The sequence below is a fragment of the Marinobacterium aestuarii genome (assembly GCF_001651805.1).
GTDB classification, from domain to species: domain Bacteria; phylum Pseudomonadota; class Gammaproteobacteria; order Pseudomonadales; family Balneatricaceae; genus Marinobacterium_A; species Marinobacterium_A aestuarii.
The window spans coordinates 4,421,083-4,478,202 of the sequence record NZ_CP015839.1 but is presented as its reverse complement, the minus strand read 5'-3'; the positions used below and the strand labels follow the sequence as shown (position 1 = coordinate 4,478,202).

The 57,120-nt window shown below is 58.8% G+C and carries 52 protein-coding genes and 1 pseudogene (2 of these 53 cut by a window edge); 37 read left to right on the top strand and 16 right to left on the bottom strand.

Features of this window, described 5'->3' with window-relative positions; all coding sequences use genetic code 11:
* Positions 1-74, bottom strand: partial view of a hypothetical protein gene (locus A8C75_RS19610; RefSeq protein WP_157890335.1) — the 5' end (the start) only. It extends 1,084 nt beyond the left edge of the window; the window shows 74 of its 1,158 coding nt (coding positions 1-74); it begins with the start codon at positions 72-74; the stop codon falls past the left edge of the window.
* 313 nt (positions 75-387) lie between these two features.
* Between A8C75_RS19610 and A8C75_RS19605 the strand changes: the two genes are divergently transcribed.
* Complete coding sequence (locus A8C75_RS19605) at positions 388-1,092, top strand: glutathione S-transferase N-terminal domain-containing protein (RefSeq protein ID WP_067386061.1); 705 nt, start codon at positions 388-390, stop codon at positions 1,090-1,092.
* Positions 1,093-1,144: 52 nt separating this feature from the next.
* On the opposite strand, the gene A8C75_RS19600 is transcribed toward A8C75_RS19605, so the two are convergent.
* Both A8C75_RS19600 and A8C75_RS19595 read right to left on the bottom strand, forming a co-directional pair.
* The gene (locus A8C75_RS19600) at positions 1,145-1,333 is read right to left on the bottom strand and encodes a hypothetical protein (RefSeq protein ID WP_227819969.1); all 189 of its coding nucleotides are present in this window, start codon (positions 1,331-1,333) and stop codon (positions 1,145-1,147) included.
* 155 nt (positions 1,334-1,488) lie between these two features.
* Positions 1,489-2,481 (bottom strand): DUF3179 domain-containing protein, encoded by a 993-nt coding sequence (locus A8C75_RS19595; RefSeq protein WP_067386060.1) that lies wholly within the window; start codon positions 2,479-2,481, stop codon positions 1,489-1,491.
* A gap of 214 nt (positions 2,482-2,695) precedes the next feature.
* On the opposite strand from A8C75_RS19595, the gene A8C75_RS24125 reads away from it, so the two are divergent.
* Positions 2,696-3,295: an isocitrate/isopropylmalate family dehydrogenase gene (locus tag A8C75_RS24125; protein WP_250636898.1), complete on the top strand. Its 600-nt coding sequence runs from the start codon at positions 2,696-2,698 to the stop codon at positions 3,293-3,295.
* Positions 3,235-3,744 carry an isocitrate/isopropylmalate family dehydrogenase gene (locus A8C75_RS24120; RefSeq protein ID WP_250636901.1) on the top strand — a complete coding sequence of 170 codons (510 nt, stop codon included), beginning with the start codon at positions 3,235-3,237 and terminating at the stop codon, positions 3,742-3,744. Before A8C75_RS24125 ends, A8C75_RS24120 begins: the two co-directional genes overlap by 61 nt.
* A 124-nt stretch (positions 3,745-3,868) precedes the next feature.
* Here the strand turns inward: A8C75_RS24120 and A8C75_RS19585 are convergent, their stop codons facing one another.
* Together A8C75_RS19585 and A8C75_RS19580 are read right to left on the bottom strand one after the other, a co-directional pair.
* Positions 3,869-4,558: an RraA family protein gene (locus A8C75_RS19585; protein WP_067386059.1), complete on the bottom strand. Its 690-nt coding sequence runs from the start codon at positions 4,556-4,558 to the stop codon at positions 3,869-3,871.
* A 98-nt stretch (positions 4,559-4,656) separates the two neighbouring features.
* The gene (locus A8C75_RS19580; protein WP_067386058.1) at positions 4,657-5,592 is read right to left on the bottom strand and encodes a hydroxyacid dehydrogenase; all 936 of its coding nucleotides are present in this window, start codon (positions 5,590-5,592) and stop codon (positions 4,657-4,659) included.
* Positions 5,593-5,765: 173 nt separating this feature from the next.
* Between A8C75_RS19580 and A8C75_RS19575 the strand changes: the two genes are divergently transcribed.
* From A8C75_RS19575 to A8C75_RS23710, 5 genes are all read left to right on the top strand, one after another.
* Positions 5,766-6,662 carry a LysR family transcriptional regulator gene (locus A8C75_RS19575; RefSeq protein ID WP_067386057.1) on the top strand — a complete coding sequence of 299 codons (897 nt, stop codon included), beginning with the start codon at positions 5,766-5,768 and terminating at the stop codon, positions 6,660-6,662.
* 230 nt (positions 6,663-6,892) lie between these two features.
* Entirely contained in the window at positions 6,893-7,876 is a 984-nt protein-coding gene (locus A8C75_RS19570; RefSeq protein WP_067386056.1) for a Bug family tripartite tricarboxylate transporter substrate binding protein, read from the top strand.
* Complete coding sequence (locus A8C75_RS19565; RefSeq protein WP_067386055.1) at positions 7,873-8,325, top strand: tripartite tricarboxylate transporter TctB family protein; 453 nt, start codon at positions 7,873-7,875, stop codon at positions 8,323-8,325. Before A8C75_RS19570 ends, A8C75_RS19565 begins: the two co-directional genes overlap by 4 nt.
* A 1-nt stretch (position 8,326) precedes the next feature.
* Complete coding sequence (locus tag A8C75_RS19560; protein WP_067386054.1) at positions 8,327-9,853, top strand: tripartite tricarboxylate transporter permease; 1,527 nt, start codon at positions 8,327-8,329, stop codon at positions 9,851-9,853.
* Entirely contained in the window at positions 9,853-10,002 is a 150-nt protein-coding gene (locus tag A8C75_RS23710; protein WP_157890334.1) for a hypothetical protein, read from the top strand. The genes A8C75_RS19560 and A8C75_RS23710 overlap by 1 nt, the downstream gene beginning before the upstream one ends.
* 150 nt (positions 10,003-10,152) lie before the next feature.
* On the opposite strand, the gene A8C75_RS19555 is transcribed toward A8C75_RS23710, so the two are convergent.
* On the bottom strand, positions 10,153-11,025 hold the full coding sequence (locus tag A8C75_RS19555) for a LysR substrate-binding domain-containing protein (RefSeq protein ID WP_067386053.1): 873 nt from the start codon (positions 11,023-11,025) through the stop codon (positions 10,153-10,155).
* A gap of 94 nt (positions 11,026-11,119) precedes the next feature.
* On the opposite strand from A8C75_RS19555, the gene A8C75_RS19550 reads away from it, so the two are divergent.
* From A8C75_RS19550 to codB, 4 genes are all read left to right on the top strand, one after another.
* A complete protein-coding gene (locus A8C75_RS19550; RefSeq protein WP_067386052.1) occupies positions 11,120-12,097 on the top strand; it encodes a YeiH family protein in 978 nt (325 codons plus the stop codon).
* 175 nt (positions 12,098-12,272) lie between these two features.
* Positions 12,273-12,542: a hypothetical protein gene (locus tag A8C75_RS19545; protein ID WP_067386051.1), complete on the top strand. Its 270-nt coding sequence runs from the start codon at positions 12,273-12,275 to the stop codon at positions 12,540-12,542.
* Positions 12,543-12,748: 206 nt separating this feature from the next.
* The gene (locus A8C75_RS19540) at positions 12,749-14,029 is read left to right on the top strand and encodes an amidohydrolase family protein (RefSeq protein ID WP_067386050.1); all 1,281 of its coding nucleotides are present in this window, start codon (positions 12,749-12,751) and stop codon (positions 14,027-14,029) included.
* Positions 14,030-14,164: 135 nt separating this feature from the next.
* Positions 14,165-15,466 carry a cytosine permease gene (codB, locus tag A8C75_RS19535; RefSeq protein WP_067386049.1) on the top strand — a complete coding sequence of 434 codons (1,302 nt, stop codon included), beginning with the start codon at positions 14,165-14,167 and terminating at the stop codon, positions 15,464-15,466.
* Between the two features lie 304 nt (positions 15,467-15,770).
* On the opposite strand, the gene A8C75_RS19530 is transcribed toward codB, so the two are convergent.
* Positions 15,771-16,703, bottom strand: coding sequence for a LysR substrate-binding domain-containing protein (locus A8C75_RS19530; RefSeq protein WP_067386048.1), 933 nt, complete (start codon positions 16,701-16,703; stop codon positions 15,771-15,773).
* A gap of 139 nt (positions 16,704-16,842) precedes the next feature.
* Between A8C75_RS19530 and A8C75_RS19525 the strand changes: the two genes are divergently transcribed.
* The 7 genes from A8C75_RS19525 (at position 16,843) to A8C75_RS19495 (ending at position 25,157) form a co-directional block, all read left to right on the top strand.
* Positions 16,843-18,378: a UxaA family hydrolase gene (locus tag A8C75_RS19525; protein ID WP_067386047.1), complete on the top strand. Its 1,536-nt coding sequence runs from the start codon at positions 16,843-16,845 to the stop codon at positions 18,376-18,378.
* 79 nt (positions 18,379-18,457) lie between these two features.
* Positions 18,458-19,933, top strand: coding sequence for an NAD-dependent succinate-semialdehyde dehydrogenase (locus A8C75_RS19520; protein WP_067386046.1), 1,476 nt, complete (start codon positions 18,458-18,460; stop codon positions 19,931-19,933).
* 33 nt (positions 19,934-19,966) lie between these two features.
* On the top strand, positions 19,967-20,791 hold the full coding sequence (gene hpaI, locus A8C75_RS19515) for a 4-hydroxy-2-oxoheptanedioate aldolase (protein WP_067386045.1): 825 nt from the start codon (positions 19,967-19,969) through the stop codon (positions 20,789-20,791).
* 139 nt (positions 20,792-20,930) lie between these two features.
* On the top strand, positions 20,931-21,878 hold the full coding sequence (locus A8C75_RS19510; RefSeq protein WP_067386044.1) for a tripartite tricarboxylate transporter substrate binding protein: 948 nt from the start codon (positions 20,931-20,933) through the stop codon (positions 21,876-21,878).
* A gap of 60 nt (positions 21,879-21,938) precedes the next feature.
* Positions 21,939-22,415 carry a tripartite tricarboxylate transporter TctB family protein gene (locus A8C75_RS19505; protein ID WP_067386043.1) on the top strand — a complete coding sequence of 159 codons (477 nt, stop codon included), beginning with the start codon at positions 21,939-21,941 and terminating at the stop codon, positions 22,413-22,415.
* Positions 22,416-22,435: 20 nt separating this feature from the next.
* Positions 22,436-23,956: a tripartite tricarboxylate transporter permease gene (locus A8C75_RS19500; protein WP_067386042.1), complete on the top strand. Its 1,521-nt coding sequence runs from the start codon at positions 22,436-22,438 to the stop codon at positions 23,954-23,956.
* A gap of 151 nt (positions 23,957-24,107) precedes the next feature.
* Positions 24,108-25,157: a tartrate dehydrogenase gene (locus A8C75_RS19495; RefSeq protein WP_067386041.1), complete on the top strand. Its 1,050-nt coding sequence runs from the start codon at positions 24,108-24,110 to the stop codon at positions 25,155-25,157.
* Positions 25,158-25,381: 224 nt separating this feature from the next.
* Here A8C75_RS19495 and A8C75_RS19490 read toward each other — a convergent pair whose 3' ends face one another.
* Positions 25,382-28,531, bottom strand: coding sequence for an adenylate/guanylate cyclase domain-containing protein (locus A8C75_RS19490; protein ID WP_067386040.1), 3,150 nt, complete (start codon positions 28,529-28,531; stop codon positions 25,382-25,384).
* Between the two features lie 132 nt (positions 28,532-28,663).
* Positions 28,664-28,789: pseudogene (locus A8C75_RS24295) on the bottom strand (double zinc ribbon domain-containing protein); the annotation flags it as partial.
* Between the two features lie 291 nt (positions 28,790-29,080).
* Between A8C75_RS24295 and A8C75_RS19485 the strand changes: the two are divergent.
* From A8C75_RS19485 to A8C75_RS19465, 5 genes are all read left to right on the top strand, one after another.
* A complete protein-coding gene (locus A8C75_RS19485; protein WP_067386039.1) occupies positions 29,081-29,317 on the top strand; it encodes a tunnelling fold family protein in 237 nt (78 codons plus the stop codon).
* 1 nt (position 29,318) lies between these two features.
* Positions 29,319-29,690, top strand: a complete 372-nt coding sequence (gene folX, locus A8C75_RS19480) for a dihydroneopterin triphosphate 2'-epimerase (RefSeq protein WP_067386038.1) — start codon at positions 29,319-29,321, stop codon at positions 29,688-29,690.
* 235 nt (positions 29,691-29,925) lie between these two features.
* Positions 29,926-31,059: a CYTH domain-containing protein gene (locus A8C75_RS19475; protein WP_067386037.1), complete on the top strand. Its 1,134-nt coding sequence runs from the start codon at positions 29,926-29,928 to the stop codon at positions 31,057-31,059.
* Positions 31,060-31,206: 147 nt separating this feature from the next.
* Positions 31,207-31,914 carry a dihydromonapterin reductase gene (folM, locus tag A8C75_RS19470; RefSeq protein WP_067386036.1) on the top strand — a complete coding sequence of 236 codons (708 nt, stop codon included), beginning with the start codon at positions 31,207-31,209 and terminating at the stop codon, positions 31,912-31,914.
* A 311-nt stretch (positions 31,915-32,225) separates the two neighbouring features.
* Positions 32,226-33,152, top strand: coding sequence for a quinone oxidoreductase family protein (locus A8C75_RS19465; RefSeq protein WP_067386035.1), 927 nt, complete (start codon positions 32,226-32,228; stop codon positions 33,150-33,152).
* 344 nt (positions 33,153-33,496) lie between these two features.
* On the opposite strand, the gene A8C75_RS19460 is transcribed toward A8C75_RS19465, so the two are convergent.
* Positions 33,497-34,048: a glutathione peroxidase gene (locus tag A8C75_RS19460; protein WP_067386034.1), complete on the bottom strand. Its 552-nt coding sequence runs from the start codon at positions 34,046-34,048 to the stop codon at positions 33,497-33,499.
* A 90-nt stretch (positions 34,049-34,138) separates the two neighbouring features.
* Positions 34,139-34,981, bottom strand: coding sequence for an SDR family oxidoreductase (locus tag A8C75_RS19455; protein WP_067386032.1), 843 nt, complete (start codon positions 34,979-34,981; stop codon positions 34,139-34,141).
* 457 nt (positions 34,982-35,438) lie between these two features.
* On the opposite strand from A8C75_RS19455, the gene A8C75_RS19450 reads away from it, so the two are divergent.
* The 7 genes from A8C75_RS19450 to A8C75_RS19420 all read left to right on the top strand — a co-directional run bounded on the left by A8C75_RS19450 (position 35,439) and on the right by A8C75_RS19420 (position 45,046).
* Entirely contained in the window at positions 35,439-37,100 is a 1,662-nt protein-coding gene (locus A8C75_RS19450) for a DUF1302 domain-containing protein (protein ID WP_067386031.1), read from the top strand.
* Between the two features lie 25 nt (positions 37,101-37,125).
* Positions 37,126-38,490 carry a DUF1329 domain-containing protein gene (locus tag A8C75_RS19445; protein WP_067386028.1) on the top strand — a complete coding sequence of 455 codons (1,365 nt, stop codon included), beginning with the start codon at positions 37,126-37,128 and terminating at the stop codon, positions 38,488-38,490.
* A 245-nt stretch (positions 38,491-38,735) separates the two neighbouring features.
* A complete protein-coding gene (locus A8C75_RS19440; RefSeq protein ID WP_120785216.1) occupies positions 38,736-39,776 on the top strand; it encodes a WD40/YVTN/BNR-like repeat-containing protein in 1,041 nt (346 codons plus the stop codon).
* Positions 39,777-39,810: 34 nt separating this feature from the next.
* Entirely contained in the window at positions 39,811-42,294 is a 2,484-nt protein-coding gene (locus A8C75_RS19435) for an efflux RND transporter permease subunit (protein WP_067386026.1), read from the top strand.
* A gap of 95 nt (positions 42,295-42,389) precedes the next feature.
* Positions 42,390-43,361, top strand: a complete 972-nt coding sequence (locus A8C75_RS19430; RefSeq protein ID WP_067386023.1) for a VOC family protein — start codon at positions 42,390-42,392, stop codon at positions 43,359-43,361.
* Positions 43,358-44,176 carry an enoyl-CoA hydratase/isomerase family protein gene (locus A8C75_RS19425; RefSeq protein WP_067386021.1) on the top strand — a complete coding sequence of 273 codons (819 nt, stop codon included), beginning with the start codon at positions 43,358-43,360 and terminating at the stop codon, positions 44,174-44,176. The genes A8C75_RS19430 and A8C75_RS19425 overlap by 4 nt, the downstream gene beginning before the upstream one ends.
* Positions 44,177-44,215: 39 nt before the next feature.
* Positions 44,216-45,046: an SDR family NAD(P)-dependent oxidoreductase gene (locus A8C75_RS19420; RefSeq protein WP_067386020.1), complete on the top strand. Its 831-nt coding sequence runs from the start codon at positions 44,216-44,218 to the stop codon at positions 45,044-45,046.
* A gap of 67 nt (positions 45,047-45,113) precedes the next feature.
* Here the strand turns inward: A8C75_RS19420 and A8C75_RS19415 are convergent, their stop codons facing one another.
* Positions 45,114-45,764 (bottom strand): TetR/AcrR family transcriptional regulator, encoded by a 651-nt coding sequence (locus A8C75_RS19415; RefSeq protein ID WP_067386018.1) that lies wholly within the window; start codon positions 45,762-45,764, stop codon positions 45,114-45,116.
* Between the two features lie 1,074 nt (positions 45,765-46,838).
* Here A8C75_RS19415 and A8C75_RS19410 point away from each other — a divergent pair.
* The 6 genes from A8C75_RS19410 to A8C75_RS19385 all read left to right on the top strand — a co-directional run bounded on the left by A8C75_RS19410 (position 46,839) and on the right by A8C75_RS19385 (position 53,576).
* The gene (locus tag A8C75_RS19410) at positions 46,839-48,497 is read left to right on the top strand and encodes a phytoene desaturase family protein (protein WP_084784166.1); all 1,659 of its coding nucleotides are present in this window, start codon (positions 46,839-46,841) and stop codon (positions 48,495-48,497) included.
* 101 nt (positions 48,498-48,598) lie between these two features.
* A complete protein-coding gene (locus A8C75_RS19405) occupies positions 48,599-49,882 on the top strand; it encodes a cytochrome P450 (protein ID WP_067387534.1) in 1,284 nt (427 codons plus the stop codon).
* 59 nt (positions 49,883-49,941) lie between these two features.
* Complete coding sequence (locus A8C75_RS19400; RefSeq protein WP_067387532.1) at positions 49,942-50,973, top strand: hypothetical protein; 1,032 nt, start codon at positions 49,942-49,944, stop codon at positions 50,971-50,973.
* 97 nt (positions 50,974-51,070) lie between these two features.
* Positions 51,071-51,856: an SDR family NAD(P)-dependent oxidoreductase gene (locus tag A8C75_RS19395; protein ID WP_067386016.1), complete on the top strand. Its 786-nt coding sequence runs from the start codon at positions 51,071-51,073 to the stop codon at positions 51,854-51,856.
* Between the two features lie 57 nt (positions 51,857-51,913).
* Complete coding sequence (locus tag A8C75_RS19390; RefSeq protein WP_067386013.1) at positions 51,914-53,188, top strand: MFS transporter; 1,275 nt, start codon at positions 51,914-51,916, stop codon at positions 53,186-53,188.
* Positions 53,189-53,225: 37 nt separating this feature from the next.
* A complete protein-coding gene (locus tag A8C75_RS19385; protein ID WP_067386011.1) occupies positions 53,226-53,576 on the top strand; it encodes a nuclear transport factor 2 family protein in 351 nt (116 codons plus the stop codon).
* Between the two features lie 114 nt (positions 53,577-53,690).
* Here the strand turns inward: A8C75_RS19385 and A8C75_RS19380 are convergent, their stop codons facing one another.
* From A8C75_RS19380 to A8C75_RS19365, 4 genes are all read right to left on the bottom strand, one after another.
* Positions 53,691-54,899 carry an MFS transporter gene (locus A8C75_RS19380; protein WP_067386009.1) on the bottom strand — a complete coding sequence of 403 codons (1,209 nt, stop codon included), beginning with the start codon at positions 54,897-54,899 and terminating at the stop codon, positions 53,691-53,693.
* 77 nt (positions 54,900-54,976) lie between these two features.
* The gene (locus A8C75_RS19375; protein ID WP_067386007.1) at positions 54,977-56,212 is read right to left on the bottom strand and encodes an NAD(P)/FAD-dependent oxidoreductase; all 1,236 of its coding nucleotides are present in this window, start codon (positions 56,210-56,212) and stop codon (positions 54,977-54,979) included.
* A 43-nt stretch (positions 56,213-56,255) separates the two neighbouring features.
* A complete protein-coding gene (locus tag A8C75_RS19370; RefSeq protein ID WP_067386005.1) occupies positions 56,256-56,576 on the bottom strand; it encodes a 2Fe-2S iron-sulfur cluster-binding protein in 321 nt (106 codons plus the stop codon).
* Between the two features lie 13 nt (positions 56,577-56,589).
* Positions 56,590-57,120: the 3' end of an MFS transporter gene (locus tag A8C75_RS19365; RefSeq protein ID WP_067386003.1), read on the bottom strand. It continues 738 nt past the right edge of the window; only the last 531 of its 1,269 coding nucleotides appear in the window; the start codon falls outside the window, past its right edge; its stop codon occupies positions 56,590-56,592.

Genomic DNA, 57,120 nt, shown 5'->3' with positions numbered 1-57,120 from the left:
CTCCATGAGCGACTGCATCCCGTTACCAGGGCTGCCATGGCCAGCAGCGCCAGCAATACTAGCCCCGCTGTCACGAAACCTCCTCTTGTTCCTTTTGGCATGCGCAGCCGTCTCCGTGTCTGTTGCTGCATCTGACCCTGTATCGGGGCTGAGGCCGGATTGGTTTAGGTTGCAGAGTACCCCGCTCCGGGGCGCGATGATAACTTTCTCCTCATCCTCATCCTCATCCTCATCGGTATTATTTGCGCGATGGCTGGCTTTCGCTGTAAGGGCTGGCATTCAGAAAATGGCGGGGCTGTGGCATATTGTCATCGGCGCTGCTGGCAGGGCCTTACTGTTGGCGCTCTGGCGTTACCTCTATGTACACAGGACAAAAGGAATTCGCTGATGACCGATCTTTCCGCCTTTGCCGTGACCCGCAAGTGGCCCGCCCGTCAGCCCGAGCGGCTGCAGTTGTATTCGCTGCCGACGCCAAACGGGGTCAAGGTTTCCATTATGCTGGAGGAAACCGGCGTGGCCTATGAGGCCCATCGAGTGGATTTTGCCGCTAATGATCAGCTGTCGCCGGAGTTTTTGTCACTTAACCCCAACAACAAGATTCCGGCGATTCTGGATCCGCAGGGGCCGGGGGGCAAGCCTCTGGCGTTGTTCGAATCCGGGGCCATTCTCGTCTATCTTGCCGACAAAACCGGGCAGCTGTTGCCAGAGGATCCCGCTGAACGCTATGTGGCACTGCAGTGGCTGATGTTCCAGATGGGGGGCATCGGGCCCATGTTCGGCCAGGTGGGTTTCTTTAATCGTTTTGCCGGCAAGGAGTATGACGACAAGCGCCCGCGGGATCGCTACGTGGCCGAGTCCAGGCGTCTGCTCGGGGTTCTGAATCAGCGCCTGCAGGGGCGTGAATGGATATTGGGCGACAACTATTCAATCGTCGAGATCGCCACCTTCCCCTGGGTGCGTAACCTGATCGGCTTCTATGAAGCGGGAGATCTGGTGGGTATCAGCGACTTTCCTGAGGTTACCCGGACGCTGGATGCCTTTCTGGCGCGCCCTGCAGTACAGCGAGGGCTGATGATACCCGCAGCGCCTTGATGGCTTGAGCTTGTAGGGAGTGCCAGAACTGAGGCAAATGCCGCAGCCTTTTTCAGGCTGAGATCAGCAGCTCATGGCCGATCACTTCCTTGATAATGGGGTAGGGGACTTTGTATTTTTTGCCATCGTACTTGATGACGGCATAGTCCGTACACATGGTAACGACGGTGCAGTTAACGACTTTCTTGCCATCGGTGATGCGTACGATATTAAAGTTTCGAAGAATTACAGCCAAGGTCATCACCTTTTTGGTTGAGGCATGCAGTGTATTTTTAAAACGCAAAGCTGAGCGTATGGCAGCAGCTATGTTAGTGCTGCTGTAACAGCTTGGTCTTGCTGCGCCTAGGTTTCAATGCCCGATATCAAATTCTGTATGAGTGGCAGCGGCCCGGCTTGTTACTGCTCCGTACTCTCGGATGCCGCAGACGGCTGGCGAAACACCTGGGTATCCGGGTGAAAAGCCGCCCAGGCAAACCAGTAGAGCGTGACAGCCGGTAGCAGGCTGCCGTTGTTATCTCGGATACTGGCTGCGCCGTGCGCGGGATCGAAGTGCACCACAATGGGGGTATCACCGAGGCGGTCCTGCAGCGGGCTCTCAACTTTACCGAGCTCAACGAAGGGCCAGGCTTTGGCCTCGCCGTTCAGCGCCAGGCCGATCACGCGCTCCTTGGGGTGAAAGCCCAGCGCCCGGAATTTGACCGGGAAGTAGGTTGCCGCTGATTCGGCATAGCCGCCGTAGGGATTGGAATCGTAGTCGCGCCCAAAGCCGGTTTCGAAGCTCAGCACCTGGGTATCGGGGTGACGCTGGCGCCAGTCGAGCCAGCTGGTATGTTCGACGGCGATCTGTGTCAGGGGCTGACCGCGGTAGTGCCCCGTGAGGGCGCGGGCCTGGATCTGGGACCAGAGCGACTCGGTTTCGCGGTCGTAGAGCAGCACGTCGCTGTTGTAGAGCAGGCCTGACACGCCAAAGCTGAGCGGCTGACTTTTCACCTGACCCTCCACCTCAGGCGCCACCTCACGTAAAAAAACCATGCCGGAGCCGCACAGCGGGCAGAAGGTGATGGCCAGGGGCTCATCTCCAAAACGGTCGTTGACGATCTCATGCCAGTTGAGAATACGGATCGGGTAGGCCTTGCTGATACCGTTGCGGGTCAGCCCCATGACCCTGTCCGTGTCGTGCAGGGCTGCGGCCTCATGGGCTTGCACGAAGCGCGGTGCATCAATCGACGGGATGCCGTCCCGGGGCGGTCCGCCCCGCAGGATGTCGCTGCTCGGCACCAGGGCCCCTTCCAGGTCGAAGCCATTGAGCTGCTGTGCCGATACCGAGCAGGACAGCAGCAGCGCCAGCGTGACGGCAACCCCGGGACACAGCAGCTTCAGTGTTTTCATTGTTTTCCTCCTGTTCCGGCATGCATCGACTCCCGCCGGCGGCGCCGCCGAAAAGAGCTCTCTGAACGGTTTGACCGCGGTTTGGTCATTGGCTTCCATCCGGTATTCGGCTGCTGCATAAGTGTTCATTATCAAACCTATCAATCTTGTTGAGTACCTTATTCCGGGGCTCGGCGTAGGCTTGCTTTCACAGGTTTAAACATTGGGAAATAGCATGAAAGATTACCGCGTTGCGCTGCTGCCGGGGGATGGCATCGGCACCGAAGTGATGGAGGCCGCCTGGCCCGTGTTGCAGGCCGTTGCTGCCAAGCAGGGTTTCAGACTTGCAGGCACCTGGCTGCCCTGGTCCTGCGACTATTACCTTGAACACGGCACCATGATGCCGGCCGATGGTGTCGAGCAGCTGCGGGCTTTCGATGCCATTTACCTGGGCGCGGTGGGGTTGCCGGCGACGGTGCCGGACCATGTTTCGCTGCGTGAACTGCTGCTGGCGATCCGGCAGGGGCTGGACTTGTCGGTCAACGAGCGCCCGCACCGGTTGCTGGCGGGCGTCACCGGGCCACTGCGTACCGACAAGCCGTTCGATATCCTCTGCATTCGTGAAAACACCGAGGGCGAGTACAGCGGCGCCGGCGGCCGGGTGCACCAGGGCGGCGACCTGGAAGTGGCGGTCGAGACTTCCATTTTCACCCGCGCCGGTGTCGAGCGCGTGCTGCGCTACGGCTTCGAGCAGGCACCCTTCGCAGCGGCAAGCTGGCCTCGGTTACCAAGTCCAACGCCCAGCGCCACAGCATGGTGTTCTGGGATGAAATGACCGACCGTGTTGCCGCCGATTACCCGGATGTTCAGGTCACCCGCTACCACGTCGATGCCATTGCCGCTCGCATGATCACGAATCCCGAGACCCTGGATGTGGTGGTCGCCTCTAACCTGTTCGGCGACATCCTCACCGATATCGGCGCCGCGATCCAGGGCGGGCTGGGCTTTGCTGCATCGGCCAATATCAACCCGCTCAGCGCAGGGCCCGGGATGTTCGAGCCGGTGCACGGCTCGGCTCCCGATATTATGGGCAAGGGGCTGGCCAACCCGCTGGCGACCCTATGGGCCGGTGCCCTGATGCTGCAGCATATGGGTGAAACCGCCGGTGCCGCGGCGCTGATGACCGCTATCGAAACGGTGACCGGCGCCGGTGCTGGGACCCCAGACATGGGGGGAAGCCTCAGCACAGCGGAACTCGCCCAGGCGGTGCAGTCCGTGCTCTGACAGGGTTTTGTGGAAAGATAAAACGGTGCCATAAATGGCACCGTTTTTTTTTGCATGGATGCGTGTTATCCGGTGTTGCTGCAGGGGGCAAGTTATCGCGGATAACGCCCCTCGCGGGCGAGCACTAGACCGGACAGCCGAGTGAGCGTAATAACTCTGCGAAGCGCACCTCGTCACCGCCCTTCTCGCGGTTTACTTGGCGTATTTTATCCTCATGCTCAGCATGGGCTTTCACCAGCGGTAACAAGTCAGACAGAGCGTCCCGTGGGACCGATACGACACCGTCAGCGTCACCGATGATCAGATCGCCCGGCGTAACGGCCATGCCGGCACAGGCGACCGGGACGTTGACCTCGCCTGGGCCAGTCTTGCTAGGGCCGCGATGAACATGCCCGAGGGCATAGACAGGCAGCTCGCCTTCCGCCCATTCCGCCACATCGCGGATTGCGCCGTTGATCACCAGTCCTCCAATACGGCGGGTCAATGCGGTGGTCCGCATAAGGCCTCCCATTACCGCCTGGGTCAGGTCGCCAGCACCGTCGACGACGATTATGTCGCCGGGCTGCGCCATCAGCATAGCCTTGTGAATCATCAGGTTATCGCCCGGACGTATACGTACCGTCAGAGCCATGCCACACATCGTTAACCCAATGTCGTTGTGATAGGCGCGCAACCCCAATCCTCCGGTGAGACGACCCAGGCAATCGCTGGCGTGAGCGCTTGGCACCTTACGGTAGGCCGCCAGCAACTCGGGGTCGAGGGATTCCGGGCGTGGGTTGATCATGAAGCCTTTCGGCCAAACTGGGTTGCTCATGGTAATTGTTCTCGCTGAGTGTTGTTTCCGTCCAGTACATGGGTCGAATATTCCGTTCAGACCATGGGTCTTCCAAACGCTGAAGGCTGTCGGTGCCGCTAGGGATGCTGATCCAGGTATTCGAGGGCGTTGCGGACGGCTCCCTCGGCCATGGCGGCCAACGCATCCGGTGTAGAGCCGGCGACGTGAGGTGTAATCAGAACATTTTCAAGCTGTCGCAAAGGGCTGTCGGCGGGCAGCGGCTCACAGACAAAGGTGTCAAGCCCTGCTGCCGCCAGTTGCCCGCTTCTGAGGGCCGCTGCCAGTGCCTGCTCGTCTATCAATTCGCCACGTGCTGTATTGATCACTACTGCGCCTCGTGGCAACAGGGCCAAACGAGATGCATCCAGCAGTGGCGGCGCGCCGTGCTTGGCAGGGCAGTGCAGGCTGAGTACTTGACTGCGTGGCAGCAGTTTATCGATGGAGGAAATCCGCTCGACGCCCAGATTGTTCGCTTGCGCATCACTCAGAGCTGGGTCGAAGACCAACACCTGCATACCCATGGCGTTTGCAATCCGTGCCACTCCACGACCAATCTGACCAAAACCGACCAAGCCGAGCGTTCGTCCGGCCAGCTGAATACCTTTGTCGATACGCTCCCATTTGCCCGATTTCATCGAGCTATCGCAGAACGCAATAAAGCGAGCACTGGCGAGCATCAATCCAATGGAAAACTCGACGACGGACTGGGTATTGGCCCCGGGTGTCGAAAGCACTGCGATCCCATGGCCGCGTGCTGCTTCGAGGTCAATATTACTAACACCAACACCGTGTTTGGATATCACCTTCAGTGTCGAGCATGAGTCAATCATTGTGGACGTCAGCTGCATGGTCCTTGAAATAACAGCATCAATCCTGCGGTTGGAAAGGCATTCCTCCAGCCTCTTAACGTCAGCTTGATCCTGAATGTAGATTGTTTCACAGCCTCGTGCCTCGAGCAGCTGCCGACCGGCCGGCGCTAATGCCGGAGCCGTTATGAGTATTGTGTAGCTCATAGGTTTACCTTGTTTTTGTGGATCAGAAAGCGAATCGATTGTTATTGCGAAGTACCCCCATGGACGTCCCATGCATCGACTTCAGGCCCCTATACAAGGTTGAGTATTGATAGTTGAATTAATAAAGTCTATTTTCTTTTTTTGTAGAAGTGATAACTTTTAGGAATGTTTATATGAACGAACGAGATCTTCGTTATTTCGCCGCTATCGCTGAGTGCGGCAGTTTGCGACGGGCGTCGGAACAACTCCATATTTCACAACCCGCTCTGACTAAATGCATTGGTCGATTGGAAGAGCAGCTTGATGCGCGCCTCTTCGAGCGTCGAGGGCGGCAAATCGTTCTAACACCCGTTGGCAATGTGCTGGTTCGGCGCGCCCGTAATATCATCCAGAGCATCGATGAAACTCAGCGTGAAGTCGGCGACTATGCTAAGGGGCGAATAGGGCACATGCGCATCGGCGCAGCTGCGACGCTCACCGAGTTCTTGCTCCCGGATGCCCTAAGCGAGCTTGTCGAGTTAACACCTGAAGTCACCATGTCACTAACCATTGGCATGAGCGATGTGCTGCGTGAAGCCTTGTGCCAAGGCGATCTCGATTTGGTTATTGGTCCAGCAGCCGAAAGCGAAGAGTTTGACTGCCAGCCCATTGTTAAGGACCAGGTCGTGATTGTCGCCAGCCGACTGCATCCGCTGGCAAACCAGGTCGGCAAACTAGAACGGCTTCGCGATTACCGGTGGGTGCTGCCTGGCCTCAATGTGGAGACCCGGGTCTGGCTCGAGCAGACGTTCAAGCAACTTGGACTACCCGCCCCGCGGCTGCAGATCGAGGCGAACTCGCTCGCCTTGCTGCCACGCCTGATAGCCAAGACTCAACTGCTTAGCTTCATATCTCGGCGAAACCTGGCAAAAGGTGAGATCGGAGAACAGCTGGTAGAGATTCCGTTCAATGAGACAACCATGCATCGCCACTTTGGTCTGTTGACGCGGCATGACAGCTACATATCGCCCGCCTGTCACAGTTTCATGGCACTGCTCGCCAAGCGGAGTGCAGCCATTTTTCGCGGGTGAGTCGGCTGCCTTGTTGAGGGGGTTATAGATTCCTGAAAGTTATCATTGGAGAATTTTTATTCAATATTATTTTCAAGCCTACGCATGTTAAAACTGTTTTATCCACTGCACAGGCCCTGTGCTCACCCATGGATAACTCGTACATCTAAAAATGCATAACTCCTGCCACGGTCAATGTGCAGTAGTTAACCCTCAAGAGCGATAGATTAGAAAAATAAGGGAAATCCATCATGACTCGAAACATTAAGTTTTCCATTCTGACAGCCGCTATATTTTCAATGGCCATGCAGAACGCTTTTGCCTTTGAACCCGGTAACAAGGTCGAATGCATCGCCCCCAGTACCCCCGGTGGGGGCTGGGACTTCACATGCCGGAGCGCGGGTAAAGTGTTGTCGGAACTCGGCCTGGTTCCCCGTTCCGTCCAGACCGTCAATATGCCGGGAGCGTCGGGAGCAGTGGGCTTTTCCCATGTGATAAGTAAGCGCCAGGGAGAGGAAAACCTCCTGGTGGCCACTTCCACCGCGATGGCAAGCCAGATGGCCCAGGGCAAATATCCGGGCGGTCCCGACCAGGTGTCTTGGATTGGTACTTTGGGCAGCGATTATGGAATTATCGCAGTTAGCAATGATTCCAAGTACCAGAGTTTGAGTGAGTTGCTGGAAGCGCTCAAGGACGACCCCAATTCGGTAAAATTCACAGGCGGGAGTGGCGTTGGCGGCTGGGACCACCTCAAAGTGTTGATGACCGCTAGAGCAGCAGGGGTCGAAAATATCGCCAAAATTACCTGGCTCGCGAGTCATGGTGGAGGGAGTGCTATCACGCAAGTCATAGGCGGGCATGTCTCGGCGTATTCCGGCGATATTTCCGAAGCCGGAGGCTTTATAAAGTCTGGTGATTTACGCGTACTTGCGGTGCTTTCACCGGAGCGTCTGGAAGGCGAATACGCCTCCGTTCCGACGGCCAAAGAGCAGGGCGTCGATGTAATTGGCCCGAACTGGCGCGGTTTCTATATGCCAGGCGGCATCTCGGAAGAGGTAAAAGACTACTGGACCCATGCGATTGACACTCTCTATACCAGTGAGGAGTGGAAAGAAATGATGGCCAGAAACGGTCTTATGCCCTTTCATGTCAGTGGCGAAGGGTTTGAAATTTTCGTGAAAAAACAGATCGACGATATGCGCAGCCTGTCCAAAGAAATTGGGTTGATGAAATGAGGTTTAATGACCGGGCTTTAGGTCTGGTGGGGGTTGCCCTGGCCGTCGCGTACGGCTGGGGCGCCACCCGGTTTCCAGAGCCGTTTGGTGGGGCTGAAATCGTTGGTCCCGAAACGTTTCCGATTATTTTGTCAGTCATTCTCACTGTGACAAGTTTGTATTTGGTGTTTCGTCCTGATCCCGACCATCGATGGCCGGCAAGACGAACCGCAGCAGATATGGGCATTGCCATTGTCACGCTCATACTCTACACGGCTCTTATCGAGCCCCTTGGCTTCATTATTGCTACCACGCTGGCGATCGGAACACTGAGTTGGAGAATGGGCGCACGGGCAAAGTTATCCTATCTAATCGCTCTGGTGAGCGGCTCGGTAATATTCTTACTTTTTAATCAAGTCCTTGAACTCTCACTACCATTGGGAGTATTGGAGATCGGGAGTAGATATTAATATGCTCGACTTACTTTTACAGGGCTTCTCTGTCGCGCTGGCACCAGAAAATCTAATGTTCGGCGTTCTGGGAGCCTTTTTGGGAACCTTGATCGGTTGCTTGCCGGGACTGGGGCCATCCAATGGTGTGGCTATCCTAATCCCAATGGCTTTTGCCCTCGGTCTGTCCCCTGAAACAGCTCTGATCATGTTGACTTCGGTTTATGTCGGTGCGATGTATGGTGGGCGTATATCTTCAATTCTGTTAAACATTCCCGGTGACGAACCGGCGATGATGACCTGCATTGATGGCTACCCTATGGCCAGACAGGGACGTGCAGCCGAAGCACTGGTGGTATCGGCCGTTGCATCGTTTATCGGCAGCCTGATCGCAACCATCGGCATGATCATTCTGGCACCCTTTCTTGCAAAGTTCGCACTCAAATTCGGCCCGGCGGAATACTTTGCTCTGTTTGTACTGGCTTTTGCGACACTGGGCGGGATTACTGGAAAAAATGCGTTCAAGACGATCTTTTCTGCAACCATAGGTCTGATGATCGCGACTGTCGGCATGGATCATTCGACAGGCAGCGAGCGCTACACCTTCGGCATACTCAAGCTTTATGAAGGCATCGATTTTATCATTTTGATTGTGGGTCTATTTGCCATTTCAGAACTCATATTCTTCCTTGAAGAAAGGTTGAAGTCGTCCAATTCCCCTGTCAAACTTGCCAAGTTAAAAGTTTCTCTTAAAGATATTTTGTTCGTACTACCAAGCAGTATTCGTGGAGGAATACTGGGGTTCATTGCCGGTGTATTACCCGGTGCAGGAGCCTCCCTGGGGAGTTTTATAGCTTACACTCTGGAAAAGAAAATTGTCGGCCGGAAAGGCTACTTCGGGAAAGGAGATCCAAGGGGAGTTGCCGGGCCTGAGGCCGGCAACAATGGTGCCTCCTGTGGTGCCCTGGTACCCATGTTGACGCTTGGAATACCCGGTAGCGGAACGACCGCCGTCATGCTGGCCATGTTGATATCACTGAATATCACGCCAGGGCCCCTGATGTTTACTCAGAATGCCGATCTGGTCTGGGGTGTTATCGCGGCACTATTGATCGGTAATATCCTACTGTTGATACTTAACATCCCAATGATTGGAATTTTCGTACGGATTCTTTCTGTACCTACCTATTACCTGTTGCCCATCGTGACGATGATCGCCTTTGTCGGTATTTATTCGATCAGTAATTCGACATTCGATCTCTACTTGATGGTAGCCTTCGGGGTGGTTGGATATCTCCTGCGCAAGGTGGACATTCCGGTCGTGCCTATTATTCTCGGCCTATTGTTAGGGCCGGAGATGGAAAGCAACCTTCGTCATACGCTGAAGTTATCAGACGGAGACTGGACGGCGCTTTGGCAGAGCAATTTATCCCTCGGTATATGGAGTGTGGCTATTGCCGGGCTTGTTTTGCCGATGATTGTCGGGCCGATCCTTCGAAAGCGGATGAGTATGCAGCCTGTTGCTTCTGCGGCAGGAGAAAACGATTAGTGGGCTCCTCGAAAATCCTCGCCGTCCAACACCGGGAGAAGATCGACCGCCTGGGTGATCTGCTAGCGACCCTCTGGGCCGGTACCCCCGATATGGGGGGTACCCTCAGTACGGCCGCGCTCGCCCAGGCGGTACAGTCCGTGCTCTGAGTCGCGATGCTGGCGGTGTAACAACGGGGTCTGAGGGCCCCGTTTTTCTGCCGGTTGCTGCCCAAATACGCTGCGGATGCGCGGGCAAATCCGCAGGGTGGCGGTAGGGCCGTGCAGGCGGGAGCTACACCTCTTGGACGCAGGCTTTCGTTAGTCTGCCCTGAGCTGCAGCAGCAGTGCCTGAATCAGGGCGTTGTCGCGATTTTCCGGTGAACAGACCCAGGCAAAACGGCGGGTCAGGTTGAGTGAGGTGTCCAGCAGTATCAGTTGGCCGGCGGCCACCTCATCGGCGATGGTCAGGCTCGACAGGCAGCCGATACCCAGGCCTGCCCGTACAGACTGCTTGATGGCTTCGTGGCGTGTCAGCTCCAGGGCGATGCGAGGCTTTAACCCCTGCGCCTGCAGGGCGGCATCCAGTACCGCGCGGGTACCGGAGCCCGCTTCGCGCACTATCCATTCCTGGTCTGCCAGGAGGCTGGTATCCAGTGGGCTTTTGCGCGCCAGCGGATGTTCGGGCGCACAGAAAACCACCAGCCGGTCCGAGCGCCAGGGCACTATATCGAGGCTGGGGTGCAGGGCCGGGCCTTCGATCATCCCCAGCTGCGCCTGGCCCTTTTCGAGCCGGCTCAAGACGCCCTCGGTGTTGGTGATTTCCAGTTTGGCGTCGGCTTCAGGATGCTGGCGGCGAAACTGGGCAATCAGTTTGGGCAGCAGATAGCTGGCGATGGTGACGCTGGCTGCGATGCGCAGGGTGCCGGCGATGCGGCGATCGTCCGGGCGGGTCAGGCTGTCGCTCAGGCTGAGAATCTGGCGCACACGGGGCAGAATGGTCTGGCCGGCTTCTGTTACCACCAGCTCGCGGCCGATGCGATCCAGCACCTTGTAGCCCAGGGCGCGCTCCAGTTCCTTGATCGCCTGGCTAGCGGCGGACTGGCTGATGGCTTGCTCCTCTGCTGCCAGGCCGAGTCGCCCCAGGCGCACGGTGGCTTCAAACAGATGGAGCTGACGCAGGCTTATATTCATCGGTTTTTCTTAAGTTATATGTAAGTACAATCCAATATACTTACAGTATTGGCGATTATAAAGTCCTCCTTAATTGGAATAAGGGGACCAGGCCATGCTCATTCGACTGTTACTCATTGCCATTGCCGCCACGGCGCTGGCACAAACCGAATCCTTTAGTGCCATCGGCCTGAGTGCACTGCCCCTGGCCATTCTGATGGGCATTACCTATGGCAATGTTGCCAAGCCCGCGAGTAGCGGGCGCGATGCCGCCGTACTGGCATTCAGCCAGCAAAAACTGCTGCGCCTGGGCATTATTTTGTTTGGTTTCAACCTCAGTTTTCAGCAGATTGCCGCGGTCGGTTATCAGGCAATCCTGCTCGACATGATCGTGATTACGGTGGTGCTGTCGATGGGGATTTTTGTCGGTATTCGGCTGTTCGGGCTGCCACGGGAGATCGCCATACTGACCTCGGTCGGCAGCGCGGTGTGCGGCGCCGCCGCCATCATGGCGACGGAACCGGTGATTCGTGCCAAGGAGCAGGATGTGACCGTGGCGGTGGCAACGGTGGTGCTGTTCGGCACCCTGGCGATGTTCAGTTACCCGGTGATTTACAGCTTTGTCGGCATGGAATCGTCACTGTTCGGTATCTATATCGGCAGCACTGTGCATGAAGTGGCCCAGGCGGTGGCGGCGGGCCAGTCCATTGGCGGTGAGGCCATGCAGAATGCGGTGGTCGCCAAGCTGATTCGGGTGATGCTGCTGGCACCGGTGGTGATTGTGCTGGGCAGCCTCTATTTCCAGCGCGCCGCCGGCAGCAGTGAGCGCCGGCCCGTGCCCATTCCCTGGTTCGTCTTCGGGTTTATTGCCACGGCGGCCCTGAACAGCGTGCTGACCCTGCCAACCATTGTGCTGGAAGCTTTGCAGCTGGCATCTCAGCTGAGTCTGGCCATCGCCATGGCGGCGCTGGGGATCAAAACCCGCTGGGCCACCATCCGCCAGGCCGGTATCAAACCGCTGGCACTGTCGCTGGTGCTCTTTGTGATGCTGATGGTGGGTGGCTATGGTCTGAATGTGCTGTTTTACGGCTGATGTCTTACCGGGCGCCGCTTAGGCGGGCGCCCGGTGCAGATTCGGGACATACGCATTTAATACTCGGTCGGGAAAGCTAGAGGAAGATCAGGTATAACAGTGGTTGACCATGTGGTAAAAATGCTGCTATGTTTCTGGTCTCACAGCCTGCATACAATAATAAAAGGTTCTGATCATGGTGAGCATTCTGATGCAATATCATGCCTCCTGCTGCCGTCATTCATTCCAGAGGCTGCAGGCACTGCCTGCGAGCACTTGTCAGTTGGTGACCCTGCTTACGCAGCCCTTCGCCTTGATAACCTTGTTATACGCCCTGATGACGCAAAGCCTGTCTTTTCTCGGCGCAGCCCGTGCCAGGCATTTTCATGTTATTCCCCCCTCCTTGCTGTCCATCTATCTGTTCAACCAGAAGCAAACCAAGCTGTTTACCCTCGTTAACGCCTGATTTTCCGCTCACACCTTCACCTGCTTATTCGTCTGCCTTTGCGCTTTTTTGCATTGATTTTATATTGCCTGAGCTTTATCCGGCGATGCATCAACAGTGGCGGGCTCCATCTTATTGTTTGAATGCGGCAGTCGGCAGACCTTATATTTAAGACTGTTTGTGGTCGCGTATTTAAACGAAGCTCATTTTAGTCTGAGGATTCAAGCATGCTGGATATGCTCGTGCGTAATCTGAACTTGCCCGATGGTCGCAAGGGCATTGATATTGCCATCAAGGACAAGCGTATTGTCGAGATGGCGCCTGCCATCCAGGCGTCGGCCAGCATCGAGATTGATGGCCAGGGTCAGCTGGCATCGCCGCCCTTCGTGGACAGCCACTTTCATATGGATTCGGCCCTGAGCCTGGGTCAGCCGCGGCTGAACGCCAGCGGCACCCTGCTTGAGGGCATCGCCATCTGGGGCGAACTCAAGCCGGATCTCACCGTGGAGGCCATCAAGGCGCGGGCGCTGGAGATGTGCCGCTGGTCCATCGCCCGCGGCACTCTGGCCATTCGCAGCCATGTGGATATCTGCGACGATCGCCTGCTGGCGGTGGAGGCCCTGCTGGAAGTGCGCCAGCAGATGAAACCCTACATCGACCTGCAGCTGGTGGCCTTCCCCCAGGATGGTTACTACCGTTACCCGCGCTCCCATGAAAACCTGCTGCGGGCGCTGGACAAGGGCGTCGATGTGGTGGGCGGCATTCCCCATTTTGAGCGCACCATGGCAGACGGCTCGGCCTCCATCCGGGCGCTGTGCGAGATCGCCGAGCGCCGCGGGTTGCGGGTCGATATGCACTGTGATGAATCGGACGATCCGCTGTCGCGACACATCGAAGTGCTGGCCGCAGAAACCCAGCGTCTGGGGCTGAACGGGCGGGTCTGCGGCTCCCATCTAACCTCGATGCACTCTATGGATAACTACTACGTCAGCAAGCTGTTGCCGCTGATACGCGAAGCCGGTGTGCACGCGGTTGCCAACCCGCTGATCAATATTACCCTGCAGGGGCGTCATGACACTTATCCCAAACGCCGTGGCATGACCCGGGTGCCGGAAATGCTGGCGGCGGGGATTAACGTCGCCTTCGGCCACGATTGCGTGATGGATCCCTGGTACAGCTACGGCACCCACGACATGCTGGATGTGGCCCATATGGGCGCCCACGTGGCCCAGATGACGGGCTTGAAGCAGATGCAGCAGGCCTATGGGGCTGTGACCACCCACGGCGCCCGGGTGCTGGGGCTGGATGATTACGGCCTGGAGGTGGGCAAGCCCGCCGATATGGTGATTCTGCAGGCCAGCAGTGTGGTCGAGGCGCTGCAGCTGAGGCCCGCGCGGTTGTTTGTGATCCGCCGTGGCGAGGTTATCGCCAAAACGCAGCCGACCCGCACCCAGGTGATACTGAATGAGGGGCCGGCTGAGGTCAGTTTTTCGAGAGGCCTGTTTTAGCCGCCGGCGCTCTGCAGTTATTGAGTAATTAACAGTTTCTATCAGCGAACTTTATTTAAAGACGAGCAATTATCACACCCGAGGTGCCCTCGGTAGTCACCGATGGCGCCCATTATCCCAACAGGAGACATTCCAATGTCTGAACAGCACGAAAATAAAAACTATGCTGCTGAACATGATGACTATGCATTAACCCCGGTCCCCGAAAACGCCCGTCGCGGCCTGCTGTCCATGTCGGCGGTGATGCTGGGCTTTACCTTTTTCGCCGCCAGCATGTGGACCGGCGGAACCCTGGGGCAGGGCTTTAAACTCTGGCCGGATCTGATTATCGTCATCCTGGCCGGCAACCTGATACTGGGGGGCTATGGTGCGCTGCTGGGATATGCAGCAGCGAAAACCAATCTCTCTACCCATATTCTTTCCAGGTACGCTTTTGGCACTTTCGGCTCCAAGCTGCCCTCCATGATGCTGGCGATTACCCAGATCGGCTGGTTTGGCGTCGGTGTAGCGATGTTCGCCTATCCCATCAACAAGTTTATGGATATTCCCAACCTGCCGCTGATCGTCGGCGGCGGCATAGTGATGACCTACACCGTTGTGGTGGGGTTCAAGGCGATCGAATGGCTCAGCGCCATTGCCGTGCCCGCCATCCTGATTCTCGGCTTTACCTCCGTTGCCACGGCGATTTCGGATACCGAAGGGGGGCTCGATACGCTGATGAATCTGAATCCGGTGGAGAACATGAGCATGGCGGTGGGTATTGCGCTGGCAGTCGGCTCCTTTATCAGTGGCGCAACCCTGACGCCGGACTTTGTGCGCTATGCCAGAACGCGGCGCGTCGGCGTGATCGCGACCATTATCGGCTTCACCTTCGGTAACAGCCTGATGTTTATCTTTGGCGCCGTGGGGGCCACGGCTACGGGCATGTCCGATATCGCCGAAGTGCTGGCGCAGCAGGGCCTGCTGGGCGCCGGCATCGCATTGCTGGTGCTGAATATCTGGACCACCAATGACAACGCGCTTTACGCCGCGGGCCTGGGGCTGACCAATATCACCGGCCTGAAACGGGTGCATCTGGTGCTGGCGGCCGGCGCCGTGGGCACCATTCTGGCGGACTTCCTGTACAACAATTTCGTCAGCTGGCTGGTGTTCCTGAGTGTGTCCCTGCCACCGATTGGCGGCATCATCATTAGCGACTTCTACCTGCGCTGCAAAACCCAGTACCCGGACCCGGCAACACACGCCTTCAAGCATATCAACTGGGCCGCGATGGCCGCCTGGGCCACGGCCATCTGTGTGTCTGTGATCTCGCCGGCGGATGGTCTTTTCAGCATTGCCCCGCTGAATGCGATTATTACCGCCATGCTCGCCTATGTGCTGTTTTACAAGCTGATCTACCGTAAAGAAGGCGCTGCTCTGAGCCGCAGTTATCCGTAGATAAGATTCCTAAACAACAGAAGGGGGCCGGTGTGGGCGCATAGCTCGCGCCTGCTGTGCCCCGTTTTCCCCCTGGCTTCGGGTGTTGTCGGGAGACCGGGGTGACGTACACAGCAACATTCCGGCACTGAAACCGCTCTGGAGCGCTGAATTACCCAATCCTGTCTTCCCATGCCCTCCCGGGTTCCGCAGCTGCGACCATCGCAATGGCGTTGCTGCCATTGGCGGATGTCGCCAGGCACTGTTCGTTCGTTAATAAGTCATTACGCAAATGCCGCAGCCCTTTAGCCCTTCGAGGCGATACTCAGCGCTGCGCCGCCGCCAGTCTCAGGCATTCGATCAGCTGCGTACAGGTCGGGGTTCTGATGCGACCTCGCATGGTGATGATTCCCACCGGCGGTAACTCGACTGGAATTTCCAGCGCCAGTACCTTCAGCAAGCCCTGGGCTTCGAAATGCCGCGCGACGTCCTGCGCCAGATAGCCGATGGCCGGCCGTTGACGCACAAAGGTCAGGATGGTCAGAAAGGAGGCCGACTCGATCAGGTCGACCGGCGGATTGAGCCCATGCTTGTAGAACATCTGGTTGAGCTTGATGCGCGAGGATGCCCAGGGTGGCGGCACAACCCAGGGCAGGCTGGCGAGGTCATGCCAGTCGACACTGGCTTTGTGCGCAATCGGATGATCGGCGCAGGTAACGACACACATGGGCTCGTCATAGACGGCTTCGGTGTCGAGGTCGGGTGCAGCGTAGCCGGGTTCCAGTCGGCCGACCAGCAGGTCCAGCTCGCCCATCCGCAGGCGCGGCAGTAACCGCTTGAGGTCGCCTTCCTCTATCAAGGCTGTCGTTTGGGACGAGCGCGCCTTGAGCAGGCTAATGGCTTGGGCCAGCCACACCGGTGTCGCAACGACCATGGCCCCGATGCTGACCCGGCCGGCTGCGCCACTGGCGACTGCGTTGATCTCGTCACGGGTGCGGTCGAAATCGGCCTGGACGGAGCGGGCGAAGCGGATCACGGTTTCGCCGTAGGCGGTGGGCTCGGTGCCCCGCGTCGAGCGGGAAAAGAGTGCAAGGCCGAACATGCGCTCAATTTCGGCCAGCATCTTGGAAACCGCAGGCTGAGTCAGCGCCAGGGATTCGGCCACGCGGCCGATATGGCGGAATTCATCAAGTGCGACCAGCAGTTGCAGGTGGCGCAGCTTGAGGTTGGATCTGAGGACCCGGTCTATATCACTCATGGTGCTTCCTGGCTCTACATTACTAAATGGTTATGAATACAGTCGATAGTTTCATTTTATCCTTATGTGGCCCCGGCGCATACTGACCCCAGATTTCAGTTCCCAGAACGATAAAAGAATTTCAGGTCAGAGGCCCAGCATGCAAAATTCCTCCACCGTGTCGCCCCTGATCCGGCTGCACGCCAACGACAATGTTCTGATCGCCCGTGACCAGCTTGCTCTGGGTCAGGCGTTGCCTGAGCTGGCATTGCGGGTAGGTGCCCAGGTGCCGGCCGGTCACAAGGTTGCCGCGCAGCGAATTGCCGCAGGCGAGCCGGTGAAAAAGTACGATACGGTGATTGGCGTCGCGGCGCGGGATATAGACGCCGGCGAGCATGTGCATACCCACAACCTGGTGCAGGTCGACTACAAACAGGATCCGGCGTTCAGCCAGGATGTAAAGCCCGTTGACTATGTACCGCACGCGGAACGGGCCACCTTTATGGGCATAGTGCGGCCAGATGGCCGTGTCGCCACCCGTAACTTCATCGGCATCCTGGCGTCGGTCAACTGTTCTGCGACCGTGATCAATCATATTTCCGCCCATTTCACGCCCGAACGCCTGGCCGATTACCCCAACGTCGACGGTGTTGTGGCCTTCGCGCAGACCAGTGGTTGCGGCATGTCGTCGCCGAGTTATCACTTCGACGTGCTGCGCAGGACTCTGGCAGGCTATGCGCGTCACCCGAACCTGGCGGCTGTACTGATCGTGGGCCTTGGCTGTGAGCGCAATCAGGTCGCTGATCTGGTCGCGTCCCAGGGGCTTGAGGTTGGCAGCGAGGTGCGCACCCTGGTGATGCAGGATACCGGCGGTACCCGTGAAACGATCGAGGCAGGCATAGCGGCGGTCGAGTCGATGCTGGCGACGGCCAATCGCATTGAGCGCACGCCGGTCAGTGCCAGTCACCTGAAGATAGGGCTCGAATGTGGCGGCTCCGACGGCTTCTCCGGTATCTCGGCCAACCCGGCTCTGGGCGCGGCTATGGATATCCTGGTGCGCCACGGCGGCACCGCTATCCTGTCGGAAACACCCGAGATACACGGCGTCGAGTTCATGCTGACGCGCCGAGCCGTCAGTCGCGAAGTGGGGCAAAAGCTGCTCGATCGCCTGGCCTGGTGGGAGGAATACACCCGGGGCCAGAATGGCCAGTTCAACGGCGTTGTGGGCCCTGGTAATCAGGCCGGAGGCCTGGCAAACATCGTCGAAAAATCCCTAGGTTCAGCGATGAAGGGTGGAACTACACCGCTACAGGCAGTCTACGAATACGCCGAACCGATCGAGACCGCGGGCTTTGTGTTTATGGATTCGCCGGGCTATGACCCGGTGGCGGTAACCGGCCAGATCGCCAGCGGCGCCAACCTGATCTGCTTCACCACCGGTCGCGGTTCCATGTTTGGTTCCAAGCCGGCGCCGACCATCAAGCTGGCGTCCAATACCCCCATGTATCAGCGCCTGACGCGGGACATGGACATCAATTGTGGCCAGGTGATCGACGGTACCCTGGACATAGACGCGATGGGGCAGGAAATTTTCGAGCTTATCTTGCGGGTGGCCTCGGGCGATCGGACCTGTAGCGAGCTGCTCGGTCTGGGCGATCATGAATTCGTTCCCTGGCACGTCGGCATTGTCAGTTAAGGCTTATTTTGGGTCCCAGGCTGCGGCCTGGGGCAAGACCCGCTCGACGGCGCCGATTGAATAACAAGGAAATAGCTGTATGAACCTGAATCCGAGTCGCGGTGACCTGATCCGCTCGCAGAATTATGTTTCCGGCCGCTGGTTGGACGCCCACGATGGTGCCACTTTCGAGGTGTGCAACCCGGCGGATCTGAGCCGGATTACCGCCGTGCCGGACAGTGGTGCCAGGGATGCCGAGGCGGCGATCGAGGCGGCGCAGGCGGCTTTTGCTGGCTGGCGCGCGACGCCGGCAAAAGCACGCGGACAGCTGCTTAAACGCTGGCATGCGCTCATCCTGGCGAATCAGGAGGACCTGGGGCGGCTGGTATCGCTGGAGCAGGGCAAGCCGCTGGCAGAAGGTCAGGGTGAGGTGCTTTATGCCGCCAGTTATGTGGAGTGGTTTGCCGAGGAAGCCAGCCGAATCGAGGGCGACCTGATCGCACCGGCAGTTCCGGGCCGGCGCATGATGACAGTGCGCGAGCCGGTCGGTGTCGTGGCGGTGATAACCCCGTGGAATTTTCCGGCGGCGATGATAGCGCGCAAGATTGCGCCGGCGCTGGCGGCGGGCTGCACCCTGGTTGCCAAGCCTGCGGAGGATACCCCGCTGACCTCGCTGGCGCTGATCCGCCTGGCGGAAGAGGCCGGCGTACCGGCGGGAGTCATCAACATTGTGTGCGCTTCACGTGAACAGACGCCGGCCCTGGTCGATGTCTGGCTGGCGGACGCGAGGGTGCGCAAAATAAGTTTCACCGGCTCAACCCCGGTGGGCAAGCATCTGGCGCGGGCCTCGGCTGATACGCTGAAAAAACTGTCGCTGGAACTGGGCGGAAACGCGCCCTTTATCGTCTTTGACGATGCTGATCTGGACGCGGCCGTCGACGGACTGATGGTGTCAAAATTTCGCAACGGCGGCCAGACCTGCGTCTGTCCTAACCGGATCTACGTGCAGGACAAGGTGTTCGATAGCTTTGCCGACAAACTGGTCGCCCGTGTTGCGGCGCTGCAGGTGGGCCCTGCGACTGACCCGAAAGCCCAGATCGGGCCCATGATCAATGCCCGTGCGGTGGAGAAAATTCTGCACCATATAGATGATGCCGTCGCACGCGGTGGCCGTGTCTTGACGGGGGGGCAACGGGTGCACCCGGAATTGGGGCCCAATTATGTAGCCCCGACGGTTCTCGCCGACGCAGGACAGGATGCGCTGCTCTGTCATGAGGAGACCTTTGGCCCGGTGGCGCCGCTGTTCCGCTTCAGGAGCGAAGAGGACGTGATACGCCAGGCTAACGACACGCCGTTCGGGCTGGCAGGGTATTTCTATTCCGAGAATGTCAGCCGCATCTGGCGAGTCGCCGATGCTCTGGAAACCGGTATTGTCGGTATCAATGAGGGTGCCGTGGCATCCGAGGCGGCGCCCTTTGGCGGCGTCAAGGAGTCGGGCTACGGCCGTGAAGGCTCGAAATATGGCCTGGATGACTACATGCACATCAAGTACCTCTGCCAGGGCAACCTGCGCTGAGTCAAGAATCACACTTTTCCCCCAGGAGGCATCATGCCGCATTCCCAGGTCACGGGCCTGCAACCGGGCAACCCCTTTAAACAGGCGCTGGCAGACGGTCGGCCGCAGGTGGGTTTCTGGCTGTCGATGGGCAGCGCCTACAGCGCCGAAATGTGTGCCACGGCGGGCTTTCAGTGGCTGCTGATCGACGGCGAACATGCGCCCAACGATGTCCGCAGTACTCTGGCGCAGCTGCAGGCGGTCGCACCCTACGGGGGCCATCCGGTGGTGCGTGCGGTGCAGGGGGATCCTGCGTTGATCAAGCAGTTGCTGGATATAGGCGTCCAGACCCTGCTGGTGCCGATGGTGGACACGCCGGAACAGGCAGCGGCGACAGTGGCGGCGACACGTTATCCGCCCCTGGGCATTCGTGGTGTCGGTGCCGCCGTGGCGCGGGCGTCACGCTGGAACGGCCGGGCGGACTATGTGCTGCACGCCGCTGACGAGGTCTGTCTGCTGGTACAGGCTGAAACTGTCCGGGCGCTGGAAAACCTTGAAGCGATCTGCGCGGTGGACGGTGTCGATGGCGTCTTTATCGGCCCGGCGGATCTCGCCGCCTCAATGGGGCACCTGGGCAACCCGGGGCATCCCGAGGTACAGGCAGCCATCGAGCGGGCGATCGCGACCATTGTCGCCAGCGGCAAGGCTGCCGGTACCCTGACCGGCGACGTTGAGCAGGCGCGGCGTTTTCTGGCGCTGGGCGCGACCTTTGTTGCGGTGGGGCTGGACGTCAGTCTGCTGATGCAGGCGGTGCGACGGCGTGCCGCGGAGTTCGACCTGCAGGCGGCAGCGCCGGCGCCAGTGAACGGGCCCTATTGATAGTTTCGAGGGACGCCAGTCCCGTGCAAGGCGCCAGGACGGTGCAACCACAACTCAAAGTGCCGATCAGGGACCCCCGGGAACCTGATAGCTGCTTCAATTAACCCCATGCAAGCACCGATAACTATAAGGAAGCATCATGAATAAACTGACCAAGAGCTCCGTCATCCTTGCCGGCCTGCTGAGCGCCGGCATCGCTTTCGCCGAGTACCCTACCAAGGCCATCACTATGGTGATCCCCTATGGTGCCGGCGGTGGCACTGATGTACTGGCACGTGCGCTGCAGCCGGCGCTGGAAAAATCCCTCGGCCAGACCATAGTGGTCTCCAACCTGCCGGGTGGCGGGGGCATTCTCGGCTTTACCAAGGTGGCCAACGCCAAGCCCGACGGCTACACCGTGACTATTCCAAACAACGTTATCTTCGCCACCGAAGGCATGGGTAACGCGACCTACAAGCACACCGACTTCTCCTATCTGGGCAACGTTCTGACCGAAGACTATCTGGTGGCGGTGCGTGCCGATGGCCCCTGGCAGACCTGGGGCGAACTGGTGGAAGACATGCAGGCGCATCCGTCCAAGGTGACCTTCGGCTTCTCCGGCTTCGGCGGCTCAACCCATGTCGCCAGTGAGCTGCTGGCGGACGTCGCCGGTTACCAGGCCAAGCAGATTCCCCACGATGGCTCCTCCAAGGCGGTGCTGGCGGCGATGGGCGGGCATATAGACGCGCTGATGCTGAATCTGGGTGATTTGTCCTCGGGCCTCAAGTCCGGCAAGCTGCGTCCCCTTGTCAGCCTGGGTGACCAGCGTCTGGAAGAGTATCCTGATGTGCCGACCCTGAAGGAACTGGGGCATAACTTTGCCCTGACCAACTGGCGTGGCATCGCTGCGCCGGCCGGAGTCGATGATGAAGTCCGCGCGGCCTGGGCCAAGGCGATTGAGGTAGCGACCCAGGATCCGGCGTTCCGTCAAACGATCGCCGCCCAGGGCGCACAGGTCGACTTCATGGCGCCGGGCGAGGCGCTGGATCTGCGCATGACCGGCCTGGCCGAATCCTTTATTGCAACGGCCAAAAAGCTCAAGCAGTAAGCACTGCGCCGGTTCCGCAGTGGCGGGGCCGGCGTCACCATCCCGGATACAGGTAACGCCATGTTGCGGATCAATGAACGACAAATTTTCTATGTGCTGCTGATTGTCAGTGGCGGATTTTTCCTGAGCATGGCCCACGCGATTCCTTCGGCAATGGGCGTAGCGGGGGATCCCGGTGCCGGCTTTATGCCATTCTGGATTAGCCTGATCATTATGCTGCTGGTCGGTTACCTATTGGTCATGGAAACCTTTTTTCAGCGGGACTCAGGGGCTCTGGTGGGGCTAAGTCGCCATGAAGCCGTTGCGCTTGGGGTAACGCTGCTGTCGATACTGTTGTATCTGCTGTTGCTGTCCGTGGCCGGCTTTGTCGCCAGCACGCTGTGTTTCCTGTTCGCGTTCCGCCAGATCGTAGACAGGTTCGTCAAGCGCGCCCGGCCTACGCTGCGGTCGCTGCTGGCCTCGGCAGTCTTCTCGGGGGCGGCCACCGGCTTTATTTATTTAGTGTTTTCAGTTCTTTTCGAACTGTCGCTGCCCTGAGCTGAGTAGGGGATTTGAACATGCTTGCCAACTTCGCAGATGCCTCCAGTTTGTTTTTCAACATCAATATTTTCCTGGCGATTGCCTTCGGCACCATCCTCGGTCTGGTGTTCGGTGCCCTGCCGGGTCTGACCGCGACCATGGGTATCGCGCTGCTGCTGCCGCTGACCTTTGGCATGGATCCGGTTACCGGCATGGGTATGCTGCTCGGGGTTTACTGTGGCGCCATTTCCGGCGGTTCCATTCCTGCGGCGCTGCTGAATATCCCCGGCACGCCATCGTCGGTGGCGACGACCCTCGATGCCTTTCCGATGGCGCGCAACGGCGAACCCGGACGGGCCCTGGGCCTGTGTATAGTCTCGTCGCTGATCGGCGGGCTTATCAGTGTCGTCATCTTTGCCTTTATGTCGCCGGTGATCGCCGAAGTGGCGCTCAAATTCAGTGCCATCGAGTATTTTGCGCTGGGTCTGTTCGGCCTGACGATCATCGCCTCGGTGTCCGACAAATCCATCATCAAGGGGATAATTGCAGGCCTGATCGGTGTGCTGATATCGCTGATCGGTATAGATTCCCTCACCGGCGTGGTGCGCCTCACGGCGGGCGTTCCGGATCTGATTGGCGGTGTCGAGTTCATGCCGGCACTCATAGGTCTGTTCGCGTTGTCGCAGATCATCAGCGATGCCACTTCGGTCAATCCGAGCAACAATGTTGAGGCGCGGGTACGGGTCAGCAACGCCTATCCACGCTTTCGCGAGACCTTCAGACACTGGAAAATCTGGTCCAGCAGTTCGCTGATTGGGGCCCTGGTCGGTGCCATTCCGGGTGCCGGCGGCAGCATCGCTTCCTTCCTGGCCTATGATCAGGCGAAACGGATCTCGAAAACGCCGGAGAAGTTTGGCAGCGGTCATAACGAAGGCATCATTTCCTGCGAGTCGGCCAACAACGGCATGACCGGCGGCGCCCTGATTCCGATGATGACGCTGGGCATTCCCGGCGATGCTTCAGCAGCGATTCTGATGGGCGGGCTCCTGATTCATGGACTGCAGCCTGGCCCGATGCTGTTTGAAAGCCAGGCCAATATCGCCTACGGCATCATCATCGCGTTCCTGATCGCCAATATCTTCATGTTCTGTTTCCAGTCGATCGGCATCAAGCTGTTCGTGCGGGTGCTGCAGGTGCCGCGTTCCTACCTGCTGCCGTTCATTCTGGTGATGTGCATTCTCGGTTCCTACGGCATTAGCGGCACCCTGGGGTCGGCCTGGGTACTGTTGTTCTTCGGCGTCTTCGGCTATTTCCTTAACCGCTATGGCTTCAGCTGTGCCCCGGTGGTGCTGGGCATGATTCTCGGTTACATGGTGGAGTCCAACTTCCGCCGCGGCATGACGATGCACGATGGCGACTGGACCGTGTTCTTCAGCCGGCCGATCAGTCTGGGCTTTATTCTGCTGTCGCTGATCTCCATTGGCTTACCGATCTATCGTCAGTATCGCCAGGGGCGGGAGCGTCGTGCGCAGGCGGCGCAAGTTAAAAACTCGCATTAAATGGCTTCACTCTGATGGGCAGCGGTCGGGCGGCTTCGACCGGCAGTGCTGCATAATAGATCGTTATCCACCTGATAAGTTTTGTTGAGTTACCTTACTCAAAAGGCCTGCGTAAGCTAAGTATTACCTTTAAAATTACTTTGGAAAATTCATGAAAAACTACCGCGTTGCGCTGCTGCCAGGTGATGGCATCGGCACCGAAGTGTTGCAAGCTGCCTGGCCCGTACTGCAGGCTGTCGCCGACAAACAGGGCTTTGGTCTTGAGGGTGACTGGCTTCCCTGGTCCTGCGATTATTACCTGGAGCAGGGTGTGATGATGCCGGCGAACGGCGTCGAACAGCTGCGGGCTTTCGATGCCATCTACCTGGGCGCCGTGGGGTTGCCTGCGACCGTGCCGGATCACATTTCGCTGCGCGAACTGCTGCTGGCGATCCGTCAGGGTCTGGATCTGTCGGTCAACGAGCGTCCGCACCGGTTGCTGGCGGGCGTCACGGGGCCGCTGCGCACGGAAAAGACCTTCGATATCCTGTGCATCCGTGAAAACACCGAAGGCGAGTACAGTGGCGCCGGGGGCCGGGTGCATCGTGGTGGTGACCTGGAAGTGGCGGTGGAAACCTCCATCTTTACCCGCGCAGGTGTCGAGCGTGTACTGCGCTACGGCTTCGAACAGGCCCGCCTTCGCAGCGGCAAGCTGGCCTCGGTCACCAAGTCCAACGCCCAGCGTCACAGCATGGTGTTCTGGGACGAAATGACTGACCGCGTTGCCGCCGATTACCCGGACGTAGAGGTGACCCGTTACCATGTCGATGCCATAGCGGCGCGCATGATCACCCATCCAGAGACCCTGGATGTAGTGGTTGCCTCCAACCTGTTTGGTGACATCCTCAGCGACATAGGTGCCGCAATCCAGGGTGGGCTCGGCTTTGCCGCCTCGGCCAATATCAATCCGGTCAGTGGCGGTCCTGGCATGTTCGAACCGGTGCATGGCTCGGCGCCCGATATCATGGGCAAGGGGCTGGCCAACCCGCTGGCGACCCTCTGGGCCGGTGCCCTGATGCTGCAGCATATGGGTGAAAGCGCCGGTGCTGCGGCGCTGATGACCGCTATCGAGACGGTGACCGGCGCCGGTGCCGGGACCCCGGACATGGGGGGAAGCCTCAGCACAGCGGAGCTCGCCCAGGCGGTGCAGAACGCGCTCTGACAGGGTTTTGTGGAAAGATAAAACGGTGCCATAAATGGCACCGTTTTTTTTGCATGGATGCGTGTTGTCCGACGTTGCTGCAGGGGGCAAGTTATCGCGTATAACGCCCCTCGCGGGCGCGGCTGCACCGGCATCGGAGATAGGTGAGAGGGTCTGTGACCTGGTTAAGTCACCCTATTGCCGGGCATACAGGAGGAGACCATATACGGGTTAATAACAGCGGATCAGGTGGGTTGTAGCGTCAATCGCCTGAGCGTTTTCAGCTCTTCCATGTCAAGATTGCCTAGCAGATTTTGGTTGAACCCCAGCAGCAGTTGCCGGGCTTCCTTGCCGCGTCCTTGCCCGGTCATTAACTGATGCAGCGACAGTAAAGCACGCAATTCGAACAACCAATTGCCCTGATCCCGGGCGATGGAAGTGGCTTGCTGCAGACCGGTCTCAGCTCGAACGTGACATTCGTCGCTTGATGCTTCAGTGCCTGCCGATCGGATCAGCAATTCAGCCTCGAGCCGGAGAATGTCGGACAGGTAAACGCGCTCCCCATTTTTGTCCGCAAATCCTTTGGCCTCTTCAATGGCGGCTAGCGCCTGATCGATGTCGCCCGCCATACCAAGGGCTTCGGCCAGCTGCCCCAATAAGTGCGGTAACACCAACTCGGCCCCTGTCCCGCGGTACGCGGCCAACCCGCTGCGAATCTTGTCTATACCTTCAGCAGGCTGGCTGCTGACGGCCAGCGCCCAGCCAAGCAGCACGGTTCCGAAGGCCTGGCGGTAGACAAGGCCGTGCTCCTGCGACACTTCGATGGCGGCCTCGGCACAGGTCCGTACCCTAGCGGTATCTCGGTATATCTGGTAAAGCTCAGCGGCATATTCCAGTGCAAAGGCGAGAGAGACGGGATGAGACAGTTCGCGGCTCAGCGAGAGCGCTGCATCGCTGCGCTCAAGTGCCTGTGTTGTCTGCCCAGACATCGCCAGGATAAGCGCTGAAAAAGACAGGCAAAGCACACCCGAGTCAAGGCCATAGACAAACGCCAGTCTGGCATGTTTTTTTGCCTCGTAGATCGTCAATCCCTGCTCAAGCCGCGCCAGCGCAATCTGCAGCTCGCCCTGTTTGAACAGTACCGCTCCCAAGATCCCCAGGGCCTCGAGTTTTAGTACCTCATTCCGCGCCCGGTCGGCGAGACTTAACAGTTGTTCCGCCAGCCTTCGCGCCGTGGCGAGTTCCCCTTTGGCGACATAGAAGGTCACCAGCCCCGACAGCGCGGTAAAGCGCAGTGAATCGTCCCCGGCCTGGGCGCAGAGCTCCAGTGCACGAGAATAGGTCTTGTCCACCTCATCGGATGCATATCCCCTGCGGGCCATCCACACGGGTCCCAGGGATAGCCGCAGTTGCAGCTCCAGAAAGGTCCGGTCAACGCCCGGCGGCAGACGCTCAAGCCAGGCCAGGGCCTCGGTAAAGTGTTTGATAGCTTCATCGTGCGAGGATCGACGCACCGCCTGCAGCCCGGCACGTTGCAGGTAATACAGTGCCTTGGAGGCATGAGCGCCTAAACTGTAATGATGTGCCAAAGCACTGCATTGTTCATCGAGATGGCCAGCATGCAGGGTTTCGATAGCCCGGGCGGTACATTCGTGGAGTTCCCGGCGTCGCTCGCGGGGCACCGACTGGTATGACACTTCCTGTGTCAGTGCATGGGTGAAACCGTAAACCACTTCGGGAAAAGCTGGGCGCTGATAGAGAAATTCGGCGCCCTCAAGGCGGGTCAGGAGGTTGCGAAGCGTCTCTGGGGGCAGATCCACGATCTGTTGCAGCAGACTCCAGGGAAAAGTCCTGCCGATGACCGCGAGTATTTGAAGCAGGTCTTTTTCGGGATTTGGCAGTCGGTCGATACGGGCACTTAGCACCCCTTGCACAGTCCCAGGAATATTCAGCTCGGCAGGGCGCCCGACCGGTCGACGCCTGCCTGCAGGCCCCTGGATTTTCTGCTGTTCAACCAGTGCCTGCACCACCTCTTGCATGAAAAATGGATTCCCCTCGGTCAAGGCTCGGATTCGGGCCTTGAGTTCGTCGAGCGACGCATCATCGCCCAGCAGCGCCGATAAGAGTTGACCGGTCTCCTCCACGCCGAAAGGCGTGAGACGTATTTCCCTGCAGTTGATGAAGTTATCCCAGGTGTGTCGGTACTCCGGACGATGACTCAGCAGCAGCAGTATCGGCTCGCCGGTGATGCTATCGATCAGGAAATCGATAAAACCTTCGGTCTCCGAATCGAGCCACTGCAGGTCTTCGATGATGACAACCAGGGGCTGTGCGCGGCTTTCCCTGATCAGTAATCGCCGGATGGCATCGAAAGTGCGCTCGCGGCGCAGAGTGGATTCCATTTGCTCCAGCGGGGAGCCGGAGGCTGCCAGTCCGAGCATAAAAAGGATATATGATTTTTCTGCCGCCACCTCCGAGCCTTGAGCGTCAAAGGCGGCGTCGATTTTACCTCGGCGAACCGCATCGCCGTCGCCATCATCGAGCTTGAAATAATCCTGCAGCAGTTCGATCAACGGCAGACAGGCGAAGGAACGCCTGTGTGACAAAGCCGCCGCTTCCAGTATTCGGCACCGCCCCCGGAATGCATTCTTGGCTTCGAGGAATACCCTTGATTTGCCTACTCCCGGTTCGCCGACAATCCTGACGACCTGCCCCAAGCCACCACACGACTGCTCAAAGGAGCTCAATAGCAGCTTCACCTCGGCCTTGCGCCCGATAAACCGCTGCAACCCCCTGAGCGCAGCGACTTGCAGGCGTGTTCGCATAAGCCCCTCACTCTGTAGCTGATAGGCTAAAACGGGTGACGCCAGCCCCTTGACGGTAACAAGTCCGAGCTCACTGAATTCGAAATACCCGGTGGCCACCCTAAAAGTATCCTGGCTAACGACCACCGCACCTGGGGATGCCACCCCCTCCAGTCGAGACGCCAAATGAATTGCCTGTCCGACCGGGCTGTAGTCCACATGCAGGTCCGCAGCCGTGACAGCCCGGATCAGTACCTCGCCTGTGTGTATCCCCACCCTGATCTGCAGCGGCTTACTCTGCGCCGACTGACGGGGGGGCCTTTGCTGAATCCGCGTCTGCATGCGTAATGCCGCGTACAGCGCACGCTGGGGGTGATCCTCATGTGCCACCGGCGCGCCGAACATTGCCAGAATGCCATCGCCCAGGGTGTTTGCCACATAACCTTCGTAGTGCTGGACGGCCTCCACCATCAGTTCCAGCACAGGCTCAATCAGATGTTGGACATCTTCGGGGTCGAGCCCCTGGATCAGGGCGGTGGACCCCACGATATCGGCAAAAAGTGCAGTAATAATCTTGCGTTCGCCGCGCAATTCTCCTGCCACCCTGAGCGAGGGCGCAGAGTCGTCCGCTGGCTTTACGGGTGATCCAGGGGGGGCGGATAGCGTTTTAATCGGAGCTGTGTCCCCATGGCCATTAATGCCCAGGGCCTGGCCACACTGCTGACAAGATCCCGTCCCAATGTCGTTTTCATGGCCGCAGGATCGACAACGGCTTTTCAGGCGGGAACCACAGTGGCCGCAGAATCTGGATTCGTCCGGGCACTCAAAGCCACAGTCGTCACATTGCATGGACTTTGCTCACAGGCTGCAAATTCGTATCTAATACATAGAAGGATAGTTCGCAGGTAACGCGACTGCCTGCCGGCGCGATGGGTCGCAGATCGGGCATTCAGCACCTATATGTCAGGTAGTGATTCCAGGGCGAACAACCCTATTATCAGGACAATCTCTTCAGACTATGTGAGAATCTCGAGCCCGAAGGTCTGTGTGATGCGCCCAGAAGAGCGTCAAGGTGATGTTGTATCTGGGCTACGGGTAGAGCAAATCGCTTGCGCAGACAGTTAAGGGTGCGTTGTCTGCATGCGTGCGCGCCAGTTGCCGATGCAGGAGAACCTGAGGCTGCGGATAGCAGATTATATCCTGCAGGAGACCGGTATTGCAGGCAAGGCGTCAGCGGTCGAGGCGCAGCACATATGCAGTAATGATGCGTGGAGTGGAGTAACAGAATTCGGTGCTAGTGCCTCGGTGAGGCTCGGCGTCTTCCGCGAGTTCTCGGGGATGCGCGCTGAATTCCTGCAACTGATAGGAAAAAAATAAGATGAACAGGCTGGAACCCGGGCTTGCCCGGATAAATATAAAGAATCTGAGACTGCGTACCTTCATTGGAATCAACGATGAGGAGCTGCGAAAACAGCAGGATCTGATCCTCAATATCCGTATTCACTACCGGGTCGACGGTGCTCTGCAGCACGATGATATCGACCATGCGCTGAATTATCGTACCATCACCAAGGCTGTTATCCGGCATGTCGAGGAGGGACGCTTTTTGTTGCTCGAGAGCCTGGTCAACGAAGTGCTGCAACTGGTGATGCGCGAGCCGAAAGCCTGCTACGTCGAAGTTGAGGCGGATAAGCCGCATGCACTGCGCTTTTCGGACTCAGTTTCCATCACGCTGTCAGCCGCGCGCTAACACTGGCCACTGCAGTTCCCATGAACGCAAAAACAGTCCCGGCTCTCACCTAAGGGCACAAGCTGGCGCTGAACGCACCGAAATTGCCAGCATTGAGCTGCGTTATCCGGTAGTGCGCCAGCGCCCCTGCGCACTGCCGTTGAGGTTTTCGGGGCCCAAGGACGTTTCGTATCGCTGTGTACCAAAGCGGCGTGCGGTCCGGCTTCATGGGAAATGCCCATTCGGAGAGACCCAGATGTACGATGAAACTGAAATCAAGCTGCGTGTCAGCGAACAGACGATGAACGATCTGCGGCGTCACCCCCTGATCATCGCGCGGTTGTGCGGCGACTGGACGGGCGGGGTGATTTACAACCAGTATTACGACAGTGTCGACCGCCGGCTAAATGACGCGAGGGTGGCACTGCGCATGCGTCGCGATGGCGACCAGTGCATTCAGACGCTGAAGACCCGAGGCCAGAGTGTCGCGGGCCTTTCGGTCCGCACCGAATGGGATTGGTACTACGATGCCCCACAACTTGACCTGAGTGTGCTGGATGCCGCGTGCTGGCCTGCGCAGCTGAATGATCTGGACAAAACCAGGCTGTTGCCCGTTTTTACTACAGACTTCAGTCGCAGTCGCGCACGGCTGCTCTGGGACTACCGCGGGCAACCGGTGGAGGTGGAGGTCGCGCTGGATCAGGGAAAGGTCGTGGCGGGCAGCCGTGAAGAGGTGATCTGCGAGGTCGAACTCGAGATTCGCCAGGGTCCAGTCGAGGCTCTGCTTGAACTGGCTTGTGATCTGGCGGCTGAACTGCCGTTGATGCCCTGCGACATCAGCAAGTCGGAACGTGGCTACCGGCTGTTTGATGCCGCCAGTTATGAATTGAAGCCGGCCTTGCCTGACTGGACACCGATAACGCGCGTCGACTGCGTGATGGCCGACGCGGGCTGGTATCTTCTGGGTTACATACAGCGCCTCGCTGAGCAATATCGCTTTGCCCGGGATCCGGCTCTGCTGCGGGACCTCAGCGTCCAGCTTCTGCAACTGCGGGCCTTTTTCCTGTTGTTCGATCGAATAATCAGCCGGCACTCGGTGGAAGGGCTGCTGCCACCACTGGTGAGGCTCACGGATGCCCTGCAGTCCGGTGACGATCCGGCCCTGTTTGATGCCCGGGTGGCGGATCCGCAATGGGGACAGCTGTTCCTGAATCTCGCGGCCTGGCTGCACCGGGAAGACTGGAAAGCGGGACGTACGTCTGTTGCTAACGGTCAGGGAAGCCTGACGTTTGGGGGTTGGCTGCGGGATTCCGAGCCGGCGGCCGGTGCCAACATAGCGGACTCGCAACACCTGCTGCAGCAGTGGCTGCGCCGCACAGCGGGGATCTAGGCGCTGTATTCCGAATGCAACGGCAGCCGAGTTGGGTTGCCGTGGCGTCTGTGCTTTCAGCACGCCGGGCCATTCTCAACCTGCTGCTGCATCTATTATGGCGTGTTCTGGGGCATACTCTGCCCGGGAGCTTAATTGGGAGTTACGATGATCGACGAACCTAGAGTACTGATAACCGGCGGTGGGCAGCGCATAGGCCTGCACTGTGCGCGGCGACTGGTGGCCGATGGTTATAGGGTCATCATCACTTGCACTCACCTGAGGCCGGAATGGAAAACCGGGTCGCTTGCTGGCATAGAGGTGCTGCAGGCGGATTTTTCCACGCTTGAGGGCATCCAGGGGCTGATCGATACTCTGCGGGAGCGGAAGGTTCACCTGCGGGCCATCATCCACAATGCCTCGCTCTGGCTCAATGACCGCAGCGCAGACGACGCCTTTCAGAAAATGTTCATGGTCCACATGCAGGCGCCCTACATGATCAACCAGCAGTGCGCCGATCTGTTCGATAGCGGGATGCCAGCGGATATTATTCATATCTCGGATTATGTCGCGCAGCGGGGCAGTGCCAAGCACCTGGCCTATTGTGCGACCAAGGCCGGGCTCGAAAGCCTGGCGCAGTCCTTCGCCGCGAAGCTGTCGCCCCATATCAAGGTCAACACCATCGCACCGTCGATGATCATGTTCAACGAGGATGACCCGCAGGCGTACCGAACCAAAACCCTCGCCAAGTCGGCAATGGGAATTGAGCCCGGGCCTGAGGTGGTGTACGAGGCTGTGCGTTACCTGATGAACAGCACCTACGCCACCGGTACCTGTATGGAGCTGAACGGCGGCCGCGATCTGCGAAGGTCCTGAGGTTGCCGCCCGCGGCCACTTTTTAGCGACTATTCCGGCTCAAACCTGCAGTGATCTGCCCGCAGAAGTCTCCAGCCCCGTGCATGATGTTCAGCTGGATTGCATCCAGCTTGCGGTTATTCCCCATCTAGCAGCTTGTGTAATCCCAAACTGACACTGGCCGCCGTTGTGGCTGGGCCTGGAGAGCGATCCGCTGTTCAACCGGGTGTAGACACTGCAATTGGATTAAAAATATATACAAAATACTTAAAAGTGTTCATATTGTATCCGAGCAATAAGCGCCAACAACAAGAATTTGTAATGGAGGCAATATGCGTGCTGCAGTTATTACCGAACGTAACGCTCCGCCCGTAGTGGGTGAATTCCGTGAACCTGAGCCGCAGGAAGGCTCGGTGTTGATCGAGGTTGATACCGCCGGCCTGGGGGGATGGGATGTGCTGGGTGCCTATCGCCTGGGCGTGGAGTACCCTTGCGTGATCCGTGGCGAAGGTGTTGGTCGTGCGCCTGATGGCCGTCGTGTATATTTTGGCGAACGCTCACTGTTGCCCTTTGGCGCCTGGGCCGAGCGCACTGTAGTGCCGTCTGCGGAGGTTTGGGATCTGCCGGATGACGTCGATGACAGGACCGCCATCAGCATGGGCATCGCCGCCACTGGGGCCATAGTGCCGCTGGAACAGGCCGAGATTCAGAAGGGTGAGAAGGTACTGGTCCTCGGTGCCACCGGAACCCTCGGACAAATTGCCCTGCAGTTGGCGCGTGGCATGGGCGCCGGTAAGGTGGTGGGGGCGGCGCGCTCCGAGGACGCTCTGCTGCGGCTGAAATCCCGAGGCATCGCCGATGAGGTGGTGACACTGGGCGGAGCCGATGACGTGGCGGCACTCAAGGATGCATCCGGCGGCGGCTTTGATGTGGTGCTCGATCTGGTTTGCGGCCAGCCCATGCTGACCTCGCTTAAAGCGACCAACTGGGGCGCACGGATTATGACCATTGGTACCGGGGCCGGGCGTCAGCTCAACCTGGATATTGCCGATCTGCTGTTTCGTTCTCTGTCGTGCATCGGCACCGGCCAGCGTCCGCCAGCGGACCGCGAGCAAATCTGGCTGCGCCTGTTGCGGATCGCCAGGGAACAGCAGATCCAGGTCGATTACGTCGACTACAGTCTGGATCAGGCCGCCGAGGCCTGGGCTGCACAGCAGGCCGGCCCCCATGCCAAGATCACCGCACGCATACGCGGCTGATCCTGGTTTCCCTTTTTAAGCGGATACCCTGACGGGCGGTAACGGCTGGGTATGTTTAGTTGTTGCTGCATTGGTGAAAGGCTGTGATGCAGCTGCAGCTTGCTGCAAGCTGACTACTGAGTCACCCGCTTGGCCAGCAAACACTGGTCACCGCCGGGCGCATTCTGGCGACAAAAGCAGGTTGTGCCTGGCGCGGCTTGGTGTAGCCAGCTGAGGTCGTTCAGGTGCTCAGCCCCTGCCTGATCATGACCGGCATATCCCTAGGCGTCGCGCTACAGTCGGCCCGGGCACTCTAATCAGAGTGCCACAGGCCGTTGTAACCAAAGGGACGGCGGCCGAGCATGCTAAGCGCTGGTGCCTAGCTGTGCCTCTATCGCCTGGCGCAGACCTGGGTCCTGTGCTGTGATATCCGGCGCGAAGCGCCCGACGACCCTGCCACCGCGGCTGATCAGAAATTTCTCGAAGTTCCACTGCACGGCCGGTGGTTTTTCCGCTTCGATGCCATAGCCTTTCAGGCGTTCACGCATGGGCCCCTCACCGGTCGCCGTCGGACAGGCTGCAGTCAGCGCGCTGTAGAGCGGATGTTGCTCGACACCGGTTACCGCAATCTTGGCGAACAGTGGAAATTGCACCTTGTAGTTGAGGTCGCAGAACGCCTGAATTTCTTCGTCGCTACCGGGTTCCTGACCCTGGAAGTCGTTTGCCGGGAAACCCAGCACTTCGAAGCCCTGGACGCGCATTTCATCGTACAGGGTTTCAAGGCCGGCATATTGCGGCGTAAGGCCGCACTTCGAGGCGACGTTGACAATCAGCAGTACCTTGCCCTTGAACTTCTCAAGCGTAAGGGGAGAGCCTTCGATGGTTTTAAGCGGTATGTCGTATAGCGACTTAGTCATGGCGTTAATCCTGATTTATGGGACGGCTGGCTTTGCACAATCCGGCACTCCTGGCGTTTTTCTGCATTAGCGGGAGCACAGGTTGAATGTCTAGGTATTGCTGTTGCGTTCGCGCATCGCTGCGGCGAAGTCGCGTTTCAGCGTTGGGAAGTAGGCGATCTGCCCGCCCATGCCACCGGCAATATCAATTGAGGCGGCGCTGATGAAACTGGCATATTCGCTGGCCAGGAACAGGGCCATGCCTGCTACGTCTTCGGGCTTGCCGTAGCGTCCAATGGGTACCACTTTCATGACCATGGCGTCGAACTCTTCGCGGCTTACGCCTGGCCCCATCTCCCTGTAGTGGCGGTCCCACTGTCCGGTGTCGATCCAGCCCATGTTCAGACTGTTAACCAGTATGTTGTCCTTGGCCAGGGACATGCCCAGAGAGCGTGACAGGGCCACGCAGGCGGCGCGATTAATCACCGACGGTATGCCTTCCGGGGTCGGAATGGTACCGGCCAGGGCGTTGATCTCGATGATCCGCCCCCATTGCTGTTTGCGCATGTAAGGCACTACCGCCTGAGCAAAGCGGAAATGTCCCATCTGCAGGATGTTCGCATGCTCGAGGATGTCTTCCGGGCTGAGGGTATCCAGATTACCGCCTTTGCCCTGGCCGGCATTATTGACCAGAACGTCCACGCCGCCCCAGCTGTCTGCCACTTCCTTGACGAATGCCTGGACGGCTGGGCTGTCAGTAACATCGACCGCACGGGCGATAACGGCCTGGGCAGTGGCTTGCAGCGCCTGGCCTGCCTTGGCCACGGCGCCTTCTGTTCGCGCGCAGATAGCAACACATGCGCCTTCAGTAGCAAAGGCTTGGGCGATTGCCAGGCCTATGCCGCGAGAAGCACCGGTCACGATCACGCGTTTGCCGCTGAGATCAATATTCATGAATCCTCCTGTTGAATGGACGTGGGGCCTTTGAGAGGCGCACGGCTAGCCTTTTTGTGGTGCACAACCGCTTGGCTGCTAATCTTATTAAAGCCAATTCGGGATACAGAAGAAAGTTGATTATGAACATAATTTAAATATATGTTTTTATTTGTGGTCTGGGCGCCTGGGTGTGAGGCACACGCGCCGGGCAGCAGGATCCGCCAATTCCACTCCAAAAATCAGGTCTGTTTGAGATTAGCGGGGCATAATATTCTATATAAAGAATTGAAATCTTTATGTGGAATTATGTGTTTTTGTCCGCTATTGTATGTCTTAGGATAAGTGGAACGGTTATGTTGTATTTGTTCAGTTATTTCTGCCGCTCTGTGGGGTTCAGAAGGTGGAGAAGGCACAAATAGCTAGTCTTAAGTTGTTAAAACAAGAACAAAGAACAAAAAGAGCAAAAGGAGCAGATATGAAGATGATGAGTAATCTTGATCGCGTCTCGATGCCTCGCAGTGTCCTGGCGCTTATGATCATGAGCTGTGCAGGCAGCGCCACGGCGATGCAGATCGATGTCGGCAACCCCGATATCCGCATGCGCTGGGACAATACCGCGCGCTACAACCTGGGCTGGCGCATTGAGGATCAGGATCAGAATATCCTCAACAACCCGAATTTCGACGAGTCCGACGGCAAGTTCGATCAGGGCGATATCGTGACAAATCGTCTGGATGTGTTCTCCGAATTTGACGTGGCTTACAAGCACCATTTTGGCGGGCGCGTCAGCGCTGCCGGCTGGTACGACAACGCCTACGACGACACTTCGGTCAGTAGCAGCGTTGCGGGGATGGACACCAGCTATAACAATGATCGCTATAGCGGCGAGGTTGAGCGCTACGTCAAGGGCCCGTCGGGTGAGATCCTCGATGCCTTTGTCTGGACCAATTTCAATATAGGTGCGACGCCTGTAAACCTGAAAGTCGGCCGCCATGCGCTGTTCTGGGGTGAGGGATTGCTGATCGGTGCGCATGCGATGTCCTACTCGCAGGCGCCTCTGGATGCGGTGAAAGCCGTAACCAGCCCGGGTATCGAGACCAAGGAAGTGTTTTTGCCGATTGGTCAGATCTCGGGCAAGGCTCAGGTCACTGATAACCTGTCGATTGCCGCGCAATACATGTACGAGTGGGACAACACCCGTTTCCCCTACGGAGGCACCTATTTTGGCGCCGCAGATCCGTTCTTCGAGGGCCCTGACCGCTTGCCGGCAGCACCTGGTTTCAACCTCAGCCATGCCGAGTCCAAACGCGGCCGCGATGGTCAGAACTGGGGGGTGATGGGCAAGCTGGATATCGAGGCCATCGAAGCCACGGTCGGCGGCTACTACCGTGAATTCGATGACTACCAGGCATGGCTGGCGCCGCAGGTCGATATGGGTACTGGTGAATACCGCCTGGTCTACCCGCGTGACGTCAAACAGTATGGCGTGAGTATCTCAACCGCCGTTGGTGCAGCATCGGTGGGTGCCGACCTGTCCTACCGCAAGGGCGGAGCACTCAACGCCACAGGCGTTAGTCTGGTGGACGATGAAGGTCCGCGTGGTGACACCATACACTTCGTGGCCAACGTTATTTACGGCGTTCCACGTTACTGGCTGGCCGACAACTCGACGCTGGTGGCCGAGTTCGCCTATAGCCACCTGAACAAGGTTACCTCCCATTCGGAATTGTACAAGGGTGAGGGCTTCGCGGGTTGCAAGGATGTCCGAACAGGCGGGGCTGGCGACAAGTCCGATGGCTGCTCGACCAAGGATTACTACGGCATCGCGCTGAACTACACCCCGCAGTACGTTGAAATTTTCCCCTCCTGGTCTCTGGATGTCCCGCTGACGGTCAGCTACGGCCTGAGCGGCAACGCCGCCAGTGCGGGTGGTGGCAGCGAAGGCGCGCTCTCCTGGTCGGTTGGCGCCAAGATGACGTACCGCTCGCAGCATGAGTTCAGCCTGCGCTATGCCGATAGCTCCGCACAGGAAAAGAACTCCACCAACGTTAACGGTGATCCCATGGTCAACGGTAACGGCAACGTCGGCGGAACTGACCGCGGCTGGCTGGCCTTCACCTACAAAAGCTCCTTTTAATAATTACAAGACCGGGGGAACAGACATGAAATTCCAACTCGCATTTAGCATCATCCTGAGTGGTTTGTCGGCGTGCGCGCTGGCGGCCGTCAGCCCGGAAGAGGCGGCTAAACTCGGCAAGTCTCTCACTCCCTGGGGTGCCATCCAGGCCGGCAATGCCGAAGGTACTATCCCTGCCTATGAGGGGGGGCTGCGTGAGGCTCCCGCCGGGTTCAAGCCAGACAGCGGTTTTTGGATCGATCCCTACAAAGATGAGAAAGCGCTGTTCAGGATCAATTCGCAAAACGTCGATCAGTACGCAGACAAGCTGAGCGAGGGGCAGAAAACCCTGCTCAGGAAGTATCCTGAATACTACCTGGACATCTATCCCAGCCACCGCACAGCGGCCTACCCTCAGACCGTGGTGGATGCAACGGTGCGTAATGCCACTGGATGCAATATCCAGAAGGACGGCCTGGCGGTTGATCCAGCCTGTCGTGGCGGCCTTCCATTCCCGATACCCACCACCGGTAATGAGCTGATCTGGAACCAGCAGCTGCGATACAAAATCGGTGGTGGCTTTGCGACGACGGCCTCCTCCAATAGCTGGGTCATCGACACTAACGGCCAGGTTACCAAGAGCGCTGAGCAGGCAACTTTCGAGGAAATGCCCTATTACCAGGTCGATCAGGAGGATCGCGATCCGCTGATGTATTCACGGGTCTATTCCCTGAACATGTATCCGGCGCGACGGGCTGGTGAAGTAATAGTACTGGCCGATTACCTGGATCCGCTGGCCAAGCCGCGACGTGCCTGGAGCTATACGCCGGGTCAGCGACGCATCAAATTGGCGCCGGAGTTTGCCTTTGATACCCCGGTGGCCAGTCAGGGTGGTGTAACCCTGTTCGACGAGCTGCAGATGTTCTCCGGCAGCCAGGAACGCTTCGACTACAAGCTGGTGGGCCGCAAGGAGATGTATATCCCCTATAACGCCTACAAGTTCTATTTCGATTGCAAACAGGAAGAGCAGTTTAGCGCGAATCACGCCAATCCAGAGTGTGAGCGTTGGGAACTGCACCGTGTATGGGTGGTTGAGGCAACTCTTAAGCCGGGTATGCGCCACGTTTACAGCAAGCGTACCTACTACCTCGATGAAGACACCTTTGGTGTAGGCTTGTATGACGCCTGGGACAAGAATGACGATCTGTACCGCGCCATGTTCCTCAGCGGTGTGCAGCTCTACGACAAGGACATCCCTTACAACGTCAAGAACGTTATCTATGACTTCAACAAGGGCATGTACGCCCTGATCAACGACGGCTTGAAAGGCGGCTACAAGTTTGAAGCAGAGCCACGTTCCGAGCGTGAGATGAAGCCTGAAGCAATAGTCTCCCGGATAACCCAGCGCTAATGCGTTGAGGCGACACCTGGCAAAGACAGGTGTCGCTTACCGACGCTAACGTTCTCCAAACAGTGGTGTGGGCTCTCGCACGGTAACGCGCTGAGCGGGCCCCAACCTCTGGGCGGTTGAGGATAAAAATAATGATTGGCCGCGATACTCAATTGTTCCGCTTACTGCGGGATTCCTTGCTGCCATGTCGCTTGCGGTATGGCTCCTGGTTGCTAGGCACTGCGTTGATTTCCTGCGTGCTGGCAATGACTCCTGCCCAGGCTGCAGCGACAGCAGTGTTCGATCCGCTGCGCGAGCCGGCGCCCAAATTCGATCTGCAACTGCCGGCACCGGTCATCGGTGTGGCACGTGCCGGTGAAGATCTGATTAGCGTTGGCCCGCGCGGGCTTATTCAACGCTCCACCGATGCCGGTGTGAGCTGGGAGCAGGTGCCGAGCCCGGTTTCCAGCGATCTGGTGCAGGTACGCTTTCGTGACGCCCTGCATGGCTGGATCGTAGGGCATGACTCGGTCGTGCTGCACAGCAATGACGGTGGTCTCAGTTGGACGGTACAGCTGGACGGTCGCAGCCTGTTGAGTCTGCTGCGCAAGGTTTATGGCCAGCGTGCCGATAATGGCGATCTGGTGGCGCAGGACATGCTCGGCGAGATTAGCCTGGGGATGAGTACGGCGGCCAATCCGGATGTGCTGGCTGCACCGCTGCTGGATGTGTTGTTCGATGCGAGCGGCACCGGTTTTGTTATTGGTGCTTTCGGAATGATTCTGCGCAGCAGCGATAACGGTGCGAGCTGGGAACCCTGGGTCGAGCTGACCGACAATGATAGGCGCATGCACCTGTATGCGCTTGCCGAGCATCAGGGCGAATTCTTTATCAGTGGCGAACAGGGCGTGCTGATGCGCCAGGATCCGTCTTCCGGTCACTTTGTGATGTTGACTACGCCCTACAGCGGCACCTTTTTTGGTGTACGTGCATTCAGGGACTTGCTGGCGGTGTATGGCCTGCGTGGAAATCTGTTCGTTAGTCGCGATCAGGGGCAGGACTGGCTGCAGGTCGACACCGGCCTCAAAACCAGCCTGGTCAGTGCGGTCGAGCAGGGCGGTCAGCTGATTCTGGTCAGCCAGAGTGGCGCGATGGTCGGCATGGACCTCGGCAGCCTGGAGGTGACTTCCCTGCAAGTGGCGATAGCTGGAGAGGTGTATTCCGCCAGTGCAACCTCCAGGGCCAACGCGCTGGTTGTAACCCGTTTTTCCGGCGCCAACATCGTCGAGATCGCCGAGGCAAAATGACTCGCCGCCACGAATCTTTAATGAGTGAGCAGACATGGTAGAGCAAAAATACAACAGCGGAATGCCGGTGATTCAGGACCTTGCGGACTTTGACAAGTCGTCAGGTGGGCTCCTGGAGCGAATTATTTTCAGCAACCGCATGCTGGTGGTGATGAGCTGCCTGCTCGCTACGCTTGTGCTCGGCTTTTTTGCTACCAAACTTGAGGTCAACGCCAGTTTCGAGCGGATGATTCCCAGCGCCAGTCCTTACATCAAAAACTATCTGGCCTATAAAGATCAGCTGCCGGGATTGGGCAACAGTATTCGGGTAGTGGTGGAGAGCAAGCAGGGTGATATTTATGATCCTGAATACTTGCAGGCGCTGCAGGAGGTCAATGACACTCTCTATCTGATTCCCGGTATCGATCGCTCCTGGATGAAATCATTGTGGATGCCGATTGTACGCTGGAAGGAAGTCACAGAGCAGGGTATCGATGGCGGCGCGGTGATGCCGGCCGACTACGATGGCAGCGAGGCCTCGATCAGTGCCCTGCGCCGCAACATCGGTCGTGCGGGTATCGTCGGCAGTATGGTAGCCAACGACGCTACGTCGAGCATGATAGTGGCACCCTTGCTCGACATCCATCCTGAGACCGGTCAGGCGCTTAACTACGGAGAGTTTTCTACGCTTCTGGAAGAGCAGATCCGCTCACTGCAGAGCGACAAGATCAATATTCGCATCGTCGGCTTCAGCAAGCTGGTGGGCGACCTGATCGACGGGCTCTATGCGGTGATGCTGTTCTTCGGCATCTCTGTGGTGATTGCCGCGCTCTTTGTCTATTTCTATACCCGTTGCCTGCGTAGCACCCTTTTATTGGTCGGTATTGCGGTTGCGGGGGTGGTCTGGTTGTTGGGGCTGATGCAGTTGCTCGGCTACGAACTAGATCCGTACTCGATTTTGGTGCCGTTCCTGATCTTCGCCATCGGTCTGTCCCACGGCACGCAGAAGATGAACGGCATCCTGCAGGACATCGGTCGCGGGACGCACAAGTATGTGGCGGCCCGCTATACCTTCCGTCGCTTGTTCCTCACGGGGCTGACGGCGTTGCTGACCAATATTGTCGGCTTCGCAGTCCTGGTGATCATTGATATCCCGGTGATTCGTGACCTGGCCCTGACGACCAGCATCGGCGTTGCTGTGCTGATCTTTACCAAGTTGTTGCTGATCCCGGTGGCACTCTCGTACATCGGCGTGAGTAAAAAGGCTGCGCTCTTTGCGATCGAAAAGGATCGTGCCGGCGAACAGAACCGCAGTGCGCTGGGACATGTCTGGCACGGGCTCGATCGACTCACCGAGCGGCCCTGGGCCACTGGGGTGATTGCTGTCTCTGTGGTTGTGACTGCGGTCTGTAGCCTGGTGATGCTGGATCTCAAGGTCGGCGATCTTGATCCCGGTGCACCTGAGCTGCGCGCCGATTCACGCTACAACCGCGACGTTGCTTACATCACTGAACATTACGGTCTGTCCAGTGATCAGTTTGCGGTTATCGTTAAAACCAATCAGGACAGCTGCCGGCTCTATCAGACGCTCCAGTCCATGGATCGCCTCGCCTGGCAGCTGCAGCAGACCGAGGGGGTGCAGACGACCAGTTCGCTGGCCGAAACCGTGCGCTTCGTCACCTCGGGCATGGCCGAGGGCAGTCCGAAGTGGCTGACCATCAGTCGCGACCAGGCGATCACCAATTCGTCGGTGGATGCGGCAATGATTTCTTCGCCCGGCATCACCAACCAGCAATGTTCGGTCACACCGCTGATTGCCTATCTGACGGACCATAAGGCAGATACCCTGAATCGCGTACTTCAGGTCGCCGAGACCTTTGCTGACAAGAACAACACCGCGGCTGACGCCGAGCAGCCAGTCCAGTTTCTCCTCGCCGCAGGCAATGCCGGAATCGAAGCGGCTACCAACATCGAGGTGGAGAAGGGCATCTTTACCATGTATCTGGCGGTCTATGGCGCCACGGCACTGCTGTGCATGCTGACCTTTCGTAGCTGGCGAGCCACCGTGGTGGCGCTTATTCCGCTGATCATGACCACCATCATCTGCAAGGCGCTGATGGTCTGGCTGGGGATAGGTCTCAAGGTCGCCACCTTGCCGGTAATCGCAGTGGGTGTCGGAGTCGGTGTGGACTACGCGCTCTATCTGCTCAGTGTGCAGCTTGCGGTGCAGGAGCGTGGTGGTTCGCTGGCGGTGGCCTATCGCCGATCGCTCGATTTCACTGGACGGGTCGTCGCCCTGATTGGTCTGACCATGGCCGCCGGCGTTATTACCTGGGCCTGGTCGCCAATCAAGTTCCAGGCCGACATGGGCATTCTGCTGACCTTCATGTTTCTGTGGAACATGCTCGGTGCCCTGGTACTTATCCCGGCCCTGTCGCACTTTCTGCTTAATCCTGACAGGAATGTGGCACCGCCCGAATTCGCAAGCCGTGATCAGGTTGCCCCCGCTTTGGCGCAGAGGGCCAAAGCAGAAGTTTAGTGATTACCGTGCATTGATCGACCTGCCCGTGCGGCTGGGATCAGCTGACTCAGCGGTCATGCGTGTGTCATGGCCAGTTATTGGAGATGAGTGTTATGTTCGAACTATTGATGAGTGCTGACATGATGGTTCCGGATCCCGATGGGATGACGGAAAAGCTGGTGGATAAACTCGGCATCTACAAGCATGAGCGCTGGCGCCAGGCGTTTGATAACCATCCGTACATTGCGCATTTCCTGCGTGTGCACAAGTCGTTGGCAGTAGCTCCCACGCGGGTTGAACCGCAGTGGCATCTTGACAGGCCAAACCCCGGCGATCCGCTGTTCCATGATTTTCTCGAAAGCCTGAAGGATTTCCAGGGCCATCATCGGCCAATGATCACCCATTCGATTGTCCTGGCCCTGCATGGCGACAAGTTCGACGCCCTGGTAGACAAGCTGATGCGTCGCCGCTTGCCGTTTCGCATGGCTCAGCGTACGCCGGAAATGCCGTTTGATCGTCTTTGGCTTGGCGCCACCCCGGAACAACCTTACTACCAGCCCTCTGTAGACGGCGGTTTGTGCATCGAGATCATGCCGACCGAACCGCTGCAGATGCCGGCGGAAACCTATGCCCTGCCACCGGCCCAGCCGCGCGATTCTAAACCGGGCGATATGGTAAGGGTGACGGCACGCGGCTATCTGGTACGTGACCTGGATGAAACCCTGCGCAAGGTGTCGACCAACCTCGATTGGGAGCCCAGCGGTGCCGTGGAAAACATCGGCAGCGAGGGGTATCGCCGCGCGCGTATGGGGTTCACCGTCGCCAACAGCGCGACCCTGGACATCATCGAAGCAACCACCTGGAACACCGATGCCGGTCATTACCTGAACAACTGGGGGCCGGGTCCTTACTACATCCGCATCGGCGTCAACGATCTGGCCGCCAAGGCGGAAGACCTGCGCGCCCGTGGCACGGCCTTCCAGTGGATCGAGTCGTCCGAGGCGGTCGGTGGCAAGTCTCTGATCAAGATTGATCCCAAAGAGCTGGACGGCCAAGTCTTCGAGTTCGAGGAGTGTCCTGTATGAGTGCCGATATCAGCCAACAGTTTCCCCGGGTGATTAACGAGACGGTACGCATTGAGCGCGATGCGGCCGTTGGCTGGATTGTGCTGACTCGGCCTGGGCAGATTAACGCCATCAACGACCAGATTCGCCAGGGCGTGCCAGAGGCCCTGGCGCTGCTGGACAAGGATTCGCAGGTTCGAGTCATCGTCATCCGTGGCGAAGGTGAACGTGGCTTCTGTGCTGGTGCAGATATCAAGGAGCAGCGTGGTGATGAGCCCCCCCTGCAGGTGCGCCAGCGTATGCAGCGGGCGCGCTGGATTGAGTCGCTGGATCAGGTCGCCAAGCCAATCATTGCCGCGATCCATGGCTACTGCATGGGCGGTGGGCTTGAACTCGCGCTGGCCTGTGATATTCGCTTTGCGTCGCCGAACGCCATTTTTGCCCTGCCTGAAACCGGCCTGGGTCTGATACCGGGTGGTGGTGGTACCCAGCGTCTCGCGCGGGTTGTAGCCCCTGGACGCGCTGTGGATATGTTGCTTTCCGGTGACCGGATGGGGGCAGAAGAGGCGCGGCAGATCGGTTTGATCAGTCGCTTGGCCGCCGATGCTGCAAGCTTCCTGAACGAGGTGAGCGAGTTCGCCCAACGCATTGCCAGCAAGCCGCCGATGGCCTCGTTGTATGTCAAGCGGGCCGCCCGCGCATCGCTGGAATTGGACCTCAAGAGTGGTCTGGACCTCGAGCTTGATCTGTTCGCCTTGCTGACGACCACCCTGGATGCGAAAGAGGCGGCTAGAGCCTTCAGTGAGAAACGTGCGCCGCGCTTCACCGGTGAATGAAGGCTTTCCCCAGATGAACAACAAGAAAAGAGAATTAGCATGACAACAGGAAAACTGGATGGCCGCGTTGCCATCATTACGGGTTCCGGCGGCGGTCTGGGCGCAGAGTGCGCCCGCGTGCTGTCGTCCCATGGCGCCCATATTGCAGTCGTCGATATTAATGGCGAGGCGGCGCAGCAGGTCGCCGAGTCGATTGAGGCGCAGGGTGGCCAGGCAATGGGCCTGTGCACCGACGTGTCCTCCGAAGAGTCGGTCGAGGCCATGGTGGCGGCGGTGGTTGAGCGTTTCGGCCGCATCGACATCCTGCACAACAATGCGGCAGTGCTGGATGTAGGCCAACGTCAGAGCGACCGGGATATCTGCAACCTGGACATGGCCGCCTGGGATCGGGCGATTGCCGTGAACCTGCGTGGGGCCGTGTTGTGCTGCAAATACAGTATTCCCGTCATGCTCAAGCAGGGTAAAGGTTCGGTGATCTTCGCGACCTCAGGACTGGGTGTGCAGGGCGATCTTTCCCTGACCGGCTATGCCACCTCTAAGGCGGCGTTGATCATGTTGCCGCGGCTGGTCGCCGCGCAGTACGGCAAGCAGGGCATCCGTGCCAATGCCGTGCAGATTGGCCTGGCGCCAGCCGAGAACGCCCATGAGTCCATGCCCGCGCAATTGCTGGATATCCTGCGCGACAACCACATGACTCCTGAACTCGGGACGCCCCGGGATATTGCCAATGTAGTGGCTTTCCTCGCATCGGATGACGCGTCCTTCGTTACCGGGTCCACCCTGGTGGCCGACGGTGGCTTTAGCAGTCACACCCCCTCGTTGGTCGCGATGCGCGAATTCTTCGAGCAGTCGGGTAGGGGTGGCATGTAATTGGTTTTGTGCCGGCTGCTGGAGTGCTCCGGGTAAAGGCGTTTACTACCCGGTTGCCTGGGGCGGTTTACACCGGGGTGGGTGTGAGGCTGATGCTCGATATGATGAAGTCGGCAGAGTACTGCCGCCACAGCTGCATGCCCTGTGCTGAGCGCGTATCGACACCGATCAGCACCGATACGGAGTAGTGATTGGTAAAGCCGCCTGAGGTGAGCAGGGCGGCTGTTGCAAGAAACAGCCGCGTATCCTCCACGGTTTTGAACTCCCCGCATTGCGCGCCGCGTTTAAGAATATTGTCGAACTTTTCCGCCAGGGCAGGTGACCGGTCAGCAAAGATGTTGCGAGGCGTGTCATTGGCGTCATGGTAGCGAATGCCCTCCAGGGCCAGGGCGCCCAAAAACGGATCATCCCTGTATTGATCGAAGCAGCAGTTGAGTAATGCGCGCAGGGCTGCCGTCGGTGCCAGGTGTTCGACTTCAAGGGCGATGAGTTCGGCCATGATGCGTTGGGATGATTCATCCAGTACGGCACTGAAGAGTCGCTCTTTCGACCCGTAATAGTGATAAATGAGCTGTTTGGTAATCCCGGCTCCGCGGGCTATATCCTCAATACGTGCGCCGCTCAGGCCTTTTTTGGAAAACTCCTGACGAGCGACGTCCAGCAAGCGGTTCAAGGTATCGCGTTTATTGGGTTCGGTGCGAACTGAGGTTTTCTTCATTTTATTGGCTATGTCCCATTTAGCTGTCGCCTTGCCCTGCCAGAGGCTTCAATAAGGCACTGTTCGAGCGTAATCGCTCGGTGGCACTTAAGCATGCGCGGCCACCCGAGATACGTCTGCAGAGGGTGCATGTCAGCGCCATGATAATGGGTAATGCGATGGTGTCTGCACGGTGGAAAGTGTTTTTGCAGTGGCGCTTTCGATGCGCTGAAACCGAGATTGGCGCTGGCTTATTGAGCTGGGTGAACGGCTTTCCAGCAGCTGTATAAGTGTGTGGACGGCGTTATTCGTTAATAAGCGGTCCTCCTGCCAGGAGGTAGACTTCGCGTGAAATTATATCCATTCAACTCAGCCATAGCCATTGAATTGTGCGCCCTTTACCTAGGGCAGGCAGCGATACAGGCGCCATTGCTGGCAATTCCTGATGAGTCACCTTGATTGTGTAACCGGATCGATGGCGCTGATAGAAAATGTGCTTTTTGCCGGCCCGCGTATCAAGTGATTTTCGTTTTACTCAGGGTAAAACGGATTGGCTGCTGCTTTGGCTGCATATTCGCTAGGGTATTAGCTGGCAACCGCGGCGATCGGCGTTGCGAACTTCTCGAAAAATATAACAACGGAGATTGGCCTTATGAATTTTCAGCCAACTGTTTCAAGTTATCGGGCGCTCATCATTTTGATTGCGGCGACGGGGATAAAGATTCAGACCCTGAGAAACACATAGTGGCCAGCACAGCGTGGAAACACCGCGCTTCAAACGTGCGAGCCTGCTGTGCCCGGTTTTTAACCTCAGCGTGGACCCTTGCTGAACGGACACTTTTTACGCTGAGCGGCTTGTACCGGTCAGCGCAGATTACGCAGGAACCGGGTTGTCCGGCGGCGACCTTTGCGCCAGGCGCAGGCGGGACTGCCGCAATCCTTTGCATGCCATTGGTTCCTGACCATCGAATAAAGTGACCTGCACTTTGATTGCATGGCTCTGTGTCCACGCATGGAGGATCTGGCAACGGACCTCGTTATTGAAATGCACTACAAGTCGGCTGGCGTCCTATCGACCGGCCATGGAGAGAAGATATGTCGTTGAGTAATACCGAATTCGATGTCCTCGTTGTCGGGGGCGGACACAATGGCCTGACAGCCGGGTGCTACCTGGCTGCTGAGGGCAAAAAGGTGATGATATTGGAGGCTCAGGGCAAGGTCGGCGGCATGGCATCCTCTGGCTATCTGATCCCGGAGGCGCCCGAGCATCTGGTACACCCCTGTGCACTGGATATGATGTCGATGCGGGTGCATGCCCATGTGCCGCGCGAACTTGAGCTGGAACGCCACGGCTTTCAAGCGGTCGAGTACTCGCCTGGTTATGTCTATCTGCACCCGGACGGCACCTCGGTGGTGTTCTGGCGTGACGCCTACAGAACTGCCGAGGAAATCCGTCGTTACAGCCCTCGCGATGCTGACGCCTACCTGGAGTTCGTCAAGGTACTGGATGCCTTTATCGACATGGCACTGCCAATGATGCGGGCTGATCCGGCCCGGTTCAATCTGGGTACCAAACTCAAGGTTCTGGGTTCAGTGTTGCGTAATCGCAAGCTCAAGCCTGAATTGATGGCGCTGATGACCGGTTCTGCCTATCAGGCGGCGCTGGAGCGTTTCGAACACCCGGTGACGATTTCCGCCATGAGTGCCCTGACAGGCCTTGCCGGTGTAATCACAGCGGATGGCAGTGGTATTTACTACGCCCTGGTGGCCTTCTTGCACCGTTTTGGCGTGGGTCGGGTGATCGGTGGCATGCAGAAGCTCAGTGATGCCCTGCGTTCGCGCTTTGAAGAGCTGGGGGGCGAGGTGATGACCTCGGCATCGGTGGCAGAAATCGTCGCCGTGGACGGCAAGGTTCGTGGGGTTCGACTGCAGGATGGCCAGGAGTTCAACGCCCGGGTGGTGGTCGCCAGCTGCCATCCCAAGGTGGCGCTGGAGATGGTCACGCCGGGTGCGATTGAGCAGAAACTGCTGACCCGAGTGGCGATGGCACCGGCCAACGCCCATGGTGCAGGGCCGGTCAAGCTCGACCTGGCCCTGAACGGGCAGATCTCGGTGCCGCGTTTTGAGGCCAAGCGTGGCGACGGCGTCGACCTGCGCAAGGCCTGCCTGCTAATTGGTACCGCCGAGGCTGTGCTGGAAAACTTCGCGGCCAGTGCGCGTGGCGAGTTGCCAAGCTTGCCCTACATCACCTTTGCCGCCCCCAGCGCTGTCGACCCGTCCCAGGCACCCAGTGGCCAGGACGTTCTGTACATCTACCCGCCGGCCATGCCGGTCAATCCCGTCGAAGGCTGGGATGCACTGCGCGAGCGGGTCGCCGATCAACTGATCAGCCAGATCAGTGAGTACATTGAGGGCGTTAACGAAGACACCATCATTGGTCGCCGGCTTGAAGCGGCACCGGACTTCAGCGCACGTTTGAATACGGTGAATGGCTGTGTTGTGCACATAGACACCTCTACTCTGCGTTCCAGCAGGATGCGTCCGGCCCTGGGCTTGGGCGGCGACACCCTGCCGGTCGAAGGACTTTATTTCGGCAGTGCCGGTATTCACCCCGGCGGCGGTGTTAATGGCATGGCGGGGCGTCTTGCGGCCCAGCGTGTCAATCGATATCTGGGCAAGCGCACAAGTGCGCGTACCGAAACCTCAGAGGCTGCGAGCCAGAAAGCTGTTGGCCAGACCACACCAGGCACCTGAGCAGGCTCGTCCCGCTTTTGGGCTCTGAACCTTAAGCCGTGCCTAGATGATTCAGTGACAATGACCGCGAAAATAACAATTTTAACGAGTGAGAAATGACCATGAGTGACAAGCGTACCGAAACCGAGATTGATCTAAAGAGCGCCTATGCCGCGGTATCCAAGACCTACCTCGGTACTAGCCTGGATATCCATGCGGTGTGCCGTGAGCAGCGCCTGAAATCGCCGGTTTACGAAGGTGATTTCATCACCCAGTTCGGTGTACCGACCAATGCCGGAATCCAGCAGGGGACTCGGCCGACCTTCGCCCTGTTCAAGTACAAGGACGTGATGGCGGTGCTGCGCGACGGCAATACCTACACCAGTGGTTTTATCGCCGAGGGCCTGGGCGCCTTCTTTGATGGCCTGGTGATCCTGGCGATGGACGGCGAGCCGCACCGCAAGGTGCGCGCCCTGCTACAACCGGCATTCATGCCCGAGAACGTGAACAAGTGGCGGGGGCAGATCGACGAGGTGATCCGCAAGGACTTCCTGGAGCCGCTGGTGTCGCAGAAGAAGGCCGACCTGATGCAGTTCGGCCTGGAGTTGCCGATCCGTATCATGTACGCGCTGATGGGCTTTCCCTCTGATGACCCATCCAAGTACAAGCAGTACGCGGCCTGGGCGCTGGCGATGGTCGGCGGCAATCAGATTGATCCTGCGAAAATGGCCGAGGCCCGCCAAAACGCTGGGATCGCGGTAAAGGGTCTGTATGACGCCATTCAGGACGTAGTGGTGCGTCGCCGTGCCGAAGGCAGTCCGGGTGACGATGTGGTCGGGCGTCTGTTGCGTGCCGAATTTGAAGGGCGCACGCTGGATGATCACGAGGTGATTACCTTCACGCGCTCGCTGCTGCCCGCCGCTGGCGAAACTACCACGCGCATGTTCAGTTCGGTAATGGCCTTGCTGCTGACGACCCCGGGCCTGCTGGAAAGGGTCAGGAGTGATCGCTCGCTGATTGCCAAGCTGATGGATGAAACCGCGCGCTACGAACCAGTGGCTACCTTCAAGGTGCGCGAGACCGCCAAGGATGTGGAGTTCCATGGAGTGAAGATTCACAAGGGGTCCTTTGTACAGTGCATGGTGGTCTCCGCCAACCGCGATGAGGAAGCCTTCGACAACCCCGATGAGTTCGATATCGACCGCAAGCTCAAGCCTGCTTTTGGCTTTGGTTTTGGCCCGCACATGTGCATTGGCCAGTTTATCGCCAAGGTCGAGATCAGCTGCTCGATCAACGCCATTCTCGACCTGTTCCCCAACATTCGTCTGGACCCGTCGCAACCGACCCCTGTTATTGAGGGTGCACAGTTGCGCGGTGTCGCATCGTTGCCGGTGATCTGGGACTGAGCGTCGCTATCCCATCTGTCATACGTGACTGTCGACGATAACGATAAGAGATGATCCTGATGAAAACTTTCAAGACAATTCCCGAGCGCGGCGACTTCGGCTTTCAGCAACTGGTCGGCCCGCACCAGGTCAGCGGCGCGGCGATGGGCGGCAGCCGCGGCTTCTTCGGGCTGCAATTGAGCAAGTCCTCGCCCTTTGGTTCGGTGCGCGACGAGGACGGCAACATCTATTCGTTCGTGCGCTCGCTACTGGCGCCTGGCGGCACGCCTAACCCGACCAAGTTTTTCTACCTGAATAATCATGTCGATGGCGTCAACCTGCGCATGGATCACGCGAAAATGGCCCTGCAGGCACTGACCCCCATGCCGCAGCAGACCCTTGATGGCGACACCGTGCGCTGGGCCAGCCAGCCCGGTGAGGCCGGCAACGGCTGGGAGATCAGCGCCAACAGCGAGCGTCTGACATGGCGGGAGGAGGGGCTGTTCGAGCTGGAAGGCCGGCTGCTCGGGCCGGGCCTGCAGTGGTATTTGCCGGGGGTGGAGTGGGGCACCTTCTATGTGTCGCAGCTGTGGGAACTCTCCGGTGTCTGCGAAGGCAAGCGGGTGAAAGGGGCAATGGCGCTCGACCAGTTCTACATGGCTGAAGGAGGGGCCATTCACTTCAAGAAGGATCTGGTGGTCAACAACAACAAGCACGTCATCTGGTGGTCGTTCGTTACCGTGTACAAAGACGGCAGTTGGGACGCAGGGTCCTTCATGGTTGGCCATGATCACCTCGGTTACGCCATCTTCACCAACGATAAGGGTGACGTGCGGGTGACCACTGATATTGAAGGGCAGACTACCCACAAGGATGGCAGTTACTTCCTGGCGTCGGCGGGTATCCTGCTCGACGGCAAGGAAGAGTGGGAGTTCCTTCCTGACCCCAGGGGCGAAATGATCGACTTCGTCGGCGGCTTCCCGATCACCGCGCAGCAGGAAGGGCGCTGGCGCCGGGTGGGTGATACCCGCGAGCCATCGCACTGGCTGGGCTGGGGCGAGTCCGACCGGCGCAATGGTTCGGCACGCAATGTGCCGGGCCGGGATCTCTGAAGCCCAGCCTACTACCCGAGAAATAACGACGATGTGCCTCCCGTCGGTCTGAGTGCCGCGGGAGCCTTTAGCAGCAAAAAATAAGAGAAGGCTGTCGATGAGATACAAAGACAAGGTCGTGCTCGTCACCGGTGCCGGCCGTGGCATGGGCCGCGCCATCGCCTTGGCCTATGCCCGGGAGGGCGCGCAGGTGGTGGTCTCTGCCCGCACCGCAAAGTACGGCGAAGAAACCATCGCACAGATCCTGGCGCTTGGCGCACAGGCCTGCCTAGTGGGCGGCGATATCGCCGACCGCGCGGCGATCAAATCCATGATCGAGGGCGCGGTCGAGACCTTCGGTGCCCTGGATATCCTGGTGCACTGCGCGGCCGATACGGCTCGCGGCCTGATCAGCGAAATGTCAGATGACACCTTCGATCACATAGTGCGCAGCAATATTCAATCGTTGTTCTGGCTTGCCAAGGACGCGGCTCCGTACCTTTGCAGAGCACAGGACAAGGGGCGGATCATTTTTATTTCCTCCGGCGAGGCCAACCGCAAGTACACCCCGACATTGATCCCTTACGGCTCCAGCAAGGCATTCATGAATGCCTTTGCCCGTGGCCTGGCGGTGGAGTTCGGTGCACTGAATATTCTGGTTAATGTGATCGAACCTGGCTTAATCGGCACCGATCATATGCTGCATACCCTAGGTGATGACTTGCCACACAAGTTGGCGGCCCACTTTCCGGTAGCGCGACTGGGCGAGTCGGCGGACATCGCTTCGGCCGCACTCTTCCTGACGTCCAGCGAGGCGTCCTATATAACGGGCACCTCGTTGCTGGTCGACGGCGGCGCCACCATGGTTGCCATGCCAAAAGTGGACGACGTCCTCAAGGCGTAATGAACCCGTTTTGCGCAGCCGGTCCGCGGGCTGACCGGCCGCGTCAGGAGTTACTCTATGACTGACACATCCCCTTCGACAAACAAAGTCGCCATTGACCTCGGCGAGTTCAGGCGTGGCTGGCGCGTGCTCCTGCTCGGCCTGGCCGGTATCTGCACCAGCATCAGCGTGGGCCTGCTATACGGTTTCGGCACCCTGGTGATCCCCCTCGAACAGGCCTTTGGCTGGAGCCGGGGTGATCTGCAGGCGTCTATCACCTTTTTGTTCGCCGGTGTGGCCATCTCTACCCAACTGGTCGGCCCCCTCTACCGCCGCTTCGGCCTGCGGCGAGTGGCGATCGTCTCTATCGTGCTGCAGGTCATCGGCTATGCGGCGATCACCCGGATCGAGCATTCCATCGGCTGGCTGTACCTGGCGTACTTCGCCATGCCGCTGGTCTGCGCCGGGACCATCGCCATCAGTTGGACGCAACTGGTGAACCTGTGGTTCGAACGCAACCGCGGCCTGGCCCTGGCAGTCATTCTCTGTGGTACCGGACTCATGGCAGTGGTGCTGCCGCTACTGCTGGAGCGGCTGATCGCGCAGTTCGGCTGGCAGGCGGGCTTTTTCACCCTGGCGGCAATGCCGCTGCTGCTTACCCTGCCGATGGCCCTGTTCTGGCTGCGCTTGCCGAACGAACGGGCCTCAGGCTTGCCCATGGGCGCTGAGACCGGACCGCCGCTGGGGGGGACTTGCTACCGTCAGGTGCTGCGCTCGCCGCTGTACTGGAGTTTCAATATCGCCCTGATTCTGTCGGTGTGCCTGACCGTAGGCATGGTCACCAATATAGTGCCGATGCTGCAGAGCAAGGGGCTTTCCGCTCAGGCGGCGAGCCAGATTTTCAGCAGTTTCGGTGTTTCCATCATTGCCGGGCGCCTGCTGGTGGGCTATCTGCTGGATCGCTACAGGCCTATCCTGGTCGCGGCGGTTAGTCTGGCGCTGCCGGCCATTGGCTGTGTAATTTTCCTGTTTGGCGGCGTGCAGAGCATGGCGCTGCTGGTGCTCGCGACCCTGTGCATTGGTGCCAGTGCCGGTGCGGAATTCGACCTGGCGGCCTTCCTGATGGCGCGTTATTTCGGGCTGCGCGATTACGCGCGGATCTTCGGTCTGCACCTGGCGCTGGTCACCATCTGCAGCGGCCTGATGCCGATTTTTTTTGGCCGCCTCTATGAAGCCTACGGTGGTTATTCGGCGTTACTGCTGTGCTGCCTGGCCTGCGCCATCATAGGCCCGTCGATTCTGTTCTGGCTAAGGCCGACAGCAAGGGTGGTGGGCCAACAACAGCATGCCTAACGGGCGTGCGAGACCAATGTAAATCGAGGAGAGAGCTATGAGTGCAAAAGACGCTATTGAGCAGTTCCTGCATGGCCAGGTTGAATGCTGGAACAAGGGTGACAAAGAAGGGTTCTTCGCGCATTACCGCAGTGTGTCGCCCGCTGGCCTGAGCATCGAGTATGTCGGTCGTCCCTTGCCAACGGACCCCTGGCAGATTCTGGAAGGCATGTGGGAAAACCAGCAGCCGCGTTTTCGTGTCGAGGTCAAGGAAACCATCATTAATGGTGAGGAAGCCGCCTGTCATCATCGCAACGCCTTGCGCGATGGCAGTGGCGGTATTGAAACCATGGAACTGTACCGCTTCCAGGACGGCAGGCTCTGGGTGCGTTATTTCATCAAAGTCTGACAGGACACAGAGGGCGCGGTGATGGGCCGCGCTCGAGCGGTAAGGCCGCGGGGCCTTGCGGCGCGTGGCCCAACTTCGGGTAACTCCAGCTTGCTGGTGCGGGACACTAAAGCGTTAGCCGGGTGTTTTTAGGGTCTCTGCAGATTGAGCTGCGGGCTGACGCCAATGCAGGCTCAGCACCAGCGCACAACCCATGGCTGATAACAGGGCCGAGCAGAAGAACACCTGTGCCAGGCCGAATCCGGCAACGACCAGCCCCATCACCGGCCCCGCCAGTCCCACTGCCAGATCGAAGAACAGCGAAAGCGTGCTCAGGGCCGAATTGCGATTGGCCTCCGGTGTGCGCGCCAGGGTTTCCACCGCCAGTCCCGGATAGACCCAGGAAACACCCAGGCCGGTCAGTGCGGAGCCGAGGATTGCCACCAGGGGTGAGGGCGCCAGCCAGACGAGCAGCAGCCCCAGAGTCTGCACTGCCATGCAGACCCTGACCACCCGGTAGGCGCCAAAGCGCGGCAGCGCATTGGGTGAGGCCAGTCTGGTTAGGATAAAAGCGACACCGAAGGCGCTCAGGCAGTAGGCCGCGTTGTCCCACCCCAGGCTGTCGAAGTACAGGGCGATGAAGGCGGTCAAGCTGCCGAACCCCGCCGAGCTGCAGGCGACGGCGAGACCGTTGGGCAGCACAGCCATGAAAACGCTGCGAAAGGGTAGCCGCACGCCTGGCAGCAAGGGTGCCGGGCGTCTGGTCCGGGCGAACAGCAGGGGCATGAAACCGAGCAGGGTAATACAGACACCGATGCCGGCAAGCCCGAGGTGATCGCGTATCAGCACGCCCAGCGGTGCGCCTATGGCCGTGCCGCCGTAGGCGGCGATACCGTTCCAGGACATGACCTGCGCGGTGCGTGAGGGGCCATGCAGGCCTATGGCCCAACTGCAGCTGGGCGTGGATATCAGGGCCGACGCTATGCCCTGGAGGATCCGGCCGGCCATCAGGAGTGCCAGGCAGCCCCAGGGGGACGTCGGCAGAATGATCGCCACTGCGGTCAGCAGGCCGCTGCCCGTGAGGATGGCGAGCCCCGTCATCACAGTGCGCTTGGCGCCGAAGCGGTCGGCCAGCTGTCCGGCCAGTGGGCGCGAAAGCAGGGTCGTCAGGTATTGCACGCCTATCACCAGGCCGGCCATGGTGCTGCCGAATCCCAGGGTATTCAGTACATGACCAGGCAGCACGGCCAGCGGCAGCCCGTTACCTATATAGGAGACAAAATTGAAGCAGACGATCGACATAATCGACAGGCCGGCTGGAAGGGGTTTCGTACTGACATTCATCCGTCGTCGCCTTGCGGGTTCTGTATGTGTCCCGAGGCGCGCACCGCGCCCCGGTTACGGGCGCGGCGCCAGGGGGATCAATCGCGGTTGGCGGCTTCCCAGACCTTGAGCTCGAAGCCGGGCGCGGCGGCTTCCGCTGGGCCAAGTGCCGGCTGGCGGGACAGGATCTTGCGTGCCGCCAGGTGGTCCCCGGGGCGATTGCACGATTCGACCGCGATTAACTGCTCCCCGCGAAAGCACAATACCGAGACTTGAGCGTCCTCCACCGAGCCGATGACCACTGTGCTGTCATAGCCGATAGAAAGGCCTGCGATCTGTAGCTTCAAGTCACCCTGATCCGTCCAGAACCATGGCAGTGCGACATAGGGCGCCGGTTTGCCCATCAGCCGGGCCGCCACGGCCCGCCCGTGATCCACCGCGTTCTGCACTGACTCGAGGCGGGTCAGCTGTTCGTCATTCTGCAGGCAGGGGAAGCAGGCGACATCGCCGATGGCGGAGATATGGGGATCGGATGTGAGCAGGCGGGCGTCGACCTTGATCCCGTTGGCGATTTCCAGGCCGGCTTCGCTTGCCAGTTGGGTGTTGGGAATCACGCCTATGCCGAAGACCACCAGGTCGGCGTCCAGTATGCGCCCGTCCGATGTTTCCACACCGGTGACGCGGCCGTTTTCGCCGATTACCCGGGTCAGGCCCTGGCGGAAGTCCAGATGAACGCCCCAGCGGCGGTGAGCCTGACTGAAGAGTTCAGACATCTCGCGACTGATCGCGCGCGCCATAGGCCGGTCGCCCAGCTCCAGTACATGTACCGCGCAGCCCAGGGATGCGGCCACCGCAGCGAACTCCAGGCCGATGAAGCCGGCACCAATGACCACCACGTTGCGCGCCTGTTTGGAAAGCGGTGCCAGGGTGTCGGCATCGACCTTGGTCTTGATACCAAATACGCCCTCGAGCTCTGCGCCGGGGACCGGCAGAGGGCGGTTGTGCGCGCCTGTGGCCAGGATCAGGTGATCGTAACCCAGGGCTTCTCCGCCCTCGAGCAGCAGGCGTCGATTCTGTCGGTCGATAGCCGTCGCGCGATCATGCCGTAGTTCGATGCGTTGCTCTGTGTAGAATTTTTCAGGGCGAAATAGCAGGTTAGTGGCGCCGATCTTGCCGAGCAGATAGGCCTTGGACAAGGGGGGGCGCTGGTAAGGGAGGCCAGGTTCATCGCCAATCAGGCTGATGCGCCCTTCATAACCGGACTGCCGCAAAGACGTGGCGACCTGAAAACCGGCTTGGCCTGCGCCGACAATTACTACCGAGGCGAGTGACATGGAATCTCCTTCTTATTAGGGTGCCGCGACTGGAGTGCGGGATTTAATATTGTGACTCGGGCAGGTGCAACACCAGGCCCTCAAGCGCTTCGCTGATGACCAGCTGGCACGTCAGGCGGCTCGAGGCACGACGCTCGGATGCATATTCCAGCATGTCGGCCTCGGCTCCTTCGGCCTCAGCCACTTGTGCTTGCCACTGATCGTCGACGTAAGCGTGGCAGGTGGCGCAACTGCAGGCACCGCCGCAGTCGCCCTGGATTCCGGGAACCGAGGCAAACATGGCCGCCTGCATGACCGATTGGCCAATTTCGCCAGTTACCTGGTGTTCGGTACCGTTGTGTTCGACGAGCGTTAGCGTGGGCATTATCTGATTCCTTTTAAGCAAGGGCGGGAAGTGGCTGCGCGGAAAAACGTGGAGCGCGGCCCAGGGTCAGCAACAACAAGGGGCCGACAAGGCAGCAGGCCATGGAATACAGCAGCATCGCCGAGTAGGAGCCGGTGCGGCTGAGCAATAGGGCGAATAGCAGCGGTGCCAGCGCCGAGGCGACGGTGTTGAGTCCCTGATGAACGCCAAACAGCCGGCCGTATTCGCGCAGGCCGAAATAGCGGGCGACGAGAAAGGCGGCGATGTCGAACTCCGCGCCGGCTCCAAACCCCACCAGAATGGCGGCGCTTAGCAATAGCATGAAATCCTGGGTGCCACTGAGATAGATCAGGCAGCCGATGGCCGGCAGTGCCAGGCTAATCGCGGCCACGCCTGGAGGCCAGTGGCGATCCAGCAGATAACCGATCAGCAGGCGGCCGAAAATCAGTGAGACGCCAAAGCCGCTGAAAATGAGGCTGGCATCGCTGGCCGTCAGTCCACGACTCTGCAGCATCGGCACCGTACTGGTGACCATGCCGACGAT

Excerpts from the sequence above, each read along its gene's own strand:
- A8C75_RS19605 (WP_067386061.1), top strand. The coding sequence starts at position 388 with ATGACCGATCTTTCCGCCTTTGCCGTGACCCGCAAGTGGCCCGCCCGT.
- A8C75_RS19600 (WP_227819969.1), bottom strand. The coding sequence starts at position 1,333 with ATGACCTTGGCTGTAATTCTTCGAAACTTTAATATCGTACGCATCACC.
- A8C75_RS19595 (WP_067386060.1), bottom strand. The coding sequence starts at position 2,481 with ATGAAAACACTGAAGCTGCTGTGTCCCGGGGTTGCCGTCACGCTGGCG.
- A8C75_RS24125 (WP_250636898.1), top strand. The coding sequence starts at position 2,696 with ATGAAAGATTACCGCGTTGCGCTGCTGCCGGGGGATGGCATCGGCACC.
- A8C75_RS19585 (WP_067386059.1), bottom strand. The coding sequence starts at position 4,558 with ATGAGCAACCCAGTTTGGCCGAAAGGCTTCATGATCAACCCACGCCCG.
- A8C75_RS19580 (WP_067386058.1), bottom strand. The coding sequence starts at position 5,592 with ATGAGCTACACAATACTCATAACGGCTCCGGCATTAGCGCCGGCCGGT.
- A8C75_RS19575 (WP_067386057.1), top strand. The coding sequence starts at position 5,766 with ATGAACGAACGAGATCTTCGTTATTTCGCCGCTATCGCTGAGTGCGGC.
- A8C75_RS19570 (WP_067386056.1), top strand. The coding sequence starts at position 6,893 with ATGACTCGAAACATTAAGTTTTCCATTCTGACAGCCGCTATATTTTCA.
- A8C75_RS19565 (WP_067386055.1), top strand. The coding sequence starts at position 7,873 with ATGAGGTTTAATGACCGGGCTTTAGGTCTGGTGGGGGTTGCCCTGGCC.
- A8C75_RS19560 (WP_067386054.1), top strand. The coding sequence starts at position 8,327 with ATGCTCGACTTACTTTTACAGGGCTTCTCTGTCGCGCTGGCACCAGAA.
- A8C75_RS19555 (WP_067386053.1), bottom strand. The coding sequence starts at position 11,025 with ATGAATATAAGCCTGCGTCAGCTCCATCTGTTTGAAGCCACCGTGCGC.
- A8C75_RS19550 (WP_067386052.1), top strand. The coding sequence starts at position 11,120 with ATGCTCATTCGACTGTTACTCATTGCCATTGCCGCCACGGCGCTGGCA.
- A8C75_RS19545 (WP_067386051.1), top strand. The coding sequence starts at position 12,273 with ATGGTGAGCATTCTGATGCAATATCATGCCTCCTGCTGCCGTCATTCA.
- A8C75_RS19540 (WP_067386050.1), top strand. The coding sequence starts at position 12,749 with ATGCTGGATATGCTCGTGCGTAATCTGAACTTGCCCGATGGTCGCAAG.
- codB (WP_067386049.1), top strand. The coding sequence starts at position 14,165 with ATGTCTGAACAGCACGAAAATAAAAACTATGCTGCTGAACATGATGAC.
- A8C75_RS19530 (WP_067386048.1), bottom strand. The coding sequence starts at position 16,703 with ATGAGTGATATAGACCGGGTCCTCAGATCCAACCTCAAGCTGCGCCAC.
- A8C75_RS19525 (WP_067386047.1), top strand. The coding sequence starts at position 16,843 with ATGCAAAATTCCTCCACCGTGTCGCCCCTGATCCGGCTGCACGCCAAC.
- A8C75_RS19520 (WP_067386046.1), top strand. The coding sequence starts at position 18,458 with ATGAACCTGAATCCGAGTCGCGGTGACCTGATCCGCTCGCAGAATTAT.
- hpaI (WP_067386045.1), top strand. The coding sequence starts at position 19,967 with ATGCCGCATTCCCAGGTCACGGGCCTGCAACCGGGCAACCCCTTTAAA.
- A8C75_RS19510 (WP_067386044.1), top strand. The coding sequence starts at position 20,931 with ATGAATAAACTGACCAAGAGCTCCGTCATCCTTGCCGGCCTGCTGAGC.
- A8C75_RS19505 (WP_067386043.1), top strand. The coding sequence starts at position 21,939 with ATGTTGCGGATCAATGAACGACAAATTTTCTATGTGCTGCTGATTGTC.
- A8C75_RS19500 (WP_067386042.1), top strand. The coding sequence starts at position 22,436 with ATGCTTGCCAACTTCGCAGATGCCTCCAGTTTGTTTTTCAACATCAAT.
- A8C75_RS19495 (WP_067386041.1), top strand. The coding sequence starts at position 24,108 with ATGAAAAACTACCGCGTTGCGCTGCTGCCAGGTGATGGCATCGGCACC.
- A8C75_RS19485 (WP_067386039.1), top strand. The coding sequence starts at position 29,081 with ATGCGTGCGCGCCAGTTGCCGATGCAGGAGAACCTGAGGCTGCGGATA.
- folX (WP_067386038.1), top strand. The coding sequence starts at position 29,319 with ATGAACAGGCTGGAACCCGGGCTTGCCCGGATAAATATAAAGAATCTG.
- A8C75_RS19475 (WP_067386037.1), top strand. The coding sequence starts at position 29,926 with ATGTACGATGAAACTGAAATCAAGCTGCGTGTCAGCGAACAGACGATG.
- folM (WP_067386036.1), top strand. The coding sequence starts at position 31,207 with ATGATCGACGAACCTAGAGTACTGATAACCGGCGGTGGGCAGCGCATA.
- A8C75_RS19465 (WP_067386035.1), top strand. The coding sequence starts at position 32,226 with ATGCGTGCTGCAGTTATTACCGAACGTAACGCTCCGCCCGTAGTGGGT.
- A8C75_RS19460 (WP_067386034.1), bottom strand. The coding sequence starts at position 34,048 with ATGACTAAGTCGCTATACGACATACCGCTTAAAACCATCGAAGGCTCT.
- A8C75_RS19455 (WP_067386032.1), bottom strand. The coding sequence starts at position 34,981 with ATGAATATTGATCTCAGCGGCAAACGCGTGATCGTGACCGGTGCTTCT.
- A8C75_RS19450 (WP_067386031.1), top strand. The coding sequence starts at position 35,439 with ATGAAGATGATGAGTAATCTTGATCGCGTCTCGATGCCTCGCAGTGTC.
- A8C75_RS19445 (WP_067386028.1), top strand. The coding sequence starts at position 37,126 with ATGAAATTCCAACTCGCATTTAGCATCATCCTGAGTGGTTTGTCGGCG.
- A8C75_RS19440 (WP_120785216.1), top strand. The coding sequence starts at position 38,736 with ATGACTCCTGCCCAGGCTGCAGCGACAGCAGTGTTCGATCCGCTGCGC.
- A8C75_RS19435 (WP_067386026.1), top strand. The coding sequence starts at position 39,811 with ATGGTAGAGCAAAAATACAACAGCGGAATGCCGGTGATTCAGGACCTT.
- A8C75_RS19430 (WP_067386023.1), top strand. The coding sequence starts at position 42,390 with ATGTTCGAACTATTGATGAGTGCTGACATGATGGTTCCGGATCCCGAT.
- A8C75_RS19425 (WP_067386021.1), top strand. The coding sequence starts at position 43,358 with ATGAGTGCCGATATCAGCCAACAGTTTCCCCGGGTGATTAACGAGACG.
- A8C75_RS19420 (WP_067386020.1), top strand. The coding sequence starts at position 44,216 with ATGACAACAGGAAAACTGGATGGCCGCGTTGCCATCATTACGGGTTCC.
- A8C75_RS19415 (WP_067386018.1), bottom strand. The coding sequence starts at position 45,764 with ATGAAGAAAACCTCAGTTCGCACCGAACCCAATAAACGCGATACCTTG.
- A8C75_RS19410 (WP_084784166.1), top strand. The coding sequence starts at position 46,839 with ATGTCGTTGAGTAATACCGAATTCGATGTCCTCGTTGTCGGGGGCGGA.
- A8C75_RS19405 (WP_067387534.1), top strand. The coding sequence starts at position 48,599 with ATGAGTGACAAGCGTACCGAAACCGAGATTGATCTAAAGAGCGCCTAT.
- A8C75_RS19400 (WP_067387532.1), top strand. The coding sequence starts at position 49,942 with ATGAAAACTTTCAAGACAATTCCCGAGCGCGGCGACTTCGGCTTTCAG.
- A8C75_RS19395 (WP_067386016.1), top strand. The coding sequence starts at position 51,071 with ATGAGATACAAAGACAAGGTCGTGCTCGTCACCGGTGCCGGCCGTGGC.
- A8C75_RS19390 (WP_067386013.1), top strand. The coding sequence starts at position 51,914 with ATGACTGACACATCCCCTTCGACAAACAAAGTCGCCATTGACCTCGGC.
- A8C75_RS19385 (WP_067386011.1), top strand. The coding sequence starts at position 53,226 with ATGAGTGCAAAAGACGCTATTGAGCAGTTCCTGCATGGCCAGGTTGAA.
- A8C75_RS19380 (WP_067386009.1), bottom strand. The coding sequence starts at position 54,899 with ATGAATGTCAGTACGAAACCCCTTCCAGCCGGCCTGTCGATTATGTCG.
- A8C75_RS19375 (WP_067386007.1), bottom strand. The coding sequence starts at position 56,212 with ATGTCACTCGCCTCGGTAGTAATTGTCGGCGCAGGCCAAGCCGGTTTT.
- A8C75_RS19370 (WP_067386005.1), bottom strand. The coding sequence starts at position 56,576 with ATGCCCACGCTAACGCTCGTCGAACACAACGGTACCGAACACCAGGTA.